The sequence below is a fragment of the Humitalea rosea genome, from assembly GCF_003253705.1.
GTDB classification, from domain to species: Bacteria; Pseudomonadota; Alphaproteobacteria; order Acetobacterales; family Acetobacteraceae; genus Humitalea; species Humitalea rosea.
On record NZ_QKYU01000010.1, the window covers coordinates 108,722 to 163,465 of the forward strand.

The 54,744-nt window shown below is 69.8% G+C and carries 56 protein-coding genes and 1 tRNA gene (2 of these 57 only partly in view); 27 read left to right on the plus strand and 30 right to left on the minus strand.

Features of this window, described 5'->3' with window-relative positions; genetic code table 11:
* The 4 genes from ypfJ to hydA form a co-directional block, all read right to left on the minus strand.
* Positions 1–13: the 5' end (the start) of a KPN_02809 family neutral zinc metallopeptidase gene (ypfJ, locus tag C8P66_RS10350; protein ID WP_111398179.1), read on the minus strand. Its footprint begins 815 nt before the window's first position; only the first 13 of its 828 coding nucleotides appear in the window; its start codon is at positions 11–13; its stop codon lies off the left edge, out of view.
* A gap of 86 nt (positions 14–99) precedes the next feature.
* Positions 100–1,092 (minus strand): tripartite tricarboxylate transporter substrate-binding protein, encoded by a 993-nt coding sequence (locus C8P66_RS10355; protein WP_111398180.1) that lies wholly within the window; start codon positions 1,090–1,092, stop codon positions 100–102.
* 370 nt (positions 1,093–1,462) lie between these two features.
* Positions 1,463–2,197: an aspartate/glutamate racemase family protein gene (locus tag C8P66_RS10360; RefSeq protein WP_111398181.1), complete on the minus strand. Its 735-nt coding sequence runs from the start codon at positions 2,195–2,197 to the stop codon at positions 1,463–1,465.
* Positions 2,194–3,648 carry a dihydropyrimidinase gene (gene hydA, locus C8P66_RS10365; protein WP_111398182.1) on the minus strand — a complete coding sequence of 485 codons (1,455 nt, stop codon included), beginning with the start codon at positions 3,646–3,648 and terminating at the stop codon, positions 2,194–2,196. The genes C8P66_RS10360 and hydA overlap by 4 nt, the downstream gene beginning before the upstream one ends.
* A gap of 124 nt (positions 3,649–3,772) precedes the next feature.
* Between hydA and C8P66_RS10370 the strand changes: the two genes are divergently transcribed.
* Both C8P66_RS10370 and C8P66_RS10375 read left to right on the plus strand, forming a co-directional pair.
* On the plus strand, positions 3,773–4,828 hold the full coding sequence (locus C8P66_RS10370) for an alpha/beta fold hydrolase (protein WP_245903415.1): 1,056 nt from the start codon (positions 3,773–3,775) through the stop codon (positions 4,826–4,828).
* A gap of 97 nt (positions 4,829–4,925) precedes the next feature.
* Positions 4,926–5,843 carry a hypothetical protein gene (locus tag C8P66_RS10375; RefSeq protein WP_111398184.1) on the plus strand — a complete coding sequence of 306 codons (918 nt, stop codon included), beginning with the start codon at positions 4,926–4,928 and terminating at the stop codon, positions 5,841–5,843.
* On the opposite strand, the gene C8P66_RS10380 is transcribed toward C8P66_RS10375, so the two are convergent.
* The 3 genes from C8P66_RS10380 to C8P66_RS10390 are packed head-to-tail and all read right to left on the minus strand — an operon-like array spanning position 5,844 to position 8,285.
* Complete coding sequence (locus C8P66_RS10380) at positions 5,844–6,533, minus strand: amino acid ABC transporter permease (RefSeq protein ID WP_111398185.1); 690 nt, start codon at positions 6,531–6,533, stop codon at positions 5,844–5,846.
* Between the two features lie 7 nt (positions 6,534–6,540).
* A complete protein-coding gene (locus C8P66_RS10385; protein WP_111398186.1) occupies positions 6,541–7,362 on the minus strand; it encodes an ABC transporter substrate-binding protein in 822 nt (273 codons plus the stop codon).
* 14 nt (positions 7,363–7,376) lie between these two features.
* Positions 7,377–8,285, minus strand: coding sequence for a dihydrodipicolinate synthase family protein (locus C8P66_RS10390; RefSeq protein ID WP_111398187.1), 909 nt, complete (start codon positions 8,283–8,285; stop codon positions 7,377–7,379).
* Between the two features lie 82 nt (positions 8,286–8,367).
* Between C8P66_RS10390 and C8P66_RS10395 the strand changes: the two genes are divergently transcribed.
* Complete coding sequence (locus C8P66_RS10395) at positions 8,368–11,277, plus strand: FAD-dependent oxidoreductase (protein WP_111398188.1); 2,910 nt, start codon at positions 8,368–8,370, stop codon at positions 11,275–11,277.
* 58 nt (positions 11,278–11,335) lie between these two features.
* Here C8P66_RS10395 and C8P66_RS10400 read toward each other — a convergent pair whose 3' ends face one another.
* From C8P66_RS10400 to C8P66_RS10430, 7 genes are all read right to left on the minus strand, one after another.
* A complete protein-coding gene (locus C8P66_RS10400; RefSeq protein ID WP_111398243.1) occupies positions 11,336–11,623 on the minus strand; it encodes a glycine zipper domain-containing protein in 288 nt (95 codons plus the stop codon).
* A gap of 19 nt (positions 11,624–11,642) precedes the next feature.
* Entirely contained in the window at positions 11,643–12,065 is a 423-nt protein-coding gene (locus tag C8P66_RS10405; protein ID WP_146422806.1) for a Rap1a/Tai family immunity protein, read from the minus strand.
* Positions 12,066–12,097: 32 nt separating this feature from the next.
* Entirely contained in the window at positions 12,098–13,384 is a 1,287-nt protein-coding gene (locus C8P66_RS10410) for a TRAP transporter large permease (RefSeq protein ID WP_111398190.1), read from the minus strand.
* Complete coding sequence (locus C8P66_RS10415) at positions 13,381–13,866, minus strand: TRAP transporter small permease (protein ID WP_111398191.1); 486 nt, start codon at positions 13,864–13,866, stop codon at positions 13,381–13,383. Before C8P66_RS10415 ends, C8P66_RS10410 begins: the two co-directional genes overlap by 4 nt.
* 2 nt (positions 13,867–13,868) lie before the next feature.
* Entirely contained in the window at positions 13,869–14,900 is a 1,032-nt protein-coding gene (gene dctP, locus C8P66_RS10420) for a TRAP transporter substrate-binding protein DctP (protein WP_111398192.1), read from the minus strand.
* A 68-nt stretch (positions 14,901–14,968) separates the two neighbouring features.
* Entirely contained in the window at positions 14,969–15,928 is a 960-nt protein-coding gene (locus tag C8P66_RS10425) for an alpha-ketoacid dehydrogenase subunit beta (RefSeq protein ID WP_111398193.1), read from the minus strand.
* Entirely contained in the window at positions 15,925–16,896 is a 972-nt protein-coding gene (locus C8P66_RS10430) for a thiamine pyrophosphate-dependent dehydrogenase E1 component subunit alpha (RefSeq protein WP_111398194.1), read from the minus strand. Before C8P66_RS10430 ends, C8P66_RS10425 begins: the two co-directional genes overlap by 4 nt.
* A gap of 49 nt (positions 16,897–16,945) precedes the next feature.
* Here C8P66_RS10430 and C8P66_RS10435 point away from each other — a divergent pair, with 49 nt between their 5' ends.
* The 4 genes from C8P66_RS10435 to C8P66_RS10450 all read left to right on the plus strand — a co-directional run bounded on the left by C8P66_RS10435 (position 16,946) and on the right by C8P66_RS10450 (position 22,701).
* Positions 16,946–17,716, plus strand: coding sequence for a hypothetical protein (locus C8P66_RS10435; RefSeq protein WP_111398244.1), 771 nt, complete (start codon positions 16,946–16,948; stop codon positions 17,714–17,716).
* Entirely contained in the window at positions 17,716–19,449 is a 1,734-nt protein-coding gene (locus C8P66_RS10440) for a thiamine pyrophosphate-binding protein (RefSeq protein WP_111398195.1), read from the plus strand. The genes C8P66_RS10435 and C8P66_RS10440 overlap by 1 nt, the downstream gene beginning before the upstream one ends.
* A gap of 82 nt (positions 19,450–19,531) precedes the next feature.
* Complete coding sequence (locus C8P66_RS10445) at positions 19,532–21,163, plus strand: FMN-binding glutamate synthase family protein (RefSeq protein WP_111398196.1); 1,632 nt, start codon at positions 19,532–19,534, stop codon at positions 21,161–21,163.
* Positions 21,160–22,701: an AMP-binding protein gene (locus C8P66_RS10450; protein ID WP_111398197.1), complete on the plus strand. Its 1,542-nt coding sequence runs from the start codon at positions 21,160–21,162 to the stop codon at positions 22,699–22,701. Before C8P66_RS10445 ends, C8P66_RS10450 begins: the two co-directional genes overlap by 4 nt.
* Here C8P66_RS10450 and C8P66_RS10455 read toward each other — a convergent pair.
* Genes C8P66_RS10455 through C8P66_RS10465 form a run of 3 tightly spaced genes read right to left on the minus strand, consistent with a single transcriptional unit; the run spans position 22,679 to position 25,603 of the window.
* Positions 22,679–23,512, minus strand: coding sequence for a metallophosphoesterase (locus tag C8P66_RS10455; RefSeq protein ID WP_111398198.1), 834 nt, complete (start codon positions 23,510–23,512; stop codon positions 22,679–22,681). The genes C8P66_RS10450 and C8P66_RS10455 overlap by 23 nt on opposite strands.
* 26 nt (positions 23,513–23,538) lie before the next feature.
* Positions 23,539–24,198 (minus strand): DNA-3-methyladenine glycosylase family protein, encoded by a 660-nt coding sequence (locus tag C8P66_RS10460; RefSeq protein ID WP_245903417.1) that lies wholly within the window; start codon positions 24,196–24,198, stop codon positions 23,539–23,541.
* The gene (locus C8P66_RS10465) at positions 24,191–25,603 is read right to left on the minus strand and encodes a hypothetical protein (RefSeq protein ID WP_146422808.1); all 1,413 of its coding nucleotides are present in this window, start codon (positions 25,601–25,603) and stop codon (positions 24,191–24,193) included. Before C8P66_RS10465 ends, C8P66_RS10460 begins: the two co-directional genes overlap by 8 nt.
* Positions 25,604–25,653: 50 nt before the next feature.
* On the opposite strand from C8P66_RS10465, the gene C8P66_RS10470 reads away from it, so the two are divergent.
* A complete protein-coding gene (locus C8P66_RS10470; protein WP_146422810.1) occupies positions 25,654–26,070 on the plus strand; it encodes a gamma-glutamylcyclotransferase family protein in 417 nt (138 codons plus the stop codon).
* Here the strand turns inward: C8P66_RS10470 and C8P66_RS10475 are convergent.
* The 8 genes from C8P66_RS10475 to C8P66_RS10510 all read right to left on the minus strand — a co-directional run bounded on the left by C8P66_RS10475 (position 26,001) and on the right by C8P66_RS10510 (position 32,228).
* Entirely contained in the window at positions 26,001–26,960 is a 960-nt protein-coding gene (locus C8P66_RS10475; protein ID WP_245903419.1) for a DMT family transporter, read from the minus strand. The two genes, C8P66_RS10470 and C8P66_RS10475, sit on opposite strands and share 70 nt — an antisense overlap.
* 19 nt (positions 26,961–26,979) lie before the next feature.
* Positions 26,980–27,279, minus strand: coding sequence for a hypothetical protein (locus tag C8P66_RS10480; protein WP_111398202.1), 300 nt, complete (start codon positions 27,277–27,279; stop codon positions 26,980–26,982).
* Between the two features lie 81 nt (positions 27,280–27,360).
* Entirely contained in the window at positions 27,361–28,518 is a 1,158-nt protein-coding gene (locus C8P66_RS10485; protein WP_111398203.1) for a M20/M25/M40 family metallo-hydrolase, read from the minus strand.
* 81 nt (positions 28,519–28,599) lie between these two features.
* On the minus strand, positions 28,600–29,409 hold the full coding sequence (locus C8P66_RS10490; RefSeq protein WP_111398204.1) for an aspartate dehydrogenase: 810 nt from the start codon (positions 29,407–29,409) through the stop codon (positions 28,600–28,602).
* A 70-nt stretch (positions 29,410–29,479) separates the two neighbouring features.
* Entirely contained in the window at positions 29,480–30,049 is a 570-nt protein-coding gene (locus C8P66_RS10495) for a TetR/AcrR family transcriptional regulator (protein ID WP_111398205.1), read from the minus strand.
* Positions 30,050–30,093: 44 nt separating this feature from the next.
* A complete protein-coding gene (locus tag C8P66_RS10500; RefSeq protein WP_111398246.1) occupies positions 30,094–30,879 on the minus strand; it encodes an SDR family oxidoreductase in 786 nt (261 codons plus the stop codon).
* Positions 30,880–30,900: 21 nt separating this feature from the next.
* Positions 30,901–30,976: transfer RNA gene (locus C8P66_RS10505), tRNA-His, on the minus strand.
* 64 nt (positions 30,977–31,040) lie between these two features.
* Positions 31,041–32,228: an aminotransferase gene (locus tag C8P66_RS10510; RefSeq protein WP_111398206.1), complete on the minus strand. Its 1,188-nt coding sequence runs from the start codon at positions 32,226–32,228 to the stop codon at positions 31,041–31,043.
* Between the two features lie 315 nt (positions 32,229–32,543).
* On the opposite strand from C8P66_RS10510, the gene C8P66_RS10515 reads away from it, so the two are divergent.
* The 3 genes from C8P66_RS10515 (at position 32,544) to C8P66_RS10525 (ending at position 35,884) form a co-directional block, all read left to right on the plus strand.
* Entirely contained in the window at positions 32,544–32,882 is a 339-nt protein-coding gene (locus tag C8P66_RS10515) for a P-II family nitrogen regulator (protein ID WP_111398207.1), read from the plus strand.
* Positions 32,883–33,055: 173 nt separating this feature from the next.
* A complete protein-coding gene (glnA, locus tag C8P66_RS10520; RefSeq protein WP_111398208.1) occupies positions 33,056–34,498 on the plus strand; it encodes a type I glutamate--ammonia ligase in 1,443 nt (480 codons plus the stop codon).
* A gap of 171 nt (positions 34,499–34,669) precedes the next feature.
* Entirely contained in the window at positions 34,670–35,884 is a 1,215-nt protein-coding gene (locus C8P66_RS10525) for a lytic transglycosylase domain-containing protein (protein ID WP_158537197.1), read from the plus strand.
* A 346-nt stretch (positions 35,885–36,230) separates the two neighbouring features.
* Here the strand turns inward: C8P66_RS10525 and C8P66_RS10535 are convergent, their stop codons facing one another.
* The 5 genes from C8P66_RS10535 to C8P66_RS10555 are packed head-to-tail and all read right to left on the minus strand — an operon-like array spanning position 36,231 to position 39,701.
* Positions 36,231–36,962, minus strand: coding sequence for an alpha/beta fold hydrolase (locus C8P66_RS10535; RefSeq protein ID WP_111398210.1), 732 nt, complete (start codon positions 36,960–36,962; stop codon positions 36,231–36,233).
* Positions 36,963–36,965: 3 nt separating this feature from the next.
* Entirely contained in the window at positions 36,966–37,523 is a 558-nt protein-coding gene (pcaG, locus tag C8P66_RS10540) for a protocatechuate 3,4-dioxygenase subunit alpha (protein WP_111398211.1), read from the minus strand.
* A complete protein-coding gene (locus tag C8P66_RS10545) occupies positions 37,520–38,215 on the minus strand; it encodes a dioxygenase family protein (RefSeq protein ID WP_211314106.1) in 696 nt (231 codons plus the stop codon). The genes pcaG and C8P66_RS10545 overlap by 4 nt, the downstream gene beginning before the upstream one ends.
* Positions 38,212–38,835, minus strand: coding sequence for a fumarate hydratase C-terminal domain-containing protein (locus C8P66_RS10550; protein ID WP_111398212.1), 624 nt, complete (start codon positions 38,833–38,835; stop codon positions 38,212–38,214). The genes C8P66_RS10545 and C8P66_RS10550 overlap by 4 nt, the downstream gene beginning before the upstream one ends.
* Complete coding sequence (locus C8P66_RS10555) at positions 38,832–39,701, minus strand: fumarate hydratase (RefSeq protein ID WP_111398213.1); 870 nt, start codon at positions 39,699–39,701, stop codon at positions 38,832–38,834. Before C8P66_RS10555 ends, C8P66_RS10550 begins: the two co-directional genes overlap by 4 nt.
* 153 nt (positions 39,702–39,854) lie before the next feature.
* Between C8P66_RS10555 and C8P66_RS10560 the strand changes: the two genes are divergently transcribed.
* The 16 genes from C8P66_RS10560 to C8P66_RS10635 all read left to right on the plus strand — a co-directional run.
* Positions 39,855–40,595, plus strand: a complete 741-nt coding sequence (locus C8P66_RS10560) for a GntR family transcriptional regulator (RefSeq protein WP_245903420.1) — start codon at positions 39,855–39,857, stop codon at positions 40,593–40,595.
* Positions 40,596–40,641: 46 nt separating this feature from the next.
* A complete protein-coding gene (locus tag C8P66_RS10565) occupies positions 40,642–41,259 on the plus strand; it encodes a glutathione S-transferase family protein (RefSeq protein WP_111398214.1) in 618 nt (205 codons plus the stop codon).
* Entirely contained in the window at positions 41,249–42,499 is a 1,251-nt protein-coding gene (locus C8P66_RS10570) for a CaiB/BaiF CoA transferase family protein (RefSeq protein ID WP_245903421.1), read from the plus strand. The genes C8P66_RS10565 and C8P66_RS10570 overlap by 11 nt, the downstream gene beginning before the upstream one ends.
* A complete protein-coding gene (locus tag C8P66_RS10575) occupies positions 42,500–43,093 on the plus strand; it encodes a carboxymuconolactone decarboxylase family protein (RefSeq protein ID WP_111398215.1) in 594 nt (197 codons plus the stop codon).
* Between the two features lie 58 nt (positions 43,094–43,151).
* Entirely contained in the window at positions 43,152–44,123 is a 972-nt protein-coding gene (locus C8P66_RS10580; RefSeq protein ID WP_158537198.1) for a Bug family tripartite tricarboxylate transporter substrate binding protein, read from the plus strand.
* Positions 44,124–44,128: 5 nt separating this feature from the next.
* Positions 44,129–45,100: a Bug family tripartite tricarboxylate transporter substrate binding protein gene (locus C8P66_RS10585; RefSeq protein WP_158537199.1), complete on the plus strand. Its 972-nt coding sequence runs from the start codon at positions 44,129–44,131 to the stop codon at positions 45,098–45,100.
* Entirely contained in the window at positions 45,097–46,077 is a 981-nt protein-coding gene (locus C8P66_RS10590; protein ID WP_158537200.1) for a Bug family tripartite tricarboxylate transporter substrate binding protein, read from the plus strand. The genes C8P66_RS10585 and C8P66_RS10590 overlap by 4 nt, the downstream gene beginning before the upstream one ends.
* Positions 46,074–46,841, plus strand: a complete 768-nt coding sequence (locus C8P66_RS10595) for an enoyl-CoA hydratase/isomerase family protein (protein ID WP_111398218.1) — start codon at positions 46,074–46,076, stop codon at positions 46,839–46,841. The genes C8P66_RS10590 and C8P66_RS10595 overlap by 4 nt, the downstream gene beginning before the upstream one ends.
* A 48-nt stretch (positions 46,842–46,889) precedes the next feature.
* Positions 46,890–47,102, plus strand: coding sequence for an alkylphosphonate utilization protein (locus C8P66_RS10600; protein ID WP_111398219.1), 213 nt, complete (start codon positions 46,890–46,892; stop codon positions 47,100–47,102).
* Between the two features lie 98 nt (positions 47,103–47,200).
* A complete protein-coding gene (locus C8P66_RS10605; RefSeq protein WP_111398220.1) occupies positions 47,201–47,689 on the plus strand; it encodes an L-2-amino-thiazoline-4-carboxylic acid hydrolase in 489 nt (162 codons plus the stop codon).
* Between the two features lies 1 nt (position 47,690).
* On the plus strand, positions 47,691–48,479 hold the full coding sequence (locus C8P66_RS10610; RefSeq protein WP_111398221.1) for a VOC family protein: 789 nt from the start codon (positions 47,691–47,693) through the stop codon (positions 48,477–48,479).
* Positions 48,476–50,083 (plus strand): ABC transporter substrate-binding protein, encoded by a 1,608-nt coding sequence (locus tag C8P66_RS10615; protein ID WP_111398222.1) that lies wholly within the window; start codon positions 48,476–48,478, stop codon positions 50,081–50,083. The genes C8P66_RS10610 and C8P66_RS10615 overlap by 4 nt, the downstream gene beginning before the upstream one ends.
* A complete protein-coding gene (locus tag C8P66_RS10620; protein WP_111398223.1) occupies positions 50,080–51,057 on the plus strand; it encodes an ABC transporter permease in 978 nt (325 codons plus the stop codon). The genes C8P66_RS10615 and C8P66_RS10620 overlap by 4 nt, the downstream gene beginning before the upstream one ends.
* A complete protein-coding gene (locus C8P66_RS10625; protein ID WP_111398224.1) occupies positions 51,057–51,887 on the plus strand; it encodes an ABC transporter permease in 831 nt (276 codons plus the stop codon). Before C8P66_RS10620 ends, C8P66_RS10625 begins: the two co-directional genes overlap by 1 nt.
* Positions 51,884–53,470, plus strand: a complete 1,587-nt coding sequence (locus C8P66_RS10630) for an ABC transporter ATP-binding protein (RefSeq protein ID WP_111398225.1) — start codon at positions 51,884–51,886, stop codon at positions 53,468–53,470. Before C8P66_RS10625 ends, C8P66_RS10630 begins: the two co-directional genes overlap by 4 nt.
* A 268-nt stretch (positions 53,471–53,738) precedes the next feature.
* On the plus strand, positions 53,739–54,744 hold the 5' portion of the coding sequence (locus tag C8P66_RS10635) for an FkbM family methyltransferase (protein ID WP_158537201.1). It continues 410 nt past the right edge of the window; the window shows 1,006 of its 1,416 coding nt (coding positions 1–1,006); it begins with the start codon at positions 53,739–53,741; the stop codon falls past the right edge of the window.

The window sequence follows — 54,744 nt, forward strand, 5'->3', positions numbered from 1 at the left end:
CGCCCAATCGCATCTGCCGAAACCCTTTTTGCGCCGGTATCATAACACGGCGGCAGGGCTCGGCGTTGCCAATGCAATTTCACGGATCCGGTGGCGCTGTCATTGCCGCTCGATGGCGGCGCGGTCGATTACCTGTGCCCAGACGGCAATGTCACGGCGCAGCAGCGCGTCCATCTCGGCCGGCGTGTTGGGTGCGGGCTCGACGCCCAGGGCGAGAAGCCGCGCACGCATCGCCGGCGTGGCCAAAATCTCCCGCAAATGCCCGTTCAGCAGATCGATGATCGGCTGCGGCGTACGTGCCGGCACAAACAGAGCGTTCCATCCGGTGACGGCATAGTCGGTGAGGCCCGCCTCGCGCAGCGTCGGCAGATCGGGCAGCATCTGCGACCGCTTCTCCCCGGTCGAGGCGATGGCGCGGAGCAGCCCACCGTCGAGTGCGCCGCGTAGGGCGGCATAGGATTCGAAGGCGAGCTGCACGTCGCCACGTTGTGCCGCTGTCACCACCTCCGGCGTGGTGCGGTAGGGGATCACAGTGGCATCCAACCCCGCGGCGACGCGCAGCCATTCTGCCGCCAGGTTCTGGGTGCTGCCGGCGTTGACGGTGGCGATGGCCAGACGCCCGCCATTGCGGCCCGCGGCCAGCACGTCCTGCACGGTCCGCAACGGCGATGTGCTGCTGGTCACCAGCAACAGGTCGAAGGAGACCAGCGCGGAGATGGCGGCGAAATCCGCGACCGGGTCGTAGGGCAGCGATTTGAACAGCGATTTGTTGATGGCGTTGCCGGTGCTGAGGATCATCAGCGTCTGGCCATCCGGCTCGGCGCTGGCCCCGATGCGTGCCGCTACAGCGCCGCCGGCGCCCGGGCGGTTGTCCACCACCACCGGCTGCCCCAGGCGCAGCGACAGCTGCTCGCCGACCAGGCGCGCCGTCAGATCCGCCAACCCGCCCGGGCCGAAGCCGATGATGATGCGGATGGGGCCGGACGGAAAACTCGCCGCGTCGGCTGCCGCCCAGGGCAGCAAAGCAGCCCCCAGCAACGCGCCGCCAAACAGCCGACGGCCGCCAAATGTCACGGCCTTGGACTTGGTCATTTCGTCTCCTCCCTGGGCGCCGTTGGTTCGCAAGCGGGCGCCGCAACACCTCGGCCGTGTCGGGGCTGATGCGCCTGGCCAGCGCAGCCGGCGACGCCCTTGGCAGGGGCGGCGCGGAAACCCGTTCCGGGAAACCGGCCTGCCTGTGCGACGATATCCAAGCCCGTTTCCCCTCACCGTTGACCAGCCTGTCCAAGGCCGGTGGGGACCGGCAAGCGCGGTTTGGCTGCGTTCCGCAGTCCGGAAAGGGGCGCCCAGGGTGGCAAGGGCGAGAGCGAGAGCGAGGGGGTGGTAGGCTCAGGCGGGTGAGAGCGGCCAGGGGTGACTCATGCCCCTCCGCGTCGGGGCAGGCGAGTGACGGGTCCCGAGCCTAGCGACCGCGCAGCATTGCCGCGAGCGGCTCGGACAGCCCGATGCTCGCCCGCCCCTCGGGCGGCGCCATCGATCCCGCGGCGGGCTTCGGCAGGCCGAGCCCCACCAGCATCTCCGCCATCCGCACCGCGCAGACGATGCCATCCAGCAGCGGCACCGGCGTCCTTCCCTGCAACCGTGGCGCCATCCCGGCCAGCGCCGCGCCCCCCAGCACCACCGCATCGGCTCCGGCGGCGACCAACGCCATGATGCCGGCCAGCACCTTCACCTCGACCCCTGCGGGATCGGCCAGCGTCTCCTGCGGTGTCGCCTCGACGCCCACGAGCCCCGCGAGCCGCCCCGCCAGCCCATGCTGGCCGATGCGCTCGCGATAGGTCTCGATGCCGCCGAAGGTGACCAGGCCAAAGCGCGCGCCGACCAGGCAGGCGGCGAAGCAGGCCGCCTCGGTCATCCCCACCACCGGGCAGGGCATGAGCTGGCGCGCCGCCTCCAGCGCCGTGTCATGGCTGACCGCCAGCACCACGGCATCGACCGTGCCCGCATGTTCGGCCAGCAGCTCCAGCAGCGCATGGCCCGCGATGATGTTTTCCGCCCGCGAGCTGATCACAGCCGGGCCGAAACGCGGGGTGGCTGGGACGATCTCCGTCCCCGGGCTCGCGGCGCTGCGCGCGGCGGCGGCGCAGAGCTCGGTGATCTCCTGCGTCGTATTGGCGTTGGCGATGAGGATCCTCACGCCACGGGCCAGGGCGCGGCATCGAAGCCATTGGCCAGCCGCCCGGTCGGGCGGATGTAGTCGTAGAGCCCGCGCGGCAAAAACCGGCCCGATCCGGGCTCGGCCTGCACCTTGCCATCCTGCATCACTATTTCGCCCCGGCGCAGGGTCGCGACCGGCCAGCCGGTGACCTCCAGCCCCTCAAAGGGCGTGTAGTCGATGGCATGGCCCATCATGGCATTGGTCAGGGTCTGCGTCCGGGTCGGGTCCCAGAGCACCAGATCGGCGTCGCTGCCCGGCAATATCGCGCCCTTGCGCGGATAGAGCCCCATCAGCCTGGCGGCATTGGCCGAGGTCAGCGCCACGAATTCATCCAGCCCGATGCGGCCCTTGGCGACCCCTTCGGAGAACAGGATCGGCATCCGCGCCGCGAGGCCAGGGATGCCGTTCGGAATGTCGCGGAACACCGCGTCACGGCCATTCATCGCCTTGCCCGCCTCGCCTTCATAGGAGAAGCCGCAATGGTCGGAGGAGACGACGCCCAGCGTGCCGCGCTGGATCATCTCCCAGATGCGCCCCTGTTCGGCGGCGTCGCGGGGCGACGGGCTGCACATCCACTTGGCGCCCTCGAAGCCGGGGCGGTCCATGTCGGCGGCGGTCAGGGTCAGGTATTGCGGGCAGGTCTCGCCCCAGACCTTGAGGCCGCGGGCCTGGGCGCGGGCGATCTCCTCGGCCGCCTCGGCGCAGGAGACGTGGAAGACCTGGATCGGCTGGTCCACCAGCTCGGCCAGCGCGATGGCGCGATGTGTCGCCTCCCGCTCCACCACCGGCGGGCGCGACCAGGCGTGGTATTTGGGTGCAGTGAGGCCCGCATCCAGCAAAGCCTGGGTGCGCCAGGAGATCGCGTCGAAATTCTCGCAATGCACCGTGACCAGGCAGCCATTGCGCCGTGCCGCCAGCAGCACCTTGAGGAACTCACCGTCCGAGAGGTGGAGCGGCTCATAGGTCAGGAAGACCTTGAGGCTGCGGATGCCCTTGGCGACAAGCCCGGGGATTTCGGCCAGCACCGCCTCGGTGGGATCGGCGATGATCTGGTGGAAGGCGTAATCCATCATGGACTCGCGCGAGGCCTGCGCCTCGGCATCCGCCACATGCGGGGCCAGGGCCGATCCCTTGACATGTGGGATGAAGGTGACGACCGAGGTGGTGCCGCCGAGAAAGGCCGAATGGCTGGCGGTCGCGAAGCTTTCCTCATGCCGGGTGCCATTCGCCTCGGCCTGGGCGATGTGACAGTGGCTGTCCACGCCCCCCGGAATAACCAGCAGCCCCGTCGCATCGAGCACGCGCGCGGCTTCAGGGATGCTCTCTGCCAAAGCGGCGATGCGGCCGTCGCGGATGCCGATGTCGCAGCGGATCGCGCCCTGTCCGGTGGCGACGGTGCCGCCGCGGATGGCGAGGTCGTAGGTGGCCATGGGGTGGGGGCGCTCCGTTGCAGCAGGGGATAATGTTCGGGCGTGGAGGCGCCACGGGCAAGCAGCGCCGTTGTGTTTCACAATGGTTCGGGCGAGGCTGCTGCCCATAACGGGAGCAAATGCCATGAGCACAACACGAAGGGCCGCCGCCATCGCAGCCATGATCGGTGCCGTCGCATCCAAATCCGCCGCGGCCCAGACCGCGCCCGCCGAGCCGAAGCCCGGCATCACCTTGGAGCGCTGGGGGTCCTTCCACGTCGGCGGCAAGGAAGTCGTGGTCAGCGGCCAGCCCGTGCGCGAGGTGCTGTTCACCCCGGGCGGCGTGCCCGCCCGCGTCGATCCCAACGGCACCTATCTGATGGCCGGCATGTACGCGCAGTACATGGTCCCGAGCCCGCAGCGCGGCGTGGCGCCTATGCTGATGTGGCATGGCGGCGGGCTGACCGGCGTCACCTGGGAAACCACGCCGGATGGGCGCGAGGGCTGGCAGAGCTACTTCCTGCGCCGGGGCTGGGTGACCTATGTCAGCGATGCCGTGGAGCGCGGCCGCGCCGGCTGGACCATGATCCCCGAGCAGACCGGCGGCACGCCGGTGCTGCTGACCGTGGACAACCCCTATGAGCGCTTCCGCATCGGCGACGGGATCGGCTCCTTCCAGCGCGGCACGACGCTGCCCGGCAACCAGTTCCCGACCGACCGCGAGTCCTACCTGAATTTCGTCAAGCAATGCGTGCCGCGCTTCACCACCACGGATGCGCTGACGCAGGAGGCCTATGCGGCACTGCTGGACCGCGTCGGGCCCTCGGTCGTCGTCGCGCATAGCCAGGCCGGGCTGTTCGGCTGGCGCGCGGCGCAGAACAAGCCGGACAAGGTCCGCGCCCTGGTGCTGGTCGAGCCCGCGGCGATCGGCGACCCGGCCAAGGTCGCGGCGCTGAAGGATGTGCCGGTGCTGATGGTCTATGGCGACTTCATCGCCCAGGACAGCCGCTGGCCGACCATCCGCGCCAATGGCGTGCGCTTCGCCGAGGCGGTGCGCGCGGCCGGCGGCAGCGTGGACATCATCGACCTGCCGGAACGCGGCATCCGCGGCAACAGCCACATGATGATGATGGACAAGACCAGCGACACCGTCGCGGGCGTGGTGCAGGACTGGCTGGTGGCCAAGGGGATGTGGCGATAGGCCATCTCGCGGCAAGTTCACCGCAGAGCGATGCGTCTTCGCACCGAGCCTGCTTTGGCGCGTGGTAGCCTCGTGCCAAAGCAGGGGGTGGCACGGGATGTCCTACGACACGCCAGCGGCCTATGCCGGCCGCTATCACAAGCTCAGCATCATGGATGCGAAGCTCGGCATCGCCGCGAGCCTCGACATTCAACGCTACATCAGCGGCTGGATGGCGGAGCAGGACCAGGAATACTACCGGCTGCTCTCCGGCCTCGCCGCGAAGCTGAAGCTGAAGAACCCGGCGCAGGTGCGCGCCCTGACCCAGCCCTTTTACATCACCGGCCATCCGGACCGGATCGCCCCCGGCGAGGAATGGTACGATCCCTCGCTCCGCCGCGCCTATGCGGGGCGCGGCTCGCCGGATGAGATCTCCGATGCCGTGCGGCTCGCGGTCTTCTGCGGCCTCACCAAGGACGCCAAGGCTTATGGCGAGAAATGGTTCGGGATCGACTGCAACGCCTTCGTCGGCAATTGGCTCGGCATCTCGCCCTCCACCGCGATCTTCGCCTATGGGCTCGGCTACGGCAAAAAGGACAAGCTGCCAGGCGCCAGCCCGGATGTGTACACCACGCGAAAGCGCGTGCCGCTCGATCTGATCACCGATCCGCAGAAGCTGGAATGCGGCAATGTGGTCTGCACCTTCGGCGAGAAGGACAGCCGCGGCATCCGTTGGCGTCACATCGCCCTGGTCGAGGATGTGAAGCTGGTGACCGGAACGACATACCAGATATGGCTCGCCGAATGGGGGCAGGCCGGGAACATCGAGAAGCACCGCACCGCCAAGGCGTCACCGAAGCTCGTGGACATCACCCTCGGCAAGTTCTGCGCCGAGATGCCGGGCAAGGATGTGCTGGCCTTCGACGGCACGACCTATCCCGACAAGAAGGCGGCCAAACGCATCTTCTTCGACCACACCTCGCTGGATGATCTGGCGAACCGCGGCTGGCATGTCGGCGGAATGTACGGGACCTGACTACCGCCGGTCCGCCGACTCCCCCGCGTAGCCGCGCCCGAACCGCGCCTCCAACCTTCGCTGCACCATGTCCCAGACCGTGGTCATCAACAAATAGTAGAGGGCGGCGACGGTAAACAGTTCCAGCACGAGGAACTTCTCCTGCACCAGGATCTGCGTCCGCCGCAGCAATTCATCCATCGAGATGACGCTGGCGATCGAGGTCGTCTTCAGCAGCCCGTTCACGCTGTTGCCCAGGGGCGGGATGATGATGCGCAACGCCTGCGGCCAGACCACCAGACGGAACCGCTGCACGCTGTGCAGGCCGAGCGCGGTCGCCGCCTCCCCCTGCCCGCGCGGCACCGCGAGGATGCCGGCGCGCACGGTCTCGGACAGATACGCCGCCTCGTTCAACGACAGGCCGAGCAGCGTCGCCTCGATCACCGACAGGCGGATGCCGAACAGCGGCAGGGCCGTGTAGATCATCAGCAACTGCACCAGCAGCGGCGTGCCGCGGAAGAACCAGCAATAGGCGAGCGCGAAACCACGCCCGAACCGCCCACCGGACAGCCGCAGCAGCGCCACCACGATCCCGCCCGCCAGCCCCATGACGAGGGCGACGACGGTCAGCCCGAGGGAGATCAGCGCCCCCTCGAACAGATAGGCATTCGTCAGATAATCGAAAAAGCCGTCCCAGTGCCAGACGCGCATCCGGGCGTCAGGTCGGGCCGACGACGGTATAGGGCTCGGGCCAGCCGCTGATGCCGTAGCCGCCCATCAAGGTCGGCAGGAAGCCATCGGCCCTCATCTCGGTGAAGGCCGCGGCGACCGCGGTCGCCAGCACGCGCGAGCGCATGCCCACGGTGACCGGCGTGCCGTAAAGCCCCTTGATCGCGTGCGTGAACTCGCCACGGTCGTCGTAGTTCTTGCAGGTGCTGTCGATGGCGATGGCGGCATCGAGCTGGCCGACCCGCAGCGCCTGGAACGACACCGCGAAATTGTCGAAGGCGCGCACGGTGATCGGCGCGAGGTTGGCCTTCTGCAGATCGGCGATCAGATCCTGGCTGCGGCGGTATTCGAAGCCGCCCTGTTCGACGCCGACCGAGAGCCCGGCCAGATCCTCGATCTTGGTGATGTTCTTCGGATTGCCGCGGGGCACGCAGATGCCGATGGTCTGCTGCTCATAGCGCACCAGCTGCATGATCCTGGCGCGTTCCTCGGTGTAGAACATGCCGGTGTTGATCAGGTCCCAGCGGCGCGCGGCGAGGCCGGTGATCATGGTGCTGAATTCCACCCGCACATACTCGGGCGTGAGGCCGAGGCGCTTGGCCAGCTCGACCCCCATCTCGATCCGCATGCCCTTCAACTGGCCGGTGCTGTCCACGTATTGGACCGGCGGCAGGGTCGGGTTGGTGCTCATCGTCAGGGTGCCGGGCTTGACCAACTCGCTGTCCGGCACGCGCTGCGCGGCCAGCGCCGGCGTCACGGCAATCAGCGCGGGGGCGGCAAGCAGGCTTCGGCGGGAGATCAGCAGGGGCATGGGGTTCTCCTTGTCTATTCCGCCGCTTCCCGGTCGGAGGCGAGCAGGTCAACGCCGCGCAGCACGCGGGCCAGCGCGGGAATATCGGCATCGGGCAGCGGCAGGCGCGGCGGGCGCGGTGCGCCCATGTCCCTCCCGATCAGCCGGAAGGCGGCCTTGGTGCCGCTGACGTAGCGCGGCCCGCCCACCCAGGGCAGCAGCGGCGCCAGCTTGCGGTACAGCGGCAGCGCCGTGTCGCGGTCCCCGGCCATGGCGGCGTGGAACATGTCGGCACTGAGCCGGGGGGCGACGTTGCTGCAGACCGCGACCCAGCCGCTGGCGCCGAGCCAGGCGGATTCATATCCGAGCACGCCGGCGAAGACCGTCATCCGCCCGTCGCAGGCCGCCAGGATATCGCGCACCCGCGTCACCTCCAGCGTGCTTTCCTTGACGTAGCGGCAGTTCGGAATGCGCGAGAGCCGCGCCAAGGTCGCCGCCCCCATATCGACATTGGAGGTCGCAGGGTTGTTGTAGACCATGATCGGGATGCCGATCGCATCCGCCACCGTGCTGTAGTGGTGGAACAGCTCATCCTCGGTCGGCACGGAGTAGTATGGCGGGATGATCATCACCCCATCGGCGCCCATCGCCTCGGCCTCGCGCGACAGGGCCACGACCAGCCGCGTGTCTTCCTCACCTGTGCCGATCAACACCGGGACACGACCGGCGGCGGCGGCAATCACCGTCTCCACCACCTGGGCGCGTTCCTCGCGGGAGATGGAGAGGAACTCTCCGGTGGAGCCGAGCGGGATCAGCCCGCGCACGCCATTTGCGATCTGGTACTCGACCAGGCGCCTCAGCGCGGGCACATCGATGGCGGCGCCATCCTCGGTGAACGGGGTCACCAGAACCGTGTAGCAGCCGGAGAATGGCTCGCGTGCCATGTGTCCTACCCGTCTCCCTTTATGCAGGTGACTACCGGAACCGAAAGCCGATGATACGACAAGGGCAGAAGCGAACCATCCCATGCGGCTGATTCATACCAAAATCCGCGCCATTGCCGCCCCCATGGGCATTCGCTTCAACGGCGAGCAGATCGCGGCCGTCACAGGCGAAACGATCGCCGCGGCCCTCTCCGCCGCCGGGCATTTGGCCTTCCGCGAGACCGCGAGCGGCGCGCCGCGCGGTCTGTGGTGCGGCATGGGGGCCTGCTTCGATTGCCTGGTCACCGTCGATGGCCGCGCCAACCAGCGCGCCTGCATGGTGAAGGTCGCCGATGGCATGCAGGTCGCATCGGCTGTCCCCGCGCGGCCGGCACCCCTCGCCACGCCGCCGATCTCGATCCCCGAACGCGCGGTCGATCTTCTGGTCATCGGCGCCGGCCCCGCCGGGCTCTCGGCCGCCGTCGCCGCCGCCGAGGCCGGGGTGCGCGTCCTGGTGCTGGACGAACGCGATGCGCCGGGCGGGCAGTATCTGAAGCCGCTTGCCCCCGGCCACGTCCATGCCGCGCCCGATGCCCAGTTCCGTCGCGGTGCCGCGCTTTTCGCCCGGGCCGCACGGGCGGGGGTGGAGATCCTCCAGGGGGCCACCGCCTGGGGCGGGTTCTCCCCCGCCCCCGCCGATTGGGCCGCCAATGCCGAGACGCGTCCACCGGGCCTGGAGATCGCCGCCATCATCCAGGGCGCGGCAGAGACCCTGCGCCCGCGCCTGCTGGTCATCGCCGCCGGCGCGCATGAGTGCCCGGTGCCGGTCCCCGGCTGGACCCTGCCGGGGGTGATGACCACCGGCGCGATGCAGACCCTGGCCCGCGCGCAGCGGGTCAGCCCGGCCGCCAAGGTGGTGATCGCCGGCAATGGCCCGCTGAACCTGCAGCTTGCCTGCGAATTGCTGGCCGGTGGCGTCGAGGTCGCGGCGGTGGTGGAGGCCGCCCCCGCCCCCGGCGCCGCGGTGCTGCTGCGGATGGCCGCCGCCTCGCCGAGCCTTGCCTGGGATGGCGCGCGCTACCTCGCCCGGCTGCGCGCCGCGGGGGTGCCGGTGCTGTGGAACACCGAGGTCCTGGCCTGCGAGGGCACGGACCGCTTTCAGGCCCTGCGCGTGCGCGGCCCGGGCGGTGAGCAGCGGATCGCGGCCGGCGCCTGCGCCCTGACCCTCGGCTTCCAGCCGGAGACGGGCCTCGCCCGGGCGCTCGGCTGCGCGCATCGCTTCATCGACCAGGGGCTGGGGCGGCTGGAAACCGAAACCGATCCCGAAGGCCGCACCAGCATCGAGGGCATTTTCGCCGTTGGCGATGGTGCCGCACTGGGCGGCGCGCGGGCGGCGCTGGCACGCGGGCGGCTGGCCGGGCTCGCCGCCGCGCGGGCGCTGGGCCACCACCTGCCCGAGGACCGCGCCACCGAACGCGCCCTGGCGCGGGCCGAGCGTTTCCAGGCGGCGCTATGGCAAGGCTTCGCCGCCCCCGCCTTCAATGTCGCCGCCATCGCCGATGCCACGATCGTCTGCCGGTGCGAGGAGGTGACCGCCGGGGCATTGCGGGCGGCGGGCCGGAACGCCTCGCTACCCGGCCTGAAGAAGGCGACGCGCGCCGGCATGGGCCGGTGCCAGGGCCGCATGTGCGCCGCGACCATCGCCCGCCTCACCGGCACCAGCGCCGAGGCCGGCTTCGCCGCGCCGCGCGCGCCCATCAAGCCGGTGCCGGCGGCAGCGCTGCGCCATGAGCTGCCGGAATGGTCCGCCTCCCCCATCGTCGCCGCCCCGGCCCCGATTGCCTGGCGCAGCCATCGCACCGCCGAAACCCCGCCGGCAACCGCCGAATTCGTGATCATCGGCGGCGGCGTGGTGGGGCTGGCGACCGCACTCTATCTGGCGCGGGAGGGGCGGGAGGTGGTGCTGCTGGAGCGCGACGAGCCGGGCCTGGCCGCCAGCACCGCCAATGCCGGTAGCCTGCATGTGCAGTTGCTGTCCTATGATTTCGGCGAGGTCGCCGATGCCGCGGGCACCGCTGGGCCGGCGGCGGACACCCTCAGCCTCGGCCCGGCCTCGATCGCGCTATGGCATGAGATCGCGCGGGATGGGTCCGACACGCTCGGCATCCGCCAGGAAGGCGGGCTGATGCTCGCCGAAACCGAGGCCGAATTCGCCTGGCTACGCGGCAAGACCGCGCTGGAACGGGCGCGGGGAATCGAGACGCATCTGCTCGGGGCCAATGAGCTCCATGCCCTCGCCCCCCATCTCGGCGTGGGGTTTTTGGGTGCGGCGTTCTGCCCGACGGAAGGCCAGATCGACCCGCTGCGCGGCACCACGGCACTGGCCGCCCAGGCTCGGGCGGCAGGGGTGCGGATCGTCACGGGCGCCGATGTCGCGGCCCTGGCGCCCGAAGGCAACAGCTGGGCGGTGACGACCGGCAGCGGGCGGTTGCGCGCGGGGCGGGTCATCAATGCCGCCGGGCCCTGGGCCGGGCGGATCGCGGCTTTGGCCGGCATGCGGCTGCCGGTGAAGGGGGCCGTCCAGCAGGTGGTGATCACCGAGGCAGCGCCACCGATCCTGCGCCATCTCGTCGCCCATGCCGGGCGGCATCTGTCGCTGAAGCAAAGCGATGCCGGCCATATGGTGATCGGCGGCGCCTGGCCAGGCGACCAGGACGCCGCGACCGGCGCCACGCGGAACCGGCGCCGCAGCATCGAGGGCAATCTCTGGGTGGCGGGCCATGTCGCCCCGGCCATCAATGGCCTGCATGTGCTGCGGGCCTGGACGGGGCTGAATGTCGCACTCGACCGGGCACCGCTGGTGGGGGAACACCCCGCGGCGCCCGGCCTGATCCACGCCGTCACCGGCAATGGCTATACGCTCGGGCCGGTGGTGGCGCGGATGGCGGCGGATGCGGCCCTTGGCCGCGGCGCGCCGCCCCCCGCCTTCTCCCCGACCCGCTTCACCACCTAGGCCGGCCGCCGTTCATTTTCCAAGTCGTCGGGTGACTCCAGCCGACTTGAAAAATGCTCTACCGGCGGCGCTGGTCGTAGCGGCGATCCTGGCGATAGTCGCGCCGGTCATTGTCGCGGTATTGCTGCTGCTGCGACTGGTCGTAAATGTAGCCAGCGCCGGCACCGACACCGGCGCCCAGCAAGGCACCCCAGCCGGTATTCCCGCTGAAGGACCCGGCAAGCCCGCCCAGGGCGGCACCGCCGAGGGCGCCGGTCCCGACCGCGCGCTGCTGCGGGTCCATCCCGGCGCAGGCGCCGAGCGAGAGGATGGCAAGGAGAGGAAGGGCGAGACGCGCTGCGCGCATGGTCGTGATCCTCTTCATGTCAGCGGGCCGCCCGAGGGGCGGCCGCGCAGGGATAGGTGGCCCGCGCATAGCGCAGCAGGCCGTCGAGGGCGGGCTCACTCGCATGTTCGGGGTGCTGGGCCGCCCAGGCGGCAAAGCCGATCCCGGCCTCGGCGATGCTGGGCCCCGGCGTGCCCATGCAGACGATCTGCGGGCGCGGGCCGGAGGCCGGCACCAGCTCGGCATAGGCATGGCCGGCCGCAGTGACATAGCCCTGGCAATAGGCGATCGACTCAAGCCGCGGCAGCCCGGTGGAGCGCGGCGCGCACATGGCGGCAAGGTCGGCGACGGTGGTGGCGTGGGTCACCTGGGTCGAACCGGGCGGCGGCGAACCCGAGGTCTGAGCCAGCGCAGGTCCCCCGAGCAAGGCGGCGAGGGCCGCGACGGGCATGAGCATTCGCATGGGTATCTCCTCCAGCGACCCCATTGATGGGGTCAGAGCACTCCCATAACGCCCGGAAGCCACAAAGCGATGCCTGGAAAAATCACCACAAGTGCAAGTGCCACCAACATCGCCAGAACCATCCAGATGACCCAGGGGATGGTCGATTCCATGGAAACTTCCGCAATTCGGCAGGAAACCATGAGGTTGACGGCCATCGGCGGGGTGAATTGGCCGATCGCGATCTTCATGGTCAGCACCACGCCGAACCAGGTCGGGTCCCAGTCAAAATGCCGTGCGATCGGCATCAGCACCGGCAGCAGGATCAGGAAGATCGACACCCCGTCCAGGAACATGCCGACCACCACGATCGCCACCACCAGCAGCGCCATGGTGCCATTGGCGCCAAGGTCGAGCCCAACGATCCAATCCGCCACCGGCTGCACCAGCCCAAGCGTGCTGGTGGACCAGGCGAAGACGGTGGCCAGCGCGATCACCACCAGGATGATGCCGGAGAGTTCGGCGGCCTCGACCAGCATCTCATACACATCGCGCAGGGTCAGGCTGCGATAGACCACGAAGCCGACGAAGAGCCCGTAGAACACCGCCATCACCGCCGCCTCGGTGGGGGTCACGAAGCCCGCGCGCATGCTGCCGAGGATGACCACGGGCGCCATCAGCCCCCAGATCGCCTCGCGGAAGCTGCGCCAGATCGAGAGGGTTTCCCGGTCCGGGCTCTTGCCGCCGAAATCGCAAAGCCAGGAAATCAGCAGCACCGCCACGATGATCGCGCAACCGGCCAGCAGCCCGGGAAACATGCCCGCCATGAAGATCGCCGGCACCGACACGCCGGGCACCATCACCGCATAGACGATGAAGGCGATGGAGGGCGGGATCAGGATGTCGGTCGAGGCCGCCGCCGCCACCGTGCTGGCGATGAAGGGGCGCGGGTAGCCGTCCCGCACCATCCCCCGCGTCACCACCTGCCCCACCGCGGCCGAGGTGGCGGGGCCGGAGCCGGAAATGCCGCCCATCACCATCGCGACCAGCACCGCGACGCTGGCCAGCGCCCCCCTGCCCGCGCCCACCAGCGCCGTGGCGAAGCGCACCAGCCGCAGCGCGACGCCGGTGCGGTCGAAGACGCTGCCGACCAGGACGAACATCGGGATCGCCATCAGCGGGTATTTCGCGATGCCGGCATAGACGCTGGTCGGCATCGCCATGATCGACTGATCGGCCAGCCAGATGCAGAAGGCACCGGCCAGCCCCAGCGCCACCCCGATCGGCACCCCCGCCACCAGCAGCACGCCGAAGCCCAGGAACAGGGTTGCGCCGATCACGCCGCCTGGCCCTTCAGCACCCGCACCAGCCGCCCAGCCGCGCGCAGGACCACGACCAGCGAGAGCAGCGGCAGCCAGCCGGTGTACCACCAGTTCGGAGTGCCCAGGCCGTTGGACAGCACCTCATACCGATACTCGTCCCAGGTCAGGCTGGCGCCGAAGACCACCAGCAGCCCGAAGCAGAGCATGGTCAGCAGCAAGGCGAAGGCCTCCGCCAACTGCCGCCGTCGCGGCGACATCAGCCCGACGAAGAAGTCGATGCTGATATGCCGCCCGCGAGCGGTCGCGACCGCGGTGCCGAGCAAGGCGACCACCACCATCAGCACCACCGAATATTCCTCGGTGAAGGCCAGTGAGACATTGGTCAGATAGCGCGTGACGACATTGGCGGCGGTGATCAGCGCCATCGCGCCCATCGCCGCCGCCATCAGCACCTCCTCGATTTTCAGGGGAATGCGCGGCTCCGGTTGTTCCCCTGCCATGGTCAGCTCCGCGCGGCGCGCACGGCGGCCTCGGCGCGGCGCACCAGATCGGTGCCGACCGTCTGCGCCCATTTGTCATAGACAGGCTTGGTGAGCCTCGCAAAAGCCTGCTTCTCGGCATCGGTCGAGGTCACCACCGCGACCCCGCGCCGCGCCAGCTCCTCCAGGCTGGCGCGATCGCCGTTCTGGCCGAGCCCGGCGCGGGAGGCGCGGATTTGCGCCTCGGCGGCCTCCATGGCGCAGGCCTTCACGAGATCGCGGTCGGCCGGGGTGAAGCTTTCCAGCACCGGCTTGGCCACCACGAAGAGCCCGGCATCGGCGACATAATTCCACAGGGTCAGGTGTTTCTGGGCCAGCGCGTCCATGCGCAGCGCCAGGAACAGGTTCACCGGATTCTCCTGCCCATCGACCGCGCCGGTCGAAAGGGCCGGCTGCAGATCGGCGAAGGACATCTGCACCGGGTTGGCGCCAAGCGCGGTGAATATCTCGGAGAAGATGGCCCCGGCAGCGAAGCGTATCTTCAGCCCCCGCAGATCGGCGGGCTCCCGGATCGGGCGCTTGCTGTTGGATATCTCGCGGAAGCCGTTCTCGCCCCAGGCCATGGGCACCACGTCGCGGGTGGCGATGACGCGCTCCAGCTCACGCCCCACCTCACCGCGGATCAGCGCATCGAAGCCGCGCGCATCGCCGAGCAGGAAGGGCAGCGAGAAGATGTTCATCTCCCGCACCTGCGGGCTGATGTTGATGGTGCTGAAGGTTGCCATGTCGATGATGCCCTGGCGCATCGCGACCAGTTCGCGCGTCTGGTCGCCGCCGACCAGCTGGCTGCCGGGATAGACCTTCATGTTGATGCGGCCGCCGCTGCGCTCGGTCACCAGCTCGGCCCAGCGGAAGGCGCCATCGGCGAGCGCGATCGGGCGGTTGCCGACGACGCTCACCTTGTATTCGGCCTTGTACTGGGTCTGCGCCCGCGCGACGGCGGGCATCGCCAAAGCGGCGGGGGCGGCGAGGATGAGCCTGCGGGATATGGTCATGGCGGTTCTCCCTGATGGGTCGCCCGTTGGCCGGGCCTTTTCATGGCGTCAGAGTGCGGGGGCTTGCCTCAGCGGGCAAGCAGGCGATCGGCGGCGGCGACGATCTTGGCGGGGGTGACCTTGATCGCCTCCTCCAAGGGCGGCGAGAAGGGCAGCGGCACCCGCGGCATGCCGCAGCGCGCGAGCTTCACCCCCGGGGCGTGTTCGGCGACGCAGGCGATGATCTCGGCGCCGAAGCCGCCCACCTCCACCGCCTCATGCGCCACCAGCAGCCGGCCGGTGCGCCGGGCGCTGGCGACGACGGCGGCCTGGTCCCAGGGCCAAAGGCAGCGCAGGTCCAGGATTTCCGCCCCGATCCCGCGCGAGGCGAGCACCGCCGCCGCCTGCTGCACCGCCGGCATCAGCGCCGACCAGGAGACGATGGTCAGCCCATTGCCCGATTGCACGCGGCGGACGCGGCCGAAGGGGATGGGCTCGATGACCTCGGGCACCTCGCCCTCGACGCCGAACAGGTTCTTGGGGTCGAAGAACAGCACCGGATCATCGCTGCGGATCGCCGAGACCAGCAGCCCGGCGGCATCGGCGGGGGTCGAGGGTGCCACCACGACCACGCCGGGCAGATGCGCGAACCAGGCCTCCAGCACCTGGCTGTGCTGGGCGGCGCTGTTGCGCCACAGCCCGTGCGGCATGCGCACCACCAGCGAGGGCCGCGCCTGGCCGCCGAACATGTAGCGGATCTTGGCGATCTGGTTCACCAGCTCGTCCATCGCGCACATCACGAAGTCGAAGATGCGCATCTCGATGATCGGCCGCGTGCCGACCAGGGCCGCACCCAGCCCCGCGCCCATGATGACGGCCTCGCTGATCGGGGTGGAGACCACGCGATCCGGCCCGAATTTTTCCAGGAAGCCGCGATACTGGCCGAACAGCCCACCGCGCGCGACATCCTCGCCCAGCACCCAGACCCGGGGATCGCGCTTCATCTCCTGCAACGCCGCAAGACGCAGGGCTTCCACCAGGGTCGTCATGCGCCGAGCACATCGCTGAAGGCGGTGGCCGGATCGGGCCAGGGCGCGGCCATTGCGGCTGCCCGGGCGGCCTGCATCTCGGCCAGCGCATCCTCCCGGACGGCCGCGAGTTCCGCGGCGGTGGCGACGCCCTCGGCGAGCAGCCGGGCCTCGAAGCGTGCGATGGGCTCGCCCTGCTTCGCTGCGGCGACCTCATCGGCCGGGCGCCAGGCGGCGGCATCGGTGCTGGTATGGCCGGTGTGGCGATAGGTTTGCGCATGCAGCAGGCGCGGGCCGGCCCCGCCCCGGACCTCGGCGACCAGGCGCGCGGCGGCGGCATCCACGGCGCCGACGTCATTGCCATCGACGGTCACGGCGGGGACGCCGAGTGCGGCGGCGCGGGCCACGACCCCGGGCCCGGCGGTGACATCGGCGGCGCGGGTGAAGGCGGCCACGCCATTGTCCTCGCACACGAACAGCACCGGCAGCCGGTAGAGCGCCGCCCAGTTCAGCCCCTCCAGGAACGGCCCGCGGTTGATGGCGCCATCGCCGAAGAAGCAGACGGCGATATGGTCGAGCCCCAGCAGCTTCAGCCCCTGCGCCGCGCCCACCGCGATCGGGATGCCACCCGCGACCACACCATTGGCCCCGAGCATGCCGACCGAGAAATCGGCGATATGCATCGACCCGCCCTTGCCGCCGCAATGCCCGCCGGCGCGGCCATGCAGCTCCTCCATCATCCCCGCCACCCCGGCGCCCTTGGCCAGCGCATGGCCATGGCCGCGATGGTTGGAGGTGATGCGGTCCTCACGCCGCAGGTTGAGGCAGACGCCGGCCGCGACCGCCTCCTGCCCGATGCTGACGTGCAGCGGCCCCGGAATGTCGCCGGCCTGGTGCGCCGCGAGCGCGGTTTCCTCAAAGGCACGGATGCGGCACATGCTGCGATGCAGCGCGAGCCAATGCGCGGCGTTGGCCGTCGTTGCGTTCATTTCGTTCCCCCGTCTTGCGAGCTTGACGCGCTCGGCGCAGGAATCAAGCGTGGAGAGAAACGGCGCCCTCATACGGGACAGCGTGACCGAGCTTGGCGCCGAAGCGCGCGGGCAAGTGGCGCTGTGCGCGAGCCATGGCGGCGGCTATGCCGCTGCCTATGCGGCCGCGCGCGGGGTCGCGGGGCTGCTGCTGCATGATGCCGGGATCGGGCGGGAGCGCGCGGGCGTCGCGGGGCTGGAAGGCCTGACCATTCCCGCCGCGGCCTGTACCGGCGCGCCGATCGGCGATGGCGCGGCGTTGCTGGCCGAAGGGCGCCTCTCGGTCGTGAATGCCGCCGCCGCGGCGCTCGGCCTGCATCCCGGCATGGGCTGCGGCCCAGCGCTGGACCGCCTGCTCGCCGCCTATTTGCCCCCTGCCCCGCCCGCCCCGCCGATGGAGGAAGCCCGGCATCTGCTGCGCGCGGGCGTCTGGGGGCTGGATTCCAACAGCCTGGTGAAACCCTCGGACGCCGGCAGCATCATCGTCACCGGCAGCCATTGCGCCCTGCTCGGCGGCCGCGCCGCCACGGCGGTGAAGGCCGATGTGCGTGTCGCCATCTACAATGATGCGGGGAGTGCCACGACGCGGCTGCCGGCGCTGGATGCGCGCGGCATCGCGGGGGCGGCCGTCTCCTGCTTCTCCGCCCGGATCGGCGAGGCGCTGTCCACCTGGAATGACGGCTTCATCAGCGCCGTGAACGACACCGCCGCCGCCGCAGGGGGCCGCATCGGCCAGACCTGCCAGGATTTTGTCTCTTTGTTCCTCGATAGGAAACCCTGATGCCGACTGCGAATGCGACCCGCACCATGACCGGCGGCGAGGCGATGGCCGAAATGCTGCGCCTGCACGAGACCGGGCCGATGTTCGGCATGGGCGGCTTCCAGCTGCTGCCCTTCTACGATGCCTGCCGGCGGCTGGGGCTGCGGCATTACCTCATCAACGACGAACGCTGCGGCGCCTTCGCGGCGGATGCCTACGCGCGGGTGACCAACCGGCCGGGTGTCGCGGATGGCACGCTCGGGCCGGGTGCGACCAACCTCGCGACCGGCATGGCCGAGGCCTTCAACGCCGGCATGCCGATGATCTGCATCACCGGCGACACCAATCGCGAATTTTCCTGGAAGAACATGACGCAGGAGGCGCGGCAGCTCGAAGTGCTGCGCCCGCTGGCCAAGGAGGTGATCCGCGTCGAGGTCATCAAGCGTATCCCCGAGCTGTTCCGCCGCGCCTTCGCCGTCGCCACCTCCGGCCGCCCCGGCCCCGTGGTGATCGATGTGCCGGAGGATATCGCCCATGGCAGCTTCGACTTCGACGCCGATGACTTCTGGGTCGATCCCGGCACCTTGAAGGCGCAGGCCCGCCGCTCCCGCCCCGCCGCCGAGGATATCGCCCGCGCCGCCGCATTGCTCGCCCATGCCGAACGGCCGCTGATCCTGGCGGGTGGCGGGGTGCATATCTCGGAGGCCTATGGCGCGCTGCTGTCCCTCGCCGAGGCCGAGGGCATTCCCGTCGCCCATACCATGTCGGGCAAGGGCGCCATCGCCTGCACGCATCCGCTCAGCGCCGGCGTCTTCGGCCGCTATGACCGCATCGCCAATGCGATGATCGCCGAAAGCGATTGCCTGCTGGTGGTGGGCTGCAAGCTCGGCGAGATCGCGACCAAGCGGTTTTCCCTGTTCAACGGTGGCACGCCGCTGATCCATCTGGACGTGGTGGCGGAGGAGATCGGCCGCACCACCCGCGCCGATGTGGCACTGGTGGGCGATGCGCGCTGCGGGCTTGAGGATCTGCGTGCGGCGCTCGGCGGCGATGCAGCCCACCGCGCGGCCTGGACCGCGCAGGTGCCGGTCCGCATGGACGCCTGGCGCGAGTCCGCGCGTGAAAAACTGGAGGCGACCGAGCGCCCGATCAACATCGGCCGGCTGATGGGCGAGCTGAACCGCATCCTGCCCGCCGATGCCGTGCTGGTCGCCGATGGCGGCTTCGCCGGGCATTGGGGCGGGCTGCTGTTCGACACCAAGCAGGCCGGGCGCGGTTTTGTGGCCGATCGCGGCTTTGCCAGCATCGGCTATGGTGTCCCGGGCGGGATCGGGGCGCAGCTCGGCGTCGGCAAGACCCGGCGCGTGGTCGCCATGACCGGCGATGGCGGCTTCAACATGAGCCTCGGTGACCTTGAGACCGCGCGGCGCGTGGGGGCGGCGCTGGTCGTCTGCGTCTTCAACAACGCCGCATCGGGCTATGTGAAGGCGTTGCAGCATGCGGTGTTCGGACCTGGGGCCTACCAGTCCTCCGACCTCGTGGAGATGGATTACGCCGCCATCGCACAAGCCATGGGGTGCAAGGGCATCCGCGTGGAAGACCCGGAGCAGCTTGCCGACGCCTTGCGCGCGGGCCTTGCGAACACCGAAACGCCGACGGTGCTGGACATCATCGTCACCCGCGACCCGGCCCGCATGCTGCCGGCCGCCGACAACCGGACCTTGAAGGTGGAGAAGGGCGACCGCCCCGTCTGAGTTTCCCGTCTGAGGAGCTTCACGAGCGGAAATTCTTCTGCCGGGTTAGGCTCGGCGCACCCTTGCCCAGGATCACGCGCCGATGCCCTTCTTGCTGCTGCCGTTCACGCCCCGCTACATCACCCTCACCCTCGTCATCGCCTGTGCGCTGGCCTCGGCCATCGCCCTGGCCTTCGGGGCCACGGCCTGGCTCTGGCTGCTGCTGGCGGTGGCGGTGGGGCTGACCGCGCTTGGCATGTCCGATCTGTTCGATCCCCGCCACGCGATCCTGCGCAGCTATCCCATCGCAGCGCATCTGCGCTTCCTGATGGAGCAAATCCGCCCGGAGATGCGCCAGTACTTCTTCGAGGATGAGAAGAACGGCGCCCCTTTCAGCCGCGACAAGCGTGCCCTGGTCTATCAGCGCGCGAAGATGGACCCGGACAAGCGGCCCTTCGGCACGCAATACGACGTCTACGCCGATGGCTTCGAATGGCTGAACCATTCCATGGCGGCGCGCGCGCCCAACCCCGAGGCGTTCCGCGTCACCATCGGCGGGCCGGACTGCACGCAGCCCTATGACGCCTCGGTCTTCAACATCTCGGCGATGAGCTTCGGCTCGCTTTCGGCCAATGCGATCCTGGCGCTGAACGCCGGTGCCAAGCGCGGCAATTTCGCGCATGACACCGGCGAGGGCGGCTACAGCCCGCATCACCGCAAGAATGGCGGCGACATCATCTGGGAGATCGGCTCGGGCTATTTCGGCGCCCGCACCGCCGCCGGCGAATTCTCCGCCGAGCGCTTCGCCGCCACCGCGATCAACCCGCAGATCAAGATGGTGGAGCTGAAGCTGAGCCAGGGCGCCAAGCCCGGCCATGGCGGCGTGCTGCCCGCGGCCAAGGTGACGGAGGAAATCTCGGCCACGCGCGGCATCGGGATGGGGGAGGATTGCATCTCACCCTCCTGGCACAAGGCGTTCGGCACGCCGGTCGAGATGATGCGCTTCATCGCCGAGATGCGGCGCCTGTCGGGCGGCAAGCCCGCGGGCTTCAAGCTCTGCATCGGCCATCCTTGGGAGTTCCTGGCGATCTGCAAGGCGATGCTGGAAACCGGCATCACCCCCGACTTCATCGTGGTGGACGGCAAGGAAGGCGGCACCGGGGCGGCGCCGCTGGAATTCATGGACCATATCGGGATGCCGCTGCGGGAGGGCCTCTCCTTCGTCCATTCGGCGCTGATCGGCGTCGGGCTGCGCGATCGCATCCGCATCGGCGCCAGCGGCAAGATCGCCTCCGCCTTCGACATGGCGCGCGCCTTCGCGCTTGGGGCCGATTGGTGCAATTCGGCGCGGGGCTTCATGTTCTCGCTCGGCTGCATCCAATCCTTGAGCTGCCATACCGATCGTTGCCCGACCGGCGTCGCGACGCAGGACGCGACCCGCGCCCGCGCCCTGGTGGTGGAGGACAAGCAGACCCGCGTCTTCCAGTTCCACCACGCGACCCTGCATGCGCTGGCCGAGCTGGTGGCCGCCGCCGGGCTGGACCATCCCTCGCAGCTCAGCCCCGAGCATTTCACCCGCCGCGTATCGCAGCAGGAGAGCCGCAGCTTCGCCGAGCTCTACCCGCGCCTGGCACCTGGCGAGTTGCTGCGCGGGACCAGCGATCCGCGCTTCGCCCGCGCCTGGGACCTGGCCGATGCGCAGTCCTTCGCGCCCCGCGTCGCTTTGGCCGCATGATGGCTGCCAACCTCGGCCGCCTGCTCACCCAGACGGCACGGCGGCTGCCGGATGCGCCCGGGCTCATCTGGCGCGACCGCGTCTGGGCTTGGGCGGAGGTCGATACCCGCGTCGATCGGCTGACCCAGGTGCTGCGCGAGAATGGCGTGACCCCCGGCGATCGCGTGCTGGTCCATAGCCGCAACAGCGCTGCGATGTTCGAGAGCCTCTGGGCCTGCTTCAAGCTTGGCGCCATCTGGGTGCCGACCAACTTCCGGCTCACGCCCTCGGAAGTCGCGATCCTGGCGACCGACAGCCGCCCGGTGGCGATGATCCGCGACCAGGGTTTCGCCGCCCATGCCGATGCGGTGCCCTCGGCGCGCTGCATCCTCGCGGTCGGCGATGCGCGGGCGCATGAGCGGGACTACGAGGCCGCCCTCGCCGCCGTGACGCCGCCGCCGCCCGACCATGAAGCGCCGGTTTCCGCCGACACGCCCTGCTGGTTCTTCTTCACCAGCGGCACCACCGGGCGGCCCAAGGCGGCGGTGCTGACGCATGGCCAGATGGGCTTTGTGGTGACCAATCACCTTGCCGATCTGATGCCGGGGCTGACCGAGCACGGCGCCTCGCTGGTCATCGCCCCGCTCTCCCACGGCGCGGGCATCCATGCGCTGGCCAATGTCGCGCGGGGTGCGCCGAGCATCCTGCTGCCCGGCGAGGCGCTGGATGTCCCCATCGCCTGGGGCCTGATCGCCCAACATCGCGTGACCAACATGTTCACGGTGCCGACGATCCTGATGGCACTGTGCGATGGCGCCCCCGCCGATGCCGATGCGTCGTCGCTGCGCCATGTCATCTATGCGGGTGCCCCGATGTACCGCGCCGACCAGGACCGCGCGAGAAAACTGATGGGCCATGCGATGACGCAGTACTTCGGCCTCGGCGAGGTCACCGGCAACATCACCGTGCTGCGCCCGGACCAGCACGACCTCGCGCCCGGCAGTTGCGGCATGGCGCGCACGGGCATGGAGATCGGCATCCTGGACGCGACCGGCGCCCGCCTGCCGCCCGAGACGACCGGGGAGATCTGCGTGCGCGGCCCCGCCGTCTTCGCCGGCTATTTCGAAAATCCCGAGGCGAGCCAAAAAGCCTTCACGGGCGGCTGGTTCCATACCGGCGACATCGGATACCTGGATGCGCGCGGCTTCCTGTTCATCACCGGCCGCGCCTCGGACATGTTCATCTCCGGCGGCAGCAACGTCTATCCGCGCGAGATCGAGGAAGCGATCCTGCTGCACCCCGCCATCGCCGAATGCGCCGTGGTCGGCATCCCGCACCCGAAATGGGGCGAGGTCGGCGTCGCCTGCCTGGTCGCGCGCGCGCCGGTCGGGGAAGCCGAGATCCGCGCGCATCTGCAAGCGCGCCTCGCCCGCTACAAGCATCCGCAGGTCTTCGTCTTCTGGGACAGCCTGCCGAAATCAGGCTACGGCAAGGTGCCGAAATCCCTGCTGAAGCAGCGCCTGGCCGAGGAAGGCGTCACGCCACCTCCACCAGCGTGATCTCCGGCGGCACGCCGAAGCGCACCGGCAGCGTCGAACAGCCCAAGCCTCCGGAGACGACGAGGCTTCGCCCCTCCTCCCGCACCAGCCCATAGGCGTAGCGGTTGCCATAGGCGGAGGGCACCCGCGGCGACCATCCGGCCAAGCGGATCTGCCCGCCATGGGTATGCCCCGAAAGCTGCATGGCGAAGCGCGGCGTGGCGCGGGCGAAGATATCCGGCTCATGCGCCATCAGGATCGCCGGGGCGTCATCCTCCAGCGCGGCCAGCACGCGCGGCAGGTCATCGGCGCCGGTCTCGTGAAAGGCGGTCTGGCTGTCCAACCCCGCCAGCCAAAATCCATCCGCGCCATCGCGCAGCCGCAGCGCGCCGTTCCGCAGCACGCTCACCCCCGCCGCGGCCAGCGCCTCGACACAGGCCGGCGGGTACTGCGGGCTGGCCTGCGGATCGTCCCACCAGTCATGATTGCCGAGCACCGCATGCACGCCGAGCGGCGCCCGCAGCCCGCCGAGCAGCCCGGCGATGGTCGCCATCGGCACCAGCGCGGAGACGAAGCGGTCATGCCCCGCGAAATCGCCCAGCAGCAGGATCAGGTCCGGCCGCAGCGCATTGGCCCGCGCCACCACCGCGGCAACGCGCGCGGCCGGCATCACCGGCTCGCCGGCATGGATATCGGACAGCATGACGATCCGCAGCGGCGCCCTGCCGCCCCAGCCCGGCACATCCGGCCGGTAGCGCGCGACGCTCAGCCGCCTCTGCGGTTCAAGCCAGCCGCCATAGCCGCCGGCGGCCACGGCGGCGGCGCCGAGCATGGCGGTCCGTCGTGTCAGCACCGCATTCAAGGTGCGGTTCCCGCCGCCGCCCGCACGGTAGCGCCCTTGTCCTTGACCTTGGCCGCATTTGCCGCCTGCCAGAGATACCAGGCCGCCGTGGAACGATGCGGCGCCCAGGCGGCACCGATCGCGCCCAGCTCCTTCGGCTTGGGCTGGACCTCCAGCCCGGCGGCGATGCGGTAGCCCTCGCGCACGCCGAAATCATCGACCGGCAGGATATCCTCCCGCCCGAGGGTGAAGATCAGCAGCATCTCCACCGTCCAGCGGCCGACGCCGCGGATGGCGACCAGCCGCTCGATCAGCGCCTCGTCGGAGATCCGGGCGCAGCCGCGCCGGCTCGGCACATGCCCGCCGGCGGCGTGATGGGCGATGTCGATGATGGCCGCGACCTTGGAGCCCGAGAAGCCGCAGGCCCGCAGCGCGCCATCGGGCAGCGCCAGGATCGCGGCTGGGCTGGGAAACTCGGCCTCGGGGAAGTTGGCCAGCAGCCGGCCGAGCATCGCCTCGGCGGCGCGGCCATGCACCTGTTGATGGGCGATGGCGCGGATCAGCGCCTCATAGGGTTCGCGCTTCACCGTGGCCAGCCGCGACCGCCCGATGCGCGCAATGACGCCCGCCAGCACCGGATCCCGCGCCAGATGCGCCCGCGCCGCCCGTTCAGCCAAGACCCGCCCCCATGATCGCCACCCCCGCCCAGCCCACCGCCAGCATGGCGGCGAAAGAGGGCCAGAGCAGCCGCCAGAGTTGCACGGGCCGGGTGCCATCGGCCAGCAGCCCGCAGATCAGCGCCATCACCGTGAAGCCCATCCCGGCCGAAGCGCAGCCCATGAAGTTGTGCAGCGCCGCCGCCGGCAGCGCCGGCAGCCCGACGGCATGGGCCAGGCCCATCTGCACCGGCAGCAGCGCCGAGTTGCTGCCGACATTGCTGCCGGTGACCACCCCCGCCAGCACCCCGAGCGGCGGCAGCGCATAGCCGGCGGCAGAGCCCAGCGTGTCGGCCAGCACCAGCGCCAGGCCCTGCGCCGCGCCCGATCGGGCGAGCCAGCCGGCCAGGAGCACATAGAGCAGCATCGCCGTCGCCGGCCGCCGCGCCCGGGCCAGCGCCGCCCGTGCGCGCAAAAGCCCGTCCGGCAGCGGCGCCAGCAGCACCGCCGCCGCCAGCCACAGCACCACCGCGACATGGGTGATGGGCACCGCCGGCAGCCCGGCATAGGGCTGCCACGCCGGCGCCCCGTGCCAGGACCGCGCGAGCAGCAGCGCCGCCACCAACCCCGCCCAGGGGCCGAGCAGCCGCGCCGCGCGCGACCACGCCTCCGCATCGCGCGGCAGCGCCAGCCGCCACAGCGCCCAGAGCAGCGGCAGGCCGGAGGCGACGATCCCCGCCGCCTCGAAGGGCCCGAAGCGGTTGGCCGCCAGCAGCAGCAGGCAGACCACGACCATGAAGCCAAGCTGGGCGAGCTTCTCCCGCCCCGGCACCGGTATCCCCGCCCGCCGCGACAGCGCCCAGAACAGCGGCACCAGGCACAGCAGCCAGGGCAGTTGGAACCAGGCGGTCATCGCCGCGAAGTCCTGCGCCGGCTGCCCCGCCAGCGCGGCGCCGAGGGCCGTGCCGGGCCCCAGCCCGCCCCAGGGCACCAGGCACAGCGCCAGCAGCGCCAACGCCCCCGCCTGCGGCCCCCGCAGCCCCATCCCCCGCAGCGAGGCCAGCGCGAAGACCGCGCCGACGGCGAAGCCGGTGACGCTCTCGACGAAGGCGCCCGCCAGGAAGCAGGCGACGAAGACCCGCCGCGCGTCCGGGGGCGCCGCGGCGGGTTGGGGGTTGGCGCCGGCCGCGGCATGGAACAGCAGCCCGCCCGTCACCACCCCGATCGGCTGCACCGCCAGGAACAGCGCCCGCAGCGCCTCCGCCGCCAGGAACCCCGGCACCGCCACGCCGGCCGGCAGCGACACCACCACCGCCGGCACCGCCGCCGCCAGCGCCACGAGGCAGGCGACAGGCGGCGAGGCCCGGCCCGAGAGCAGCAAGGCCAGGAGCAGCAGCAGGGGCGCCGATTGCAGCAGGATCACCATGGCGGGCATCCTTGCCGCAGCCGCCGCGCCGCGCCATCTGGGATCACGACATGCCGACCATGCTTTACGCCGCCTATGGCTCCAACCTCAGCCACGCCCAGATGGCCGCCCGCTGCCCCGCCGCCCGCGTCGTGGGCGGGGTGATGGTGCCCGGATGGCGCCTGGGCTTCCGCACCTGGGCGGTGATCGAGGAAGCCCCGGAGGCGATGGTGCCGATCGGGATCTGGGCGGTGACGGAGGACTGCGTCACCGCGCTCGACGTCTTCGAGGGCGTGCCCGACTCCTACCGCCGCGCGCCCCTGCCTTTGCCGGATGGGCGTGAGGCGCTGGTCTATCTGGAATGTGCCGGCCGGCACGGGCCGCCGACCCGCGCCTATGCCGACATCATTCGTGTCGGCTATGGCGACTTCGGCTTCGATCCCGCGCCGCTGGAGGCAGCACTGGCCGCCTGCCGGTTCGCGGCCTGAGACGCGGCGCGCGCCTCCGCCACCGTCACGATCACCGCCCCCGCCAGGATCACCGCCGCCCCCGCCCAGGCCGCAGCATCGGGCACCTGCCCCCAGATCAGCCAGCCGGCCAAAGCCACGATCGGCAGCCGCAGATATTGCAGCGGCGCCACGGCCGAGGCCTCGCCGGCACGCAGCGCCTCGGTGATCAGCCACAGGATCGCCGGGGTCACGCAGCCGAACACCGCCAGCACCGCCACATCGCCGAGGCCAAGCGGCATCCAGGTGGCGATGGCGAAGGGCGCGGCGCCGAGGCTGGTGACCAGCCCGACCCAGGCGAAGACGGTCTGCGTCCGCTCGGTCCGGGTCAGCATCCGCGAGGTCAACGTGATGCCGCACCAGCAGATCGCGGCGCCGATGGCGATGGCCGCGCCGAGCGGATCGATCCCCGCCCCCGGCCGCAGCATCACCGCCACCCCGAACAGCCCGATCAAGGTGCCGGCCCAGCGCGCGCGCCCCACCGCCTCGCCCAGCAGGGGGGCCGCCAGCATGGTCGTGAACATCACATTGGTGAAGGACAGCACCGTCCCCGTCGCCGGATCCAGGTAGCGGAAGGAGAGGAAATACAGCCCCCAGGTCGCCAGCGAACAGGCGCCCCGGAACAGGTGCATCGGCAGCCGGGCGGTGCGGAAGACGGCAACGCCGCCCCCCAGCAGCAGCGGCGCGATCCAGACGAACTGGCCAAGGGCACGCACCAGGAGCTGGGTCGCGACCGGAATGCCGCGATCATTCATCCAGCGGATGAACAGCACCTCGACCGAGAAGATAACGGCCGCGGCCGCCATCAGCGCCATGCCGCGCAGATTGCCCGGCATGCGCGTCCAGGCCAGGCGGGCGCCGGCGGCGGTCACCGCCGGCGCTCCGTGGCGCCTAATTCAAGGCGGGCGGGGTGGTGCGCGGAGCGCGCGGCGCACGGGTGCGGGCGTGGTGCGGGCGGGCCTGGGCGCGGGTGCGGGCGGCCTCGGCGCGGCTGCGGCTGCGCAATTCCTGGGTGCGGGTGGTGGGCGCGCGGGCGGCGCCGGTCGCGGAATTCAGATCCTGGCCGGTCGCCATCGGCGAGCTGCCATGCATCACGCCCGAGCCCGATCCGGTCAGCGGATTGGACTGGGCCTGGGCAACGCCGCCGCCCAGCAACAGCGGCAGCAGCGCGAGAAGAACAAGACGTCGCATGGAGGAGGTCCTTGAGAGAGCGGCCGAGATTTAGCAAAATGGTTGAATTTTGCACGATAATCCCGTGATATTGCGGGATATTCACGCCGAGGTAAGTAACCCCGCAAGCAACCGGACACGCGGCACCAGACTGTCGATGCGGATATGCTCCTGCAGCGTGTGATATCCCGCGCCCAGCACGCCCAGGCCATCCAGCGTGGGCAGTCCCAATGCTCCCGTGAAATTCCCATCCGACCCGCCGCCGGCACTGCCATGGGGCAGGCGATACCCAAGCTGGGCCGCCAGCGATTCGGCCAGGCCATGCAGCCGCATCACCCCCGCATCGGGCTCCCACACCGGGCGGGTGACGCCGCGGCGGACCTCAAGCCCGACGCCATCGCCGCTGCTGCGCAAGGCCAGCATGGCGGTGACGGCGGCATCCAGATCCTCCTGCCGCCGGGCCATCGACAATGCCTCGGCCTCGCAGGTGGTGGCGACGCAGTTCACCCATTGCCCGCCATGGATGACGCCCACGGAGAAGGTCGCGGCCTCGGTCGTCATGCCATCGATCTGCGGCACCAGGCGGCACATCTCGCGAATCGCGCTGCGGCCTTCCGACAAGGTGCTGCCGGCGTGGCTCGGCCGGCCCGTGGTCCGCAGGTTGAAGCGCGCGATGGCGTAGCGGCCGGAGACGACGCCGCCCATCGCGCTGTCGCCATCCGGCCGCGCGGGCTCGGGGACCAGGATCGCGGCGTGCTCGGCCGCCACCGCCTCGATGAGCGCGCGCGTCGAGGGGCTGCCGATCTCCTCGTCCCCGGTCAGCAGGATGCTCACGGGGCGCGCGGTCGGGATGCCGGCCTTGGCCAGCGCCAGCAGGGCGGCGAAGGCGAGGAAGGTGCCGCCCTTCATGTCGCAGATGCCGGGGCCGTAGCAGAGCCCGGCCTCGATGCGGAACGGCAGCGCCGCCAGCGTGCCGATCGGGTGCACCGTATCCAGATGCGCCATCACCAGCAGCCCGGGCACCCGGCCCCGGTCAGGATGCGGCAGGTCGAGCCGCAGCGTATCGCCGAGGCCGAGCGTGCCGGGGAAGCGCGTCACCACCGGGGCGAGCGGGGCGAGCATGGCCGCCGCCAGCGCCGTCATGGCGTTTACCGCCGGGGCGGCGAAGGTCGGGCTTTCGCATTCCACCCAGGGGCGAAGCCCCGCGAGCAGGGCATCGGGATCAAAATCCAGGGCGAGGGCGGGGGCTGTGCTGTTCATGGCAGCGAGCTTGCCGCCCCCGCCCGGCTTGCGGAAGCCGCGTGGGCGCCGATTTTCGCCGCCCCCCCCCCGCAGCGAGGCTCAGGAGCCGACCTTCAAGGTCGCCGTCAGCCCGCGCATGCAGGCGAGGATCGACAGCGGCGTGATCTTGCCGGTGCGGGGGTTCTCCTCGCTCGGCACGTTCTCGATCGTCATGGTCAGCCGCGCGGCGGCGGCCTCCACGCGGATGGTGTGGGTGTTGCGGGTCACCTCGGGATCGGCCCAGATCTCGACCATGGTCCGCTCCGGCCCGATACCGGCCAGCGCCAGGGCGGCGGCGACATTCACATTGGCAGGGAAGCCCTGCGCCGCATCGAAGGCGTTGCCCTTGAAGACCAGGGTCTTGACCGTCATCGCGGTGACGTCGATGCCGTGCTGCTCGAGGTAGGGCGCGCCCAGCAATCCGCGCGGCGGCTTGCGGGTCTCGATGGTGATGGTCGCGACCTCGCCCTCGGCCGCGGCACGCACGGCATCGAGCCCCAGCAGCGCGCCGGTCGGCACGATGATGCGGGCCCCGGTGGCGCGGGCGCGTTCCACGAGATGCATGCGCGGCAGCAAGGCGCCAACGCTGGAAGGGACGAAGATGCGCCCTGCCTCGATCGCCGCGGTGGCGACGGTCTCGAAGACGGCGGCGGGGGCGGCCTCGACCACGATGTCGGCCTCGGCCAACTCGGCCAGCCCAACGAGGCGCGGCGGGGTGCGGAAGGTGGCGATGGTCGCGGCGGCCTTGGCCTGGTCCCGCGCCGCGACGGCGATCAACCGCAGCCCCGGCACGCCGGCATCCAGCGCGCGGGCGAGATGCAGCCCGATGGCGCCCAGCCCCGCGATTCCGACTGTAAGGTCCTTGGCCATGGCCGCTTGCTCCCAATTTTGCGCCGGGGGGCCTTAACAGCCAGAAGGTCGGGCGGCTAGCGGCGACGGCTTAGCCGGGCACCAGGGCCGCGGCATCGAAGGTCCGCAGCCGTGCGAGCGCACGCCCGAAAGGCTCGGGATCATCCATCGCGCGGGAGAGAACCAGCGCACCATAGAGATCGGCGATGCGCGCCTCCGCCGCGGCATGGGCCGAGGCGGGCGGCTGGCCGGCGCGGATCAGCGCCTCCGCCAGCGCATCCTGCCAGTTCCCGAAGAAGCGCTTCAGCTCGGCGGCAAAGCGGGCGGATTTTCCGGCCAGGGCGAAGACGGCGAAGACACAGCCCTTTTCCCCGCCGACGAAGCAGGTCTCCATCGCATCGGCCATAAGGGCGATGCCCCGCGCCGCGGGCTCCCGTGCCAGCGGGACGAGCACATGCTGCTGAAACCAGGCCTCGACATCGGCCAGGACGGCGGCGGCCATCTCCGCCTTGCCACCGGGGAAGAGATGGTAGAGCGAGCCGCGCGCCAGCCCCGAGGCTGCCTCGATGCTGGAAAGCGAAACGCCCTCGTAGCCCTCGGAACGAAACAGCTCGGTCAGCGCCGGCAGCAGGTCGGCACGGTCGGCAATCTGGCGGGCCATGGCCGGGCTCCTCTCATCTACGGGCGCGCGTGCGCCGCCCTGTATCAGACGACGGGTGTGCGCCCGCCGTCCAGGTTGATCGCCGTGCCGGTGGTGTAACCCGAGGCGTCCGAGGCCAAAAATGTCGCGAGATTGCCGAATTCCTCGGCCTTGCCGAGCCGGCCGAGCGGCACCGCGCGCCGGGCTTCGGCCGCCCAGTCGTCCCAGCTCTGGTTGCTGCCGGCGGCAACGGCGGCGGCGTGGCGCTTGTGCCACTGGTTGCTCTCGATGATGCCGATCAGGATGGCATTGACCAGGATACCATGCGGCGCCCCCTCATTGGCCAGGATCTTGGTCAGCGAGAGCCCCGCGGCGCGGGAGACCGCGGTCGGCGCGCCCTGGGCCAGCGGCACCTTGGCGCCGGTGTTCAGCGTGTTGATGACGCGGCCCCAGCCCCGTTCGACCATGCCCGCCCAGGCAAGCCGTGTGAGGCGAATCGCGGCGAAGAGCTTCAGGTCCAGATCCGCCTGCCACATCGCATCGGTGACCGTCGGGAACGGCCCACGGGTGCTGGTGCCGGCATTGTTGACCAGGATATCGACGCCGCCGAAGGCGGCCTCAACCGCCGCATGGGCGGCCGCACAGCCCTCGGCGGTCGAAACATCGGCGGAAACGGCGATGACCGGGCCGAGGGGCGACAGCGCCTGCCGCGCCGCCTCCAGCGCCTCGGCGCCGCGGGCGACCAGGGCGACGCTGGCGCCGGCCTTGAGGAACCCCTCGGCGGCGGCATAGCCGAGACCCTGGCTGCCCCCCGTCACGAGAGCGCGGCGGCCATCGAGGCGAATGATCATCATCTGTCTCCGGGGGTAGGATGGGGCGACCAACGGGGCTCGAACCCGTGACATCCGGCACCACAAGCCGACGCTCTGCCAGCTGAGCTATGGCCGCCATCCTGGGGGCGGAATAGGGCGGGCATTCCGCCCCGTCAACCGTCAGTCTGGTCGGCCGCTTGTCAGGCGGCGACGACGTCCTGGGCGCGGCGCTTGATCCAGGCCTCGATGCGCGCCAGCGCCTCATCCAGGACCGCCTCCTTCTTGCAGAAGGCGAAGCGGGCGAAATGCGCCGGCGCGTCCGGCCCGGCGTAGAAGGCGGAGACGGGAATCGCGGTGACCTTGGCCTCCACCGTCAGCGCCCGGCAGAAGTCCACGTCATCGCCGGCGAAGCCCAAGGGGCGGAAATCGGCGGTGATGAAATAGGAGCCCCGCGCCTCCAGCACGCCGAAGCCGAGCCGCGCCAGCCCCTCGGCCAGCCGGTCGCGCTTGGCCGCCAGCGCCGAGGACAGGCCCGCGAAATAGGCATCGTCCTTGGCCAGCCCGATGGCGACCGCGCGTTGCAGGTTCGGCGGCGTGGTGAAGGTCAGGAGCTGGTGCGCCTTGGCGACCGTGGCCGCGAGGGATTTGTCGGCGGTGACGTAGCCGACCTTCCAGCCCGTGAGGGAGAAGGTCTTGCCGGCGCTGCCGATCCGCATGCAGCGCTCCCGCATCCCCGGCAGGGTCATCAGCGGGATGTGGTTCCAGCCGTCGAAGGTCAAATGCTCATAGACCTCGTCGCAGACCGCGTAGCAGTCGTGGCGCTGCACCACATCGGCGATGAAGGCGAGCTCGGCGGCGGTGAAGATCTTGCCGGTGGGGTTGCCCGGGGAATTCAGCAGCACCGCCTTGGTCTTCGGCCCGAAGGCCGCGGCGAATTCCGCCCGGGGGAACTCCCATTTCGGCGGGGTGAGGCGGACCAGCCTGGGGATCGCCCCCAGCATCCGCACGACCGGCAGATAGGTGTCGTAAAGCGGCTCGACCAGCACGCATTCATCGCCGGGGTTCAGCACCGCCATCAGGCAGGCGGTGATCGCCTCGGTCGCGCCGGAGGTGACGACGACCTCGGTCGCCGGATCGACGGCCAGGCCATAGAATCGGGCATTGGCGGTGGCCACGGCCTGGCGCAGTTCCGGCACGCCGCTCAGGGGCGGATACTGGTTCCGCCCGTCCCAGAGCGCGTCGGCGGCGGCCTGGACCACATCGTCGGGCCCGTCCACGTCCGGGAAGCCCTGGCCGAGGTTGATCGCCTGATGTTCGGTCGCAAGCGCCGACATGACGGTGAAGATGGTGGTGCCGGTGGAGGCGAGGAGGGTGTTCTGGGGCTGCATGACTGTCCGCGAAGGCCGTATGCTGGCCCGACGATCAGGGCCGAAGCCCCCGCCCCGGCCCCGGGCAAGAGCAGGAAGATGTCGCCAGATTCCCCGCGGTGCAATGGGGCGCGAGCGGCCTGAGATGCCGACTGCCCGCGGAACGGGCAGTCTGCTCCGCGACGCGGCGGAAATGGCGGGGCATTTCAGCATTTTCCGCTATGCTCGGCGTTGCCGCAGCGGCACGGGGCGTGCAACACATCGGCGTGGCTTGTGGGCCCGCACGGCCGCGGAAAACGGCTGCCCTCGGCCCAAGGGATGGAGATCGGACACCGGATGAAGAAGATCGAGGCCATCATCAAGCCGTTCAAGCTGGACGAGGTGAAGGACGCGCTGCACGAGATCGGGCTGCAGGGCCTGACCGTCGTGGAGGCCAAGGGGTTTGGGCGCCAGAAGGGCCACACCGAACTCTACCGCGGCGCCGAATACGTCGTGGATTTCCTGCCGAAGGTGAAGATCGAGGTGGTCTGCAGCGATGACCTGGCCGACCGCGCGATCGAGGCCATCACGGCCGCCGCCCGGACCGGGCGCATCGGCGATGGCAAGATCTTCGTCTCCGAGGTGTCCGAGGTCATCCGCATCCGCACCGGCGAACGGGGCGAAGACGCGGTCTGACACAGGGTTGACCCACGCCCGCGCCAGAGGGTGTGCGGGCGGTGTGGCATCGGGTTTGCGGGCGCGCCCCTGGGCGCGGTCGCGGGCCGGGGGCGGTCCCCCGGCAAACCGTCGCGGCCAGCGCGCCGGCATGTAGAACGACTGACGACGATAGAGAGAGACAGGGGATCAGGATGGCGAAGAAGCCCGCAGCAGCACCCGCGGTACCGGACGGCGTGTCCGTGATCATGGAAATGATCAAGGAAAACAACGTCGAGTACGTGGATTTCCGCTTCACCGACCCGCGTGGGAAGTGGCAGCACACGGCGCAGCACGTCTCCACCGTCACGGAGGAAGTGTTCACCGAGGGGTTGATGTTCGACGGTTCGTCGATCGCCGGCTGGAAGGCCATCAACGAATCCGACATGATCCTGATGCCGGACACGCTGAACGCCTGCATGGACCCGTTCAGCGCCAAGCCGCAGCTGATCCTGTTCTGCGACATCATCGAGCCCTCGACCGGCCAGCTCTACAACCGTGACCCGCGCGGCACGGCCAAGAAGGCCGAGGCCTACCTCAAGGCGACCGGGATCGGCGACACCGCCTTCTTCGGCCCCGAGGCCGAGTTCTTCATCTTCGACAGCGTCAAGTTCGGCACCGGCGGCAATTTCGGCAGCTATCAGCTCGATAGCATCGAAGGCCCGGGCGCCAACATGAAGGACTATCCCGAAGGCAACATGGGCCATCGCCCGGGCGTCAAGGGCGGCTATTTCCCGGTGAACCCGGTGGATACCGAAGTCGACCTGCGCGCCGAAATGCTCTCGACCATGATGGAAATGGGCGTGATCGGCGAGAAGCACCACCATGAGGTGGCGCAGTCGCAGCATGAGCTCGGCACCAAGTTCGGCCCGCTGCTGACGCAGGCCGACCACATGCAGATCTACAAGTACGCGATCCACAATGTCGCCCACAGCTACGGCAAGACGGCGACCTTCATGCCGAAGCCGATCTATGGCGACAATGGCTCTGGCATGCATGTCCACCAGTCGATCTGGAAGAACGGCAAGCCCGTCTTCGCCGGCACCGGCTATGCCGATCTGTCCAACGAGGCGCTCTACTACATCGGCGGCATCATCAAGCACGCCAAGGCGCTGAATGCCTTCACGAACGCTTCGACCAACAGCTACAAGCGGTTGATCCCGGGCTTCGAGGCGCCGGTGCTGCTGGCCTATTCCGCCCGCAACCGTTCGGCCTCCTGCCGCATCCCCTATGCGACGAACCCCAAGGCCAAGCGCGTTGAGGTGCGGTTCCCGGATCCGACCGCGAACCCCTACCTCGCCTTCGCCGCCATGCTCATGGCGGGCCTGGACGGGATCAAGAACAAGATCCACCCCGGCGATCCGATGGACAAGGACCTCTACGACCTGCCGCCGGAGGAGCTGAAGGGCATCCCGACCGTCTGCGGTTCGCTGCGTGAGGCCCTGGGCGCTCTCGAAGCCGATCATGACTTCCTGCTGGCCGGCGACGTGTTCAGCAAGGACCAGATCGACAGCTACATGGAGATCAAGTGGCAGGAGGTGTACCGCTTCGAACACACCCCGCACCCGGTCGAGTTCGAGATGTACTACTCGGTCTGACCCCAACAGGGTCGGCTCGCGGGAGGGCCGCGCCGCAAGGCGCGGCCCTTTTGCGTTGCGGCCTCATCGAATCGACTGGACATCGAATTCGCGCCGGCCTTAGCGTTACCGTAACGTTGGATACCTCCAGCACGGCGGGACCGGGGGGCGCTCATGCCGATACTTGCTCTTTTGCCGCTCATATCCGCCATCGCGCCGCTCGCGGCGCGGCTGATCGGCAATGCGGCCGACGGCAAGGCGGGCGCCGAGGTCGCCGAGCAGGTCGCGACCCAGGTCACCACCGTCGCCCAGCGGGTGTTCGGCGCCGAGGACCCGGCCAGGGTCAATGCCGCCATGCAGGCCGACCCCGCCAAGGCCGCCGAATTCGCGCGCGAGATGAACCAGCTTGCGACCCAGGTGCAGCTTGCGACCTTGCAAGCCGATCTGGAGAACGTGACCTCGGCCCGCGCCGCCCTCACCTCCGAAACCTGGTGGGTGAAGGCGGCGCCCGGATTTCTGTCGCTCATCATCACCATCGGCTTCTTCGCCGTCCTCATCACCCTGATCTCCGGCGGCCCGCCGGAGACGACGACGGGCAACCAGACGGTGCGGGAGCTGCTCGCCCTGCTGCTCGGCGCGCTGACCCTGGCCTTCGGCGATGTGCGGAACTTCTGGCTCGGCTCCTCCGCCGGCAGCAAGAAGAAGGACGAGGCGCTGGCCAGCCAGGCCGAACGCGCCATGACCAGCCAGTCCGAGCAGACCCGCTTCGTGATGCGCCAGATCGTCGCCCCGGCACCCGCCCGCGACGCCGTGGCACGGGGTTCGCTGCCGGCGGTGCCGGCCAGCCCGGCGATGCGCCGCCAGTTCCCCGATGGCTGCGGCTGGCGCGTGACGGCGGAGGGCGTTCTCGCCGAGGGCGATACCGAGCCCCAGCGCACCGTGGGGGAGCCCGTGACCGTGCGCCGCATCTGGCGCGACTTCGGCCCGTTGATCCTGGAGGCGAGCGGCCGGATCGGCGTGCCCGCGGAGCTTGTGGTCGCCACCATCGCGACCGAGAGCCGCGGCAATGCCAAGGCGTCGCGGACCGAGCCGGACGGACGACGCTCGGTCGGGCTGATGCAGACGTTGGAGGGGACGGCCAGCGATATGCTCGGCCGCACCGTTGCCGCCGATGAGTTGGAAGACCCGGCGCTGAGCATCGAGGCCGGGGTCCGCTACATCTTCTCGCAGCGCGACAAGACGGATTTCCAGCCTCCTCTGGTGGCCGCCTCCTACAATGCCGGCAGCCTGGTCCGGGATGAGGCCAATCGATGGAAGCTGCGCAGCACGCCCAACCACATCGACCGCTTCTGCCTGTTCTTCAACGACACGGTCTTCGTCGCCAAGGCCGATTCCTGGTTCCGATGATCCCCAGGGCCCGGAATTCGCGTCTGGATCCTTCCCTGAAAACGGCTTGGCCGGGCGTTGCTGGCCGATAGGGGGGGCGATGATGGAGGCGGTGCGCCCCGGCGCTGATCTTCGTCGCCTGCCTGATGGCGCAGAGCCTGCGCTCGCTCGCCTGGGAGGATGAGACGGAATATCTGCCGGCGGTCCTCTCGGCGCTGGCGATGCCCTTCACCTTCTCCATCGCCATCGGGCTCGGCTTCATCGTCCATGCCGCGATCAAGACCCTGGCCGGGCGCGCCGGCGAGGTGCATGGCGCGGTCTGGGTGCTTGCGGTGCTGTCGGCGGTGCAGTTCGCGCTGTCCTCTGATCAGGGCAGCGAGCGGGCAAAGCTCACCAGCGCCTCGATCACCGCCTGCGGCTGTTCGGGCAGCAGGGCATGGCCCGCATCCTCGATCACGACGCGGATGGCACGGGGGCCGAGGGCGGCGCGGACCTCCGCCTCGCTCGGCAGCGGCGCGATCGCATCCTGGGCGGCGGCGACGTAGAGCAGCGGATGCCGCTCCCCCGCCCGCAGCCAGCCCGTGCCGGTGGTGGCGGCCGAGGCCGCCCGCTGCGCCCGTGCGACGGCGGGGTGCCAGCCGGGCAGCCAGACCCGCGCATCATGGCCAGGCGCGAAATAGGCGGTCTGGAGATGCACAAGCCGTTCCGCATCGGGCAGCGACGGGTCGAAGGAGCCGTTGATGTGCTGGCGGATAGCCGGGTCGGTGCCGGTTCCGGTCAGGGCGGCGAGCATCGCCACCCCCCGCACCAGTTCGGGCCGGTCATGCGCCAGAACGCGGGCGATCCAATTGCCGAAGGCATGGCCGACCACGATCGCCGGTGCCCGGATCAGCGCCGCGAGATCGGCCGCCAGATCATGCAGCGTTGCCCCGGCCGCCGCCGGCGTGGAGCCGCCGATCCCGCGCGGCTCGGCCCGGATCACCGAGAAGCCGGCGGCGACGAGACCCGGCGCGATGCCGTCGTAATCCTCCTGCCCGCGCCCCAGCGACGGGATCAGGACGAGGCACGGCCCCTGCCCCGCCTCATGGACGTCCAACATGGTTCAATCCTCGAAGAAGGGGGTTTCGTCGGCGGCGTCGCCGCGCAGCAGCAGATCGAAGCGGAAGAGGCCGGCGCCCTCCGGCCGGGCGATGAGATGCGAACGGCGCTCCGGCGGGACCAGATCCAGCACCGGATCGGCGCCAACGCCGGGGAAGAAGACCGTGGTCCGCAGCATGCGCATCAGCCCGGCGCCCATGAGGTGCAGGTTGATGTGCGGCGCGCGATCTCCGTAGCCGCCGGGCGACAAGGTGCGGAATTCATAGCCGCCCTCGGCATCGGTCCAGGCCCGGCCCCAGCCGCAGAAATCGGGGTCCGCCTCGGCTGCGCCCGGGTCCAGCGGATGGCGGAAATGGCCGGAGGCATCGGCCTGCCAGGCCTCCAGCACGGCGTTGACGCAAGGCACGCCCCCCGCCCGCAACACCCGGCCGCGCAGGAGGATGGCCTCGCCCCGCGTGCTCGGGGCCGCATCCGCCGCGAGGCGGGTGAGGTCGTTGTCGCCCGGCTGGAAGAAGGTGCGCGGGAAGAATGGCCCGATGGTGTGCTGGGAGGTGGGGGTCATGCCGGGGGTGTCGCCCGCCGGCCGCGCAGCACGATGTCGAAGCGGTAGCCCAGCCAGCCGGAGCCGACCTGGTCCGGCGGCAGCGCCTCGGCCAGCAGCCGGTCGCGGGCAGCGGGGTCGGGCACGGATTGCAGGATACGGTCATAGGCGTTCAGCGGATCGCCGGGGAAATACATCTGGGTCACCAGCCGGGTCAGGCTGGCGGGGCCGATCACCCCAAAATGCACATGCGGCGGCCGCCACCACACATCCTCGACCGGCACCGGATAGGCGCCGGGGCGGATGGTGAAGAAGCCATAGGCCCCATCCGCATCGGTGCGGACGCGACCATTGCCGATGAAGTTGGGATCGAGCGGCGCATCCCGCTGGTCGATGGGGTGGAAATACCGCCCCGCCGCATTGGCCTGCCACAGCTCCACGATGGCGCCGGCGACCGGCCGGGCATCCTCGTCCAGCACCCGGCCCGCGACGTGGATAAGCTGGCCCTGCGCCATGCGCCCCGGATGCGGCATGGCGAGGTTGGGCTCGCCGCAGGGTAGTTTCCGTGACAGGTCCAGCGGCCCCGTCGCCTCGGTCAAGGTCAGGGGACGGCGGATCGGCGCGAGCGAGGGCGTATGCGTCCAGGTATTGGGATAGCTCACGATGGGCACCGCGGGTTCGACCCCGGCCGGCCAGGGCGGGTAGAGGATCACGCGGCACCGCCCCGCGCGGCGGCCAGCCCGGCCATGATCTCCGGCAGGCGGGCGCGGGCATCATCCTGCAACTGGTCATAAAGGCTGTTGCCATGCGCATCGATGCCCACGGTCAGCGGCCCCAGCGCCTCCACCCGCAGGGTCACCAGGCGGTAATGCGCGATCAGGTCGTTCCAATGCACCGAGACGACGCCGCGGATGGCATCGGAGAGCAGCGGGCAGCCGCCACCGACGAAGGAGAGGTAGACACAGCCCACCTCCTGCATCGCCTTGGCGCTGGCCGCATCCAGCCCGCCCTTGCCGCCCACCGCGCGCAGCCCGAACTGGCGGATGAAGCGCGGCATGAAGGGGTTGAAGCGGGTGCTGGTCGTCGGGTTCATGTAGAGCACCTCGAACCCCGCCTCGGTCTCCCGCGAGTAGCTGCCCAAATGGAACAGCGTGCCGCCGGTCAGGTCCTTCGGCAGCGCCTCGCCACGGTCCAGGTAGTCCGCGATGCGCTGGAAGGTCGGCAGCCCGGCGGTGATGGTGATCTCCCCGGTCAAGGTGATCATGTCGCCCGCGCGCAGCGAACGCACCGCCGCCTCATCCATTGGCAAGGCGAGGTCGCGGAACTCGCTCATTCCAGTCGCTCCACGCGCCCGTCATCGTAGATGCGGGCCCGCGTGCGGCGGTTGATCCAGCAGTTGAAGCAGACCGCGACCGGGGTGAAGCCATGCCCGGAGGCGTAATCCACATGCACGCCGAGGGTGGTGGTGTCCCCGCCCGTCCCCATCGGGCCGAAGCCGGTCTTGTTCACGGCGATGGTCAGCCGTTCCTCCATCGCCTGCAGGATCGGCTCCGGGTTCACCGAGCCGAGCTTGCGCAGGGTCGAAAGCTTGGCGAGCTTGGCCGCCGTATCGAAGCTGCCGCCAATGCCGACGCCGATCAGCACCGGCGGACAATGCTGCGAACCGGCCTTCAGCACGCAGTCCATCACATAGGCTTCGATGGTCTCCAGCGTCGGGAAGGAGAAGATCTCCAGCGCCGCCCAGCGGCCGGAACCGAGCGCCTTGGGCTGGCAGGTGATCTCCACATAATCGGCACCGTCCATGACATCCCAGGTGATCAGGGGCATGTCCTTGCCGTGGTAGCCCCGCTCATTGGTCAGCGGGTTGGTCACATGCTTCAGCAGCGGCGGCTTGTGCGTGCGCACCAGCTCATCGAAGCCGTCGCGGATGGCGCGCTTGATGTCGCCCTCCAGCCGCGTGGCGGTGCCGAGCTGGACAAAATACACCGGCACCCCCGAATCCGAGCAGACCAGCCGGTCCGAGGTTTCGGCCGCGATCGCGCTCTTCAGCAGGATCTGCAACGTGCGCTTGGCCCCCGGATGCGTTTCCGCGATCTGGGCCAGGCGCAGCGCCTCCAGCGTGTCATCCGGTACTTTTTTAAGCGACCAGCTATAGAGCTGGGCCGTGACCTGCCGCATGAGGTCGTAAGTAATCGGCATACGCCACTCCCCGAGGCGAAAAGGCTGTTCGACTGGCCTTTTGGTTCTTAGCGAGTATTATGCGCGACCACCCGTTGTTGCAATCAGGGGTTTCCCGGCATGTCGCACTCCAGATCAGGAGCCAGTTCCGCGCCCAGCCCGCGCCCGGCCGGGATGGTGGACCTGACCCGCAGCAACGTGTCGCGCTATATCCAACTGGCGACGTTGTTCCGAAGCAGGATCGAAAGCGGCGTCTGGAAGCTCGGTGAACGCATCCCGACGGTGGATGAGTTGGCCGCCGAATGCGGCGTGGCGCGGGCCACCATCCGCCAGGCGCTGGACCAGCTGGAGGAAGACGGGCTGATCCAGCGCTTCCGCGCCAAGGGCACCTTCGTCCGCAAGGCCCCGGCCGAGCGGCTGTGGTGCGAGGTGCAGACCGACTGGTCTGGCCTGCTGCGCTCCCGCGAGGGTGCTGTGATCGAGATCCTGTCGAGCACCCCGCGCAGCCTGCCGCCGCTGCTGCCCGAGGGCTTCGGCATCCCCGCCCCCGCCTATCGCCATCTGCGCCGGCGGCATTGGCGCGACGGGCAGGCCTTCCTGCTCGCCGATGTGTATCTCGACGAACGGCTGTGGCCGAAGGTCGAGCCCGAGCACCTGACCAGCCGCACCGCGCTGAACCTGATCGCCAGCCTGCCCGGCGTGACCATCGCCGATGCGCGCCAGGTGCTGACCATCGGCGCGGCCGATGTGGATGCCGCGAGCTTCCTGCAAATCCCGATCAATGCCCCGGTCGCCCATGTCGCCCGCGCCGCGGTCGATCCGGATGGCTGCCTCATCCTGCTGGCCAATGGGGTCTATCGCGGCGACCTGGTGCGGATCGATATCAAGCTGGCAAGCCTTGCCGCTCCCGGTTGAAAGGCTATAGAACCGGCCTATAGGGTAAAAAGCTCGGGGGGAACGCATGAAGCTCCATTGGTCGCCACGCTCGCCCTTCGTGCGGAAGGTCATGGTCGCGGCGCATGAGCTTGGGCTCGCCGATCGCATCACCACGATCCGCACCGTGGTCGCCATGGTCAAGCCGAACCTCGACCTGATGCCCCAGAACCCGCTGAGCAAGCTGCCGACCTTGGTGCTGGATGATGGCACCGTGCTGTTCGACAGCCTGACCATCTGCGAATACCTCGACCATCTCGCCGGCGGCGGCCAATTGTTCCCGCCCCCCGGGCCGGCCCGCTGGCGCACGCTGACGCGGCATGCCCTGGCGAACGGGTTGCTGGATGCGCTGATCCTGTGGCGGAACGAGCGCGACAAGCCGGAGGCACGCCAGACGCCGGCCTGGCTCACCAGCTTCGCGATCAAGGTCGAGGCCTGCCTCGACAACATCGACGCCGATGTGCCGGCGCTGACCGCCTCGCGCATTGGCATCGAGCATGTCGCGACCGCCTGCACCCTCGCCTATCTCGATTTCCGCTTCCCCGATCTGGACTGGCGCACGTCGCGCCCGGCGCTGGCGGGCTGGTTCGCGGGCTTCGCGGCGCGGCCCTCGATGCAGGCGACGGCGGTGGTCGATGATGCCTGAACCAACCGGGCCCGAGCCGCGCCAGGGACCGCTCTCCCACATCCGGGTGCTGGACCTCAGCCGGATCATGGCCGCCCCCTGGTCCACCCAGATCCTGGCCGATCTCGGCGCCGATGTGGTCAAGGTCGAGCGCCCCGGCGTCGGTGACGACACCCGGGCCTGGGGCCCGCCGTTCCTGACCGCCGAGGATGGCAGCAAGACGCGCGAGGCCGGGTATTTCCTGTCGGTCAATCGCGGCAAGCGCTCCGTCACCGTGGACATGGCCAAGCCGGAGGGCCAGGCGATCATCCGCGGCCTCGCCGCCACCGCCGATATCGTCATCGAGAATTTCAAGGCCGGCGCCCTCGCCCGCTATGGGCTGGATGCGGCAAGCCTGCGCGCGCTGAACCCGCGGCTGATCTATTGCTCCGTCACCGGCTTCGGCCAGGACGGGCCGCGCGCCGAACAGGCCGCCTATGATTTCGCCATCCAGGCGATGGGCGGGCTGATGAGCGTGACCGGCGGGCGCGACGACGAACCCGGTGGCGGCCCCCAAAAAGTCGGCGTGCCGATCGTCGATCTGATGACCGGCATGTATGCGACCGTCGCCGTGCTGGCCGCCGTGGCGCGCCGGGCGGAGACCGGCATCGGCGAAACCATCGACCTCGCCATGCTCGACGTGCAGGCGGCCTTCCTGGCCAACCAGGCGATGAACTGGCTGGTTTCGGGCAAGACGCCGAAGCGCGGCGGCAATCGCCACCCGAACATCCAGCCGCAGGATGTCTTCCCCTGCGCCGACGGGTATTTCGTGCTGGCGGTCGGCAATGACGGGCAGTTCGCCAAGCTCTGCGAGGCGATCGGCCGGGCGGAGTGGGCCACCGACCCGCGCTTCGTGAAGAACCCCGACCGCGTGGCCAACAGCGCCGCGCTGACGCCGCTGCTGACCGCGCGCTTCGCCGATTTCGCCAAGGCCGAGCTGACCGCGCTGCTGGAGGCGGCCGGCGTGCCCTCGGCCCCGATCAACGACATCCCGCAGGTCTTCGACGACCCGCAACTCAAGCACCGGGAGATGCTGCGCCATCTGCCGCATCCGCTCGCCGGCACGGTGCCGCAGGTCGTCAGCCCGATGCGCTTCGCCGAGGCGCCGCTGCGGTTTGACCGGGCGCCGCCGCTGCTCGGCCAGCACACCGCCGAAATCCTGGGCGAACTCGGCATGACCGCCGAGGCGCTCGCCGATCTGACCCAACGGAACATCATCTGAATGCCCCGCATCCCGCTCCCCGCCCGCGACACCATGGATGCCGAGCAGGCGCGCGTGCATGACGGCATCGTCGCCGGCCCGCGCGGCACGGTGATCGGGCCGCTGCGCGCGGTGATCCACAGCCCGGTGCTGGCCGAGCGCTGGTCGGCGCTGGGCGAGACCCTGCGCTACGATACCGTGCTGCCGAAGCGGCTGAACGAGCTGGCCATCATCATGACCGGGCGGCGCTACACCAGCCTGATCGAATGGTGGGTGCATTCGCGCGCCGCCGCCGCCGCCGGCCTGCCGGAGACGGTCATCGAGGCGATCCGCCGCGTCGAGCCGCCGGTGTTCGCGGAAGCGGCGGATGCCGAAGTCTATGAATACGTCCGCGAACTCATGCAGACCGGCCGGGTGAGTGCCGCGCATTACGATGCGGTGGTGGCGCGCTGGGCGGCGCGCGGCGTCGTCGAGCTGACCGCGCTGGTCGGCTACTACAGCATGGTCTCGATGACCCTGAACGCGCATGGCATCCCGCTGCCCGACGGGATCGAGGATACGCTGGCGCCGCATCCCGAAGGGCTGGTCGAACTGCCGCCGGCGGCCGCTCCGTGACCGCGGGGCGCGACATGCGCCCCAATTGATTCAACAAATAATGGGAGGAACCAACAAAATGAACATCGACCGTCGCCTGCTGCTGGCCTCGCTCGCCTCGGCGCTGCCGTTCGCCCCGGCCCGCGCCGAGACCTGGCCGGACCAGCCCATACGCCTGATCGTGCCCTTCGCCGCCGGCGGCCCGGCCGACATCATCGCCCGGCTGATCGGGCGCGTGATGGGCGAACAGCTCGGCAAGCCCATGGTGATCGACAGCCGCTCCGGCGCCGGCGGCGCCGTGGGCGTGGAGGCCGCGGCGCGGGCGCGGCCGGATGGCACCACGCTGGTGCTCGCCAGCAGCGGTGCCATCGTGATCCTGCCGCATATCATGCCGAGCATGGCCTATGATCCGCTGAAGGATCTGACGCCGATCACCCAGGTGCTGGCGGTGCCGCAGATCATCTCGGTGCGGCCGGGCCTCGGCGTGTCCAGCGTGCGGGAGCTGGTGGCGCTGGCCAAGTCCAGCCCGAACCCGCTCACCTTCGGCTCGGCCGGCATCGGCTCCTCGCTGCATATGGCGGGCGAGCTGTTCAAGCTGCGCGCCGGGGTGGACATGACGCATGTGCCCTATCGCGGCGCGGCGCCGGCGGTGACCGACCTGCTCGGCGGGCGGATCGACGTGCTGATGGCCGATACCCCGGCGCTGATCTCCTTCGTCCGCAGCGGGCAATTGCCGGCCCTCGGCGTCACCTCGGCGGAGCGGATCGCGATCCTGCCCGACACCCCCACCGCCATTGAGGGCGGCGTGCCCAACATGGTGTCGGAGACCTGGTACGGCCTGCTCGGGCCGGCAGGCATCCCCGCCGATCGCGTCGCCAAGCTGCATGCCGCGGCGATGGCGGCCCTGGCCGACGGCGATACCAAGGCGCAGCTGCTGAACCAGGGCGGCCGCATCGTCGGCAGTTCGGCGGCGGACTTCACCGCCTTCATCCAGCAGACCCATGCGACCTGGGGCGAAGTGGTGCGGGCGACCGGCGTGAAGATGGAGTGATGGCCATGATCCCTCGCCGTAGCCTCCTCGCGGCCCCGCTGGCCGTGCCTCTGCTGGCCCGCCCCGCGCGGGCGCAGGGCTGGGCGCCGGAGCGCCCCTTGCGCCTGGTGATCCCGCTGGCCCCGGGCGGCACCGCCGACACCTTGGGCCGTATCATTGCCGAACCGCTTGGCGCCGCGCTCGGCCAGCCGGTCATCATCGAGAACCGCCCCGGCGGCGCCACCTCCATCGCCGCCATCGCGGTGGCGCGGGCGGCTCCGGATGGGCTGACGATGCTCTACGCCGTGCCCAGCGTGCAGATCATCAACCCGCATCTGGTCAAGAACATGACCTATGACGCGATGGGCGATTTCGCGCCGCTCATCGCGCTGATGCGGGCGCCGAAGCTGTTGGTGGTGCGCACCGGCCTGCCGGTGCAGGATGTGGCGGAGCTGATTGCGCTTGCGAAGTCGCAGCCCGGCGGGCCCAGCTACGCAAGCTCCGGCGTCTTCTCCTCAGGTCACCTGGCGGGGGCGATGTTCGCCCAGATGGCGGGGATCGAACTGCTGCACGTGCCCTTCCGCGGCACCGCGCCGGCAGCCCAGGAGCTGATGGCCGGCCGCGTGGACATGGCCTTCGACACCATCGCGACCCTGTTGCCGCTGGTGCGCGAGGGGCGGATGCGGGCGCTGGCGGTCAGCACCACCGAGCCCGCCGCGGCGGCACCGGAGCTGCCACCGATCGCGCGGACACTGCCCGGCTACTACGATGCGTCCTTCAACTATCTCCTCGTCCCGGCCCGCACACCGCCCGAGGCCATCGCCCGACTGAACGCCGAGCTGAACAAGATCCTCGCCAGCCCCACCGTGCGCGCCCGCTTTGCCACCCTCGGGGTCGAACCCCTGGGCGGCACGCCGGAGTGGCTCGGGGCCGAGGTGCAATCCGAATCCGACCGATGGAAACGCGTGATCCAGGTAGGAGGCCTGCAGACCGAATGACCCACTCTCGACGGAGTATCCTGGCGACGGGCCTGGCCCTTCCCGGGCTCGCTTTGCCCTCCCTTGCCCGCGCGCAGGCGGGCTTCCCCGACCGGCCCCTGCGGCTGATCTGCCCCTATTCCGCCGGCGGCTCGGCCGATGCCACCGCGCGCATGCTGGCTGAGCCGATGGGTGCGATCCTCGGCCAGCCGGTGATCGTGGAGAACCGCCCCGGCGGCGGCGCGACGCTAGGCGCCGGCGTGGTCGCCCATGCCGCCCCGGACGGCTACACGATGCTCTACGGCACCCCGGCGCCGCAGATCATCAACCCGCATCTGATGCGCAGCCTGCCCTATGATCCGGTGAAGGATTTCGCGCCGATCAGCGGCGTGAAGCGGGCGCCGAACCTGCTGGTGGTGCATCCGGGCCTGCCCGTGACCGACCTCGCCTCCCTGATCGCGCTGGCCAAGGCGCGGCCCGGGGTGCTCACCTTCGCAAGCTCCGGCATCGGCTCCTCCTCGCATCTGGCGGGCGAGATGCTGAAGCACATGGCGGGGATCGATATCCTCCACGTGCCCTATCGCGGCACCAGTGCCGCGCTGACCGATCTGCTCTCGGGCACCGTCAGCATGGCGCTCGACACGCTCTCGATCCTGCTGCCGCAGGCGCGGGCCGGGAACCTGCGGGCGATCGGCGTCACCACGCCGGAGCGCTCGGCGCTGGCGCCCGACCTGCCGGCGCTGGCCGAATCCCTGCCGGGCTTCGATGCCGCGCCCTTCAACTACCTCGCGACCACGGCCGGCACGCCGCCCGCGGTGATCGCCAGGCTGAACGCGGCCGCGGTGGCCGTGCTGTCCAACCCGGCCTTCATGGCGCGGATGGAAGCCCAGGGCGAGGTGGCGATGCCCTCCACGCCCGAGGAGCTGGATGCGACCATCCGGGCCGAATCCGCCCGGTGGAAACAGGTGATTGATGCGGCAGGGATCCATATCGAATGAGTGAGACGCTGATCCGGGTGGAGGTCGCGGAGTTCGTCGCGACCGTCACCCTCGACCGCCCGCCGGTGAATGCCCAGGGACGGGCGTTCCGCGAGGAGCTGATCCAGGTCTTCGACCAGCTCAGCGACCGCGCGGATGTCCGCGCCATCGTGCTGACCGGGGCGGGCAAGACCTTCTCGGCGGGGGCGGATCTGAAGGAGCGGCCGACGGGCGATGCGGGAGTCTATCCCCGCCACAACCGCACCGTCCGCGCGAGCTTCGACTGCGTGATGGAATGCGAGAAGCCGGTGATCGCCGCCGTGAACGGCGCCGCCATCGGCGCCGGCTGCGTGCTGGCGCTCGTCTGCGACATTCTCGTGGTGGCCGAGGATGCCTTCCTGTCGATGACCGAGGTCGATGTCGGCCTTGCGGGCGGGGTGCGGCATGTGATGCGGCACTTCGGCCAGTCCGATGCGCGGCTGATGATCTACACCGCCCGGCGGATGAGCGGGGCGGAGCTGTACCGGATGAACGTCGCCTCGGTCTGCGTGCCGAAGGCGGAGGTGGTCGCGGCCGCCCAGGCCATCGCCGCCGAGATCGCGGCCAAGGTGCCGCTGGCGATCCGCGCCGCCAAGCGCAGCTTCCAGGTCACGGAAAACCTGCCGCTGCACGAGGGCTACCGCTTCGAGCAGTCCCAGACCGTGGCACTGGCCAGCACCGAGGACACCCGCGAGGCGCAGGCCGCCTTCGCGGAAAAACGCAAGCCGGTGTTCAAGGGCCGATAGGGTGTAACATGCCTCCGAGGGCGCTTCCGCCCCGGGGGCAGATCACGCGTGGCAGTCAAGGACAGCAACGGCACCGTCTTGGTGGACGGCGATTCCGTGCAGGTTATCAAGGACCTGAAGGTCAAGGGCACTTCGGTCACGCTGAAGCGTGGCACCATCATGCGCGGCATTCGCCTGACCGGCGATGATGACGAGGTCGAGGGCCGCACCGACAAGGTGAAGGACCTCGTCCTCAAGGCCTGCTTTCTGAAAAAGGCCTGACGCGGCTACCCTTGCCGGGGGGCGTATTCCCGCGTCCAAATTTGTGATATCGAATAATCACCATATCTGAACGTTGATCCGTGGAGGCGAGAAGGCTGATGTCGAGCACCACCCCTGACGCCCCCATGGGCATCCTGCAGCGGCGCCGGATCGAGGCGGAGATCATCAAGCCGATCTATGAGGAGATGAAGGCCGCCTTCGGCGAGGAAGCGGCCCAAGGGGTGATCGAGCGCGCGGTGAAGGCCGCTGCCATCGAGGCCGGGCGCCAATTCGCCGCCGCCGCCCCAGGCGGACCCTCGATCGAGAATTTCGCCGCCATCCAGCCGCTCTGGACGCGGGAGGATGCGCTGCGGATCGAGCCCATCGCCCAGGATGCCGAAACCCTGGACTTCAACGTCACCCGCTGCCGCTATGCTGAGCTTTACCATTCCATGGGCCTCGGCGAGATCGGACATCTGCTCTCCTGCAACCGGGACGGCACCTTCATCGAGGGGTATGATCCACGGATCGAGATGACCCGGACAAAGACCATCATGAAGGGCGCGAGCCACTGCGACTTCCGCTACCGCATGCGCAAGGAAGGCTGAGATGCTCGCCAGCCTGATCGGTCTCGACCACGCGGTGGTCGCGGTGCGGGACCTCGATGCCGCCGCCGCCGTCTGGGCCGGGGCGGGGTTCACCCTGTCGCCGCGTGGGCTGCATTCGCCGCATATGGGCAGCGGCAACTACACCATGATGTTCGGGGAGGATTACATCGAACTCCTGGGCGTGGTCACCGAGACGCCGCGCAACGCGCCGCTGCGCGGCTTCCTCGCCGAGCGCGAGGGGCTGGAGCGCGTCGCCTTCACCACCACCGATGCCGCCGCCGGCGTCGCGGCCGCCCAGGCCGCGGGTTCCGCCGCGACCGGGCCGGTGGAGTTCGGCCGCCCGGTGCCGCTGCCGGATGGCGGCAGCACGGAGGCGCGCTTCTCGGTCTTCCACTGGCCGCCGGAGGCCGCCGTCGGCGGCTTGCGCATCTTCGCCTGCCAGCACCACACGCGGGAGGCGGTCTGGCTGCCTTCGCTGCAAACCCACGCCAATGGCGTGACCCGCATCCTGCGCGTGCTGGTGGCGACGGCGGATGCGGCCGCCGCCGACCGCCTCGCAGGGCTGATCGACAGCTCGGTGCGGGAGGAGGGCGCGTTCCGCGTGGTCCCGACCGGCCCCGGCCGGGCCGATATCGCCTTTGCCACCGCCGCGGCCATTGCGGAAAAATACGACATTCCCACCCCGCCGCCCGAAGGCGGCGCCGGTTTGGTGCTCGGCACCCCGACCCCGCGCGCCCCGGTCACCGCGACCGGCTGCACCCTGATCTTCAGTGAGGACACCACCCGATGAATGGACCCACGCGCCGCGAGGCCCTCCTGCTCGCCGCCTCCGCGATCGCCGCCCCCGGCTTCACCGCCATGCCCGCCTTCGCCCAGGAGACGCCCAAGCGCGGCGGGGTGATGACCGTCCATTTCGCGACCGAACAGCGCATCCTGAACCCGTCGCTCCAGGCCTCGACCGGCGTCTACATCGTCGGCGGCAAGATCCAGGAGCCGCTGGTGGACCTGGACAGCGCCGGCAATCCGAGCCCGGTGCTGGCCGAATCCTGGGAAAGCAGCGCGGATGGCAAGACCATCACCTTCCGCCTGCGTCAGGGCGTGACCTGGCATGACGGCAAGCCCTTCACCTCCGCCGACGTGCAGTTCACGGCGATGGAGATGTGGAAGAAGATCCTGAACTACAGCACCGCGCTGCAGCAGTTCCTCACCGCCGTGGACACGCCTGACGCGCATACCGCGGTGTTCCGCTACGAGCGCCCGATGCCGCTCGGCCTGCTGCTGCGGGCGCTGCCGGATCTCGGTTACGTCTCGCCCAAGCACATCTACGAGGGCACCGATATCCGGGCCAACCCGGCCAATACCGCGCCGATCGGCACCGGCCCGTTCAAGTTCGTGCAGTATGAGCGCGGCCAGTTCATCATCGCCGAGCGCAACCCGACCTACTGGCGCCCCAACCTGCCCTATCTGGACCGTATCGTCTGGCGGGTCGTCACCGACCGCTCGGCGGCGGCGGCGCAGATGGAAGCCGGGCAGATCCTGTTCAGCCCCTATTCCTCGCTGACCATCGCCGATTCCCAGCGCCTTGGCCGCGACCCGCGTTTCGAGGTCACGACCCGCGGCAATGAAGGCAATGCCCGCACCAATACGCTGGAGTTCAACTTCCGCCGCACCGAACTGGCCGATGTCCGAGTCCGCCGCGCCATCGCGCATGCGATCAACATCCCCTTCTTCATCGAGAATTTCCTCGGCGACTTCGCCAAGCCGGGGACGGGGCCGATCCCCTCGGTTTCGACCGACTACTACCCGGGTGCGGATGTGCCGCAGTACGGCTTCGACAAGGCGGCCGCGAACCGGCTGCTGGACGAGGCCGGCTTCCGCCGCGGCGCCGGCGGGTTGCGCTTCACCCTGCGCCTGACCCCCGCCCCCTGGGGCGAGGATATCGCGCTGTTCTCGACCTATATCCAGCAGTCGCTGTCCGAGGTCGGCATCCGCATCGAGATCGTGCGCCTGGACGCGGCGGGTTTCCTGCGCACCGTCTATCGCGAGCATGACTTCGACCTCGCCACCGGCTGGCATCAGTACCGCAGCGATCCGGCGGTCAGCACCACGGTCTGGTATCGTTCGGGCAGCCCGGTCGGCGCGCCCTGGACCAACCAGTTCGGCTGGCAGAACGACGCCGCCGACAAGCTGATGGATGATGCGGCGACCGAGGTCGATCCGGTGAAGCGCCGCGCGCTCTATGCCGACTTCGTCCGGCTGGTGCAGACGGAACTGCCGGTCTGGATGCCGATCGAGCAGCTGTTCCTCTCCACCTTCAACAAGAAGCTGAAGAACACCGGCAACAACCCGCGCTGGGCCTCCTCCTCCTGGCATGACACCTGGCTGGACTCTTGAGGCTTCTGGGTCTCGCGGCGCGGCGTCTCGCCGCGTCGCTGCCGGCGCTGCTGCTGATCCTGATCGGGCTGTTCCTGCTGCTCCAACTCGCGCCCGGCGATACCGTCGATGCGCTGATGGCGCAGATGGGCGGCGGCGACGAACGCATCGCGACCGAGCTTCGGGTCTTCTACGGGCTCGACCTCTCGGTCCCGGCCCGGCTCGGGCAGTATCTGCTGCGGCTGGTACAGCTCGACCTCGGCTACTCGGCGATCTACGGCAAGCCGGTCGCGACCGTGATCCTGGAGCGGCTGCCGGCGACCTTGCTGCTGATGACCGCCTCGCTGTCCTTCGCCTTCGCCTTCGGCGCGGTGCTGGGGGTGGTCGCGGCGCGGCGGGTGAACCGCTGGCCGGATACGCTGATCTCGACCCTGGGGCTGATCTTCTATGCCACCCCTTCCTTCTGGTTCGGGCTGATGGCGATCGTGGTGTTCAGCGTGCACCTGCAATGGCTGCCCGCGGGTGGCTTCGGCGATGTGGCGCTGGGGTTGACCGGCTTCGCCGCGGTGCTGGACATCGCCAAGCATCTGGTACTGCCGACGCTGACCCTGGCGCTGATCTACCTCGCCATCTCGCTGCGGATCATGCGGGCGGCGATGCTGGAGGTGCTGACCCTCGATTTCGTCCGCACCGCCCGGGCCAAGGGGCTGACCGAGACCCGCGTCGTCGCGCGCCATGTGCTGCGCAACGCGCTGCTGCCGATGATCACGCTGATCGGCCTGCAGGTCGGCACCATGCTCGGCGGCTCGGTGGTGGTGGAGAGCGTCTTCACCCTGCCCGGCCTCGGCCGGCTTGCCTATGAGAGCGTGGTGCAGCGCGATCTGAACACGCTGCTCGGGATCGCCTTCGTCTCGGCGCTGCTGGTGATCGCGGCGAATTTCATCGTGGACATGCTGTACGCGCGGCTCGACCCGCGCATTTCGAGCGGCGGCTGATGCAATTCCTTCGCGCCTATGCGCGCAACCCCGCGGCCCTGATCGGCGCGGCCTTGGTCCTGGCCGTGCTGGCGATGGGGCTGCTGGCCCCGCTGCTCTATCCGGGCGATCCGCTGTCCTTGGCCGGGCGGCCGCTGCAATGGCCGGGGGCCAATCCGCGCTTCCCGCTCGGCACCGACCCCTCGGGGCGGGATATCGCGGCGCAGTTGTTCCATGGCGCGCGGGTCTCGCTGCTGATCGGCTTCAGCGCCACGGCCATCGCGGTGGTCATCGGCATCGGCATCGGGGCTCTGGCCGGGTTCTACGGCGGGATCGTGGACACGCTGCTGATGCGGGTGACCGAGGCGTTCCAGACCCTGCCCAATTTCCTGCTGCTGCTGGTGCTGGTCGCGGTGTTCGGCTCGGACATCAAAACCGTCACCATCGCCATCGGCATCGTCGCCTGGCCCCCCGTCGCGCGGCTGACGCGGGCGGAGTTCCTGAGCCTGCGCACCCGCGACTTCGTGCAGGCCTGCCGGTTGCAGGGCCTGTCCGACGCGCATCTGATCCTGCGCGAGGTGCTGCCCAACGCGCTGCCGCCGGTGATCGTCTATGCCAGCGTGGTGATGGCCATCGCCATCCTGCTGGAAAGCGCCCTGGCCTTCCTGCAGCTCTCCGATCCCAACGTCTCCTCCTGGGGCAATCTGATCGGCCTCGGGCGGAACGTGCTGCGGGCGGAGTGGTATGTCTCGGCCATTCCCGGCATCGCCATCCTGCTGACCATCCTCGGGGTTTCGCTGGTGGGCCAGGGGCTGAACGACGCGCTGAACCCGCGGCTGGCCGGCCGATGAGCTTGCTCGAAATCAGGGAGCTGAGCGTGGCCCTGCCGGCAGGGGCTGACCGGGCGCTGGCGCTCGATCAGGTCTCGCTGGCGCTCGATCCCGGCGAGATCCTCTGCGTCGTCGGTGAGAGCGGTTCCGGCAAATCCGTCACCGCCTCGGCCATCATCGGGCTGCTGGCGCCGGGGCTGGCCGTCGTCTCGGGCCAGATCATGCTGGCCGGCGAAGCGCTGGTCGGCCAGTCGCCCGAGGCCTGGCGCGCCCTGCGCGGCCGCCGCATCGCCATGGTGTTCCAGGAGCCGATGACGGCGCTGAATCCGCTGATGACCGTGGGCGCCCAGATCGCGGAGATGTGGCGCGCCCATACCGATCTCAATTCCAGGGACATCACCGCCCACAGCCTCGCCGCATTGACCGAGGTCGCCCTGCCCGACCCCGAGGGCGCGCTACGGGCCTATCCGCATGAGCTTTCGGGCGGGCAGCGGCAGCGGGTGATGATCGCCATGGCCCTGGCCCTGGAACCCGAGGTGCTGATCTGCGACGAGCCGACCACAGCCCTCGACGTCACCACCCAGGCCCAGGTGCTGGCGCTGATCCGCGCGTTGCAACAGCGACGCGGCACCGCGGTGCTGTTCATCACCCATGATTTCGGCGTGGTCGCGGAGATCGCCGACCGGGTCGCGGTGATGCAGCAGGGGGTTGTGGTGGAGCAGGGGCCGGCGGCGACCGTGCTCTCTCATCCGACCCATCCCTATACCAAGGCGTTGCTCGCCGCCGTGCCCGCGCTGATCGCCCCGCCGCCCCGCGAGCTTGCGGCAGGCTCGGTGCTGACCCTGCGGGGGGTGACCAAGACCTATGGCTCGCCGGGCATGTTCCGGCGCCGCAAGGCGGTGAAGGCGCTGGATGCCGTTGACCTGACCCTGCGCCAGGGCGCCACCCTCGGCGTCGTCGGCGAGAGCGGCTCAGGCAAATCGACGCTGGCGCGCTGCGTCGTCGGGCTGCTGCCGGTCGATGCCGGCGATATCCTGATTGCCGGCGAGCCCTTGCCCCACGGCCGCTGCGCCGCCGCTGGGTTGGTGCAGATGGTGTTCCAGGACCCTTTCGCCTCGCTGAACCCGCGCCGGCGCGTGGGCGACCAGGTCGCGCAGGGCCCCATGGCCCTGGGCACCAGCGCCGCCCAGGCGATGGCGGAAGCGCGCGCCCTCTTCGGCCTGGTCGGGCTGGAGCCGGATGCGGTCGCCCGCTTCCCGCACGAGTTCAGCGGCGGCCAGCGCCAGCGCATCGGTATCGCCCGCGCTTTGGCGATGAAGCCGCGGGTGCTGGTCGCCGACGAACCGGTCTCGGCGCTGGATGTCAGCGTGCAGGCGCAGGTGCTGGAGCTGCTGCGCGGCTTGCAGGCGCGGCTCGGGCTCTCGATGCTCTTCATCACCCATGACCTGCGCGTCGCGGCGCAGATCTGCGACGATATCGCGGTGATGCAGAACGGGGTGGTGGTCGAGACCGGCCCGATCGGGGAGGTGTTCGCCGCCCCCCGCCACGCCTATACCCGCAGCCTGCTGGACGCCGTCCCGGGCCGCGCCCTCTTCGCGGCGTGATGGCCGGCCGGTGAGGCCGTAAGAGGGTTCGGATTGACGCATCCGGCGCCATGGGGTTGAAGCGGGAGCATCGGCGCGGTTCGGATCATGCTTGCCTTCTGGAATCTCGGCTCCGGCGTTTTCAGCCAGGGTGTGAAACCGGACGAGTTGCCGGCCGTTTCGCCGGGCACCCGTAAAAGAGCGAGGACTCCTGTTCATGGCGCGCGCGAGCAGGTCTCCCGACGGTTCCCATAGCTCCCCCATCCGCGGCGCGGCGCGGTGGCTGCTGATGCGCCTGCGCCCCCTGGCGGCACCCTTCCTGCTCCGCTTTCAGGCCCGCATGGGCACCGCGATTCAGCAAAGCGGGCTTTCCGACGACATCACCCGTCTGACCGGCGGGCTTTCCGCCGACATCGCCCGTCTGACCAGCCAGATCGAGGCCGTGGCGCATGCGATCAGCCATATGCAGCGGAGCGTTGAGCGGCTCGAAACCCGCGGCGAGATCGCCTCGGACCGCTTCGAGGCGCTGCGCCTCGGGATTCCGGATCTGCGGGTGACGACACGGCGCATCGAGGAGGCCATCGCCCATGAGGCGCAGCGCCTGACCCTGGTCCAGGAGGCCATGTGCCGGGTCGAGCTGCCGCTTGTCACACGGGTGGAGGAGATCGGGCGGATGACCGCCCAACTCGTCGAGCGTGACCGCGTCCCGGCCATGGCCGCCCAGGTGGAGGAGATCCAGCGGTTGACCGCCCAACTCGTCGAGCGTGACCGCGCCCCGGCCATGGCCGCCCAGGTGGAGGAGATCCAGCGGTTGACCTCGGAGCTGGTCAACCGCAACACCGATCTTCCCCTCGCCGCCGCCGTCGCGGGCATCGAGCGGATGACGGCCAAGCTCGTCAACCGCAACGCCATCCCCCTGCCCGAGGGCGATTTCGCGGTTCGCAGCCCGCATGGCTACGTCATCGTGCCGGGCTTCGACATCGGACTGGTCGTCTATCTCGCCGAGGGCGATGGGCATGAGATCGGCACGGTCGCCGTGCTCGTCAGCCTGCTGGATGCCGGTGACACCGCCGTCGATATCGGCGCGCATGTCGGGATGATGGCGATGCCCATGGCCCGCCGCATCGGCGCGTCCGGGCTGCTCTACGCCTTCGAGCCGAGCCCCGAGACCGCCGCCCGCCTTCGACGGACCCTCGCGTTCAATGGCCTGGACGGCCAGGTGCGGGTGGTCGAGCAGGCGGTCGGGGACCAGCCGGGCCAGGCGCTGCTGCATTTCGGATCGAACACCTCCACCA

Excerpts from the sequence above, each read along its gene's own strand:
- C8P66_RS10355 (WP_111398180.1), bottom strand. The coding sequence starts at position 1,092 with ATGACCAAGTCCAAGGCCGTGACATTTGGCGGCCGTCGGCTGTTTGGC.
- C8P66_RS10605 (WP_111398220.1), top strand. The coding sequence starts at position 47,201 with ATGTCGAGCACCACCCCTGACGCCCCCATGGGCATCCTGCAGCGGCGC.
- C8P66_RS10415 (WP_111398191.1), bottom strand. The coding sequence starts at position 13,866 with ATGGCAGGGGAACAACCGGAGCCGCGCATTCCCCTGAAAATCGAGGAG.
- C8P66_RS10395 (WP_111398188.1), top strand. The coding sequence starts at position 8,368 with ATGCGGCTGATTCATACCAAAATCCGCGCCATTGCCGCCCCCATGGGC.
- C8P66_RS10630 (WP_111398225.1), top strand. The coding sequence starts at position 51,884 with ATGAGCTTGCTCGAAATCAGGGAGCTGAGCGTGGCCCTGCCGGCAGGG.
- C8P66_RS10555 (WP_111398213.1), bottom strand. The coding sequence starts at position 39,701 with ATGCCGATTACTTACGACCTCATGCGGCAGGTCACGGCCCAGCTCTAT.
- C8P66_RS10550 (WP_111398212.1), bottom strand. The coding sequence starts at position 38,835 with ATGAGCGAGTTCCGCGACCTCGCCTTGCCAATGGATGAGGCGGCGGTG.
- pcaG (WP_111398211.1), bottom strand. The coding sequence starts at position 37,523 with ATGACCCCCACCTCCCAGCACACCATCGGGCCATTCTTCCCGCGCACC.
- C8P66_RS10560 (WP_245903420.1), top strand. The coding sequence starts at position 39,855 with ATGGTGGACCTGACCCGCAGCAACGTGTCGCGCTATATCCAACTGGCG.
- C8P66_RS10535 (WP_111398210.1), bottom strand. The coding sequence starts at position 36,962 with ATGTTGGACGTCCATGAGGCGGGGCAGGGGCCGTGCCTCGTCCTGATC.
- C8P66_RS10390 (WP_111398187.1), bottom strand. The coding sequence starts at position 8,285 with ATGGCACGCGAGCCATTCTCCGGCTGCTACACGGTTCTGGTGACCCCG.
- C8P66_RS10455 (WP_111398198.1), bottom strand. The coding sequence starts at position 23,512 with ATGCTCGGCGCCGCCGCCGTGGCCGCCGGCGGCTATGGCGGCTGGCTT.
- C8P66_RS10515 (WP_111398207.1), top strand. The coding sequence starts at position 32,544 with ATGAAGAAGATCGAGGCCATCATCAAGCCGTTCAAGCTGGACGAGGTG.
- C8P66_RS10385 (WP_111398186.1), bottom strand. The coding sequence starts at position 7,362 with ATGCCCCTGCTGATCTCCCGCCGAAGCCTGCTTGCCGCCCCCGCGCTG.
- C8P66_RS10510 (WP_111398206.1), bottom strand. The coding sequence starts at position 32,228 with ATGCAGCCCCAGAACACCCTCCTCGCCTCCACCGGCACCACCATCTTC.
- C8P66_RS10490 (WP_111398204.1), bottom strand. The coding sequence starts at position 29,409 with ATGGCCAAGGACCTTACAGTCGGAATCGCGGGGCTGGGCGCCATCGGG.
- C8P66_RS10565 (WP_111398214.1), top strand. The coding sequence starts at position 40,642 with ATGAAGCTCCATTGGTCGCCACGCTCGCCCTTCGTGCGGAAGGTCATG.
- glnA (WP_111398208.1), top strand. The coding sequence starts at position 33,056 with ATGGCGAAGAAGCCCGCAGCAGCACCCGCGGTACCGGACGGCGTGTCC.
- C8P66_RS10450 (WP_111398197.1), top strand. The coding sequence starts at position 21,160 with ATGATGGCTGCCAACCTCGGCCGCCTGCTCACCCAGACGGCACGGCGG.
- C8P66_RS10470 (WP_146422810.1), top strand. The coding sequence starts at position 25,654 with ATGCCGACCATGCTTTACGCCGCCTATGGCTCCAACCTCAGCCACGCC.
- C8P66_RS10375 (WP_111398184.1), top strand. The coding sequence starts at position 4,926 with ATGTCCTACGACACGCCAGCGGCCTATGCCGGCCGCTATCACAAGCTC.
- C8P66_RS10495 (WP_111398205.1), bottom strand. The coding sequence starts at position 30,049 with ATGGCCCGCCAGATTGCCGACCGTGCCGACCTGCTGCCGGCGCTGACC.
- C8P66_RS10625 (WP_111398224.1), top strand. The coding sequence starts at position 51,057 with ATGCAATTCCTTCGCGCCTATGCGCGCAACCCCGCGGCCCTGATCGGC.
- C8P66_RS10445 (WP_111398196.1), top strand. The coding sequence starts at position 19,532 with ATGCCCTTCTTGCTGCTGCCGTTCACGCCCCGCTACATCACCCTCACC.
- C8P66_RS10370 (WP_245903415.1), top strand. The coding sequence starts at position 3,773 with ATGAGCACAACACGAAGGGCCGCCGCCATCGCAGCCATGATCGGTGCC.
- C8P66_RS10430 (WP_111398194.1), bottom strand. The coding sequence starts at position 16,896 with ATGAACGCAACGACGGCCAACGCCGCGCATTGGCTCGCGCTGCATCGC.
- C8P66_RS10585 (WP_158537199.1), top strand. The coding sequence starts at position 44,129 with ATGATCCCTCGCCGTAGCCTCCTCGCGGCCCCGCTGGCCGTGCCTCTG.
- C8P66_RS10425 (WP_111398193.1), bottom strand. The coding sequence starts at position 15,928 with ATGACGACCCTGGTGGAAGCCCTGCGTCTTGCGGCGTTGCAGGAGATG.
- C8P66_RS10590 (WP_158537200.1), top strand. The coding sequence starts at position 45,097 with ATGACCCACTCTCGACGGAGTATCCTGGCGACGGGCCTGGCCCTTCCC.
- C8P66_RS10580 (WP_158537198.1), top strand. The coding sequence starts at position 43,152 with ATGAACATCGACCGTCGCCTGCTGCTGGCCTCGCTCGCCTCGGCGCTG.
- C8P66_RS10405 (WP_146422806.1), bottom strand. The coding sequence starts at position 12,065 with ATGCGAATGCTCATGCCCGTCGCGGCCCTCGCCGCCTTGCTCGGGGGA.
- hydA (WP_111398182.1), bottom strand. The coding sequence starts at position 3,648 with ATGGCCACCTACGACCTCGCCATCCGCGGCGGCACCGTCGCCACCGGA.
- dctP (WP_111398192.1), bottom strand. The coding sequence starts at position 14,900 with ATGACCATATCCCGCAGGCTCATCCTCGCCGCCCCCGCCGCTTTGGCG.
- C8P66_RS10380 (WP_111398185.1), bottom strand. The coding sequence starts at position 6,533 with ATGCGCGTCTGGCACTGGGACGGCTTTTTCGATTATCTGACGAATGCC.
- C8P66_RS10610 (WP_111398221.1), top strand. The coding sequence starts at position 47,691 with ATGCTCGCCAGCCTGATCGGTCTCGACCACGCGGTGGTCGCGGTGCGG.
- C8P66_RS10615 (WP_111398222.1), top strand. The coding sequence starts at position 48,476 with ATGAATGGACCCACGCGCCGCGAGGCCCTCCTGCTCGCCGCCTCCGCG.
- C8P66_RS10570 (WP_245903421.1), top strand. The coding sequence starts at position 41,249 with ATGATGCCTGAACCAACCGGGCCCGAGCCGCGCCAGGGACCGCTCTCC.
- C8P66_RS10440 (WP_111398195.1), top strand. The coding sequence starts at position 17,716 with ATGCCGACTGCGAATGCGACCCGCACCATGACCGGCGGCGAGGCGATG.
- C8P66_RS10465 (WP_146422808.1), bottom strand. The coding sequence starts at position 25,603 with ATGGTGATCCTGCTGCAATCGGCGCCCCTGCTGCTGCTCCTGGCCTTG.
- C8P66_RS10400 (WP_111398243.1), bottom strand. The coding sequence starts at position 11,623 with ATGCGCGCAGCGCGTCTCGCCCTTCCTCTCCTTGCCATCCTCTCGCTC.
- C8P66_RS10595 (WP_111398218.1), top strand. The coding sequence starts at position 46,074 with ATGAGTGAGACGCTGATCCGGGTGGAGGTCGCGGAGTTCGTCGCGACC.
- C8P66_RS10575 (WP_111398215.1), top strand. The coding sequence starts at position 42,500 with ATGCCCCGCATCCCGCTCCCCGCCCGCGACACCATGGATGCCGAGCAG.
- C8P66_RS10485 (WP_111398203.1), bottom strand. The coding sequence starts at position 28,518 with ATGAACAGCACAGCCCCCGCCCTCGCCCTGGATTTTGATCCCGATGCC.
- C8P66_RS10480 (WP_111398202.1), bottom strand. The coding sequence starts at position 27,279 with ATGCGACGTCTTGTTCTTCTCGCGCTGCTGCCGCTGTTGCTGGGCGGC.
- C8P66_RS10500 (WP_111398246.1), bottom strand. The coding sequence starts at position 30,879 with ATGATCATTCGCCTCGATGGCCGCCGCGCTCTCGTGACGGGGGGCAGC.